The 56,047-nt window shown below is 68.4% G+C and carries 51 protein-coding genes (2 of these 51 running past the window's edge); 22 read left to right on the forward strand and 29 right to left on the reverse strand.

Annotated features, from left to right (window positions below):
- Window positions 1-1,065, forward strand: the 3' end of a protein-coding gene (locus BM109_RS16580) for a glycoside hydrolase family 3 N-terminal domain-containing protein (RefSeq protein ID WP_256222605.1). It extends 1,074 nt beyond the left edge of the window; the window shows 1,065 of its 2,139 coding nt (coding positions 1,075-2,139); the start codon falls outside the window, past its left edge; its stop codon occupies window positions 1,063-1,065.
- A 13-nt stretch (window positions 1,066-1,078) separates the two neighbouring features.
- Here the strand turns inward: BM109_RS16580 and BM109_RS16585 are convergent, their stop codons facing one another.
- From BM109_RS16585 to BM109_RS16610, 7 genes are all read right to left on the reverse strand, one after another.
- The gene (locus BM109_RS16585; protein ID WP_093344415.1) at window positions 1,079-1,528 is read right to left on the reverse strand and encodes a DUF3592 domain-containing protein; all 450 of its coding nucleotides are present in this window, start codon (window positions 1,526-1,528) and stop codon (window positions 1,079-1,081) included.
- Window positions 1,529-1,598: 70 nt separating this feature from the next.
- Complete coding sequence (locus BM109_RS16590; protein WP_093344416.1) at window positions 1,599-3,734, reverse strand: YadA family autotransporter adhesin; 2,136 nt, start codon at window positions 3,732-3,734, stop codon at window positions 1,599-1,601.
- A 31-nt stretch (window positions 3,735-3,765) separates the two neighbouring features.
- Entirely contained in the window at window positions 3,766-6,021 is a 2,256-nt protein-coding gene (locus BM109_RS16595) for a phosphocholine-specific phospholipase C (protein ID WP_093344418.1), read from the reverse strand.
- A gap of 52 nt (window positions 6,022-6,073) precedes the next feature.
- Window positions 6,074-6,271: a hypothetical protein gene (locus BM109_RS40760; RefSeq protein WP_143129180.1), complete on the reverse strand. Its 198-nt coding sequence runs from the start codon at window positions 6,269-6,271 to the stop codon at window positions 6,074-6,076.
- A 148-nt stretch (window positions 6,272-6,419) separates the two neighbouring features.
- A complete protein-coding gene (phnE, locus tag BM109_RS16600) occupies window positions 6,420-7,457 on the reverse strand; it encodes a phosphonate ABC transporter, permease protein PhnE (protein ID WP_093344420.1) in 1,038 nt (345 codons plus the stop codon).
- The gene (locus tag BM109_RS16605; RefSeq protein ID WP_093345025.1) at window positions 7,454-8,284 is read right to left on the reverse strand and encodes a phosphonate ABC transporter ATP-binding protein; all 831 of its coding nucleotides are present in this window, start codon (window positions 8,282-8,284) and stop codon (window positions 7,454-7,456) included. The genes phnE and BM109_RS16605 overlap by 4 nt, the downstream gene beginning before the upstream one ends.
- Before the next feature lie 50 nt (window positions 8,285-8,334).
- Window positions 8,335-9,270, reverse strand: a complete 936-nt coding sequence (locus tag BM109_RS16610; protein ID WP_093344422.1) for a phosphate/phosphite/phosphonate ABC transporter substrate-binding protein — start codon at window positions 9,268-9,270, stop codon at window positions 8,335-8,337.
- A gap of 191 nt (window positions 9,271-9,461) precedes the next feature.
- Between BM109_RS16610 and BM109_RS16615 the strand changes: the two genes are divergently transcribed.
- Window positions 9,462-10,316 carry an HAD-IIA family hydrolase gene (locus BM109_RS16615; RefSeq protein WP_093344424.1) on the forward strand — a complete coding sequence of 285 codons (855 nt, stop codon included), beginning with the start codon at window positions 9,462-9,464 and terminating at the stop codon, window positions 10,314-10,316.
- Here BM109_RS16615 and BM109_RS16620 read toward each other — a convergent pair.
- From BM109_RS16620 to BM109_RS16630, 3 genes are read right to left on the reverse strand one after another with little or no spacing between them, the layout of a single operon-like run.
- Complete coding sequence (locus tag BM109_RS16620; protein ID WP_256222606.1) at window positions 10,303-11,235, reverse strand: MurR/RpiR family transcriptional regulator; 933 nt, start codon at window positions 11,233-11,235, stop codon at window positions 10,303-10,305. The genes BM109_RS16615 and BM109_RS16620 overlap by 14 nt on opposite strands.
- A gap of 44 nt (window positions 11,236-11,279) precedes the next feature.
- Window positions 11,280-12,575 (reverse strand): aspartate carbamoyltransferase, encoded by a 1,296-nt coding sequence (locus BM109_RS16625; protein ID WP_093344425.1) that lies wholly within the window; start codon window positions 12,573-12,575, stop codon window positions 11,280-11,282.
- 51 nt (window positions 12,576-12,626) lie between these two features.
- Window positions 12,627-13,625: a LysR family transcriptional regulator gene (locus tag BM109_RS16630; RefSeq protein WP_093344427.1), complete on the reverse strand. Its 999-nt coding sequence runs from the start codon at window positions 13,623-13,625 to the stop codon at window positions 12,627-12,629.
- Window positions 13,626-13,726: 101 nt separating this feature from the next.
- On the opposite strand from BM109_RS16630, the gene BM109_RS16635 reads away from it, so the two are divergent.
- Genes BM109_RS16635 through BM109_RS16645 form a run of 3 tightly spaced genes read left to right on the forward strand, consistent with a single transcriptional unit; the run spans window position 13,727 to window position 16,643 of the window.
- Complete coding sequence (locus BM109_RS16635) at window positions 13,727-14,956, forward strand: pyridoxal phosphate-dependent aminotransferase (protein ID WP_093344429.1); 1,230 nt, start codon at window positions 13,727-13,729, stop codon at window positions 14,954-14,956.
- On the forward strand, window positions 14,953-15,939 hold the full coding sequence (locus tag BM109_RS16640) for a Bug family tripartite tricarboxylate transporter substrate binding protein (RefSeq protein ID WP_093344431.1): 987 nt from the start codon (window positions 14,953-14,955) through the stop codon (window positions 15,937-15,939). Before BM109_RS16635 ends, BM109_RS16640 begins: the two co-directional genes overlap by 4 nt.
- Before the next feature lie 14 nt (window positions 15,940-15,953).
- A complete protein-coding gene (locus BM109_RS16645) occupies window positions 15,954-16,643 on the forward strand; it encodes an RraA family protein (protein WP_177239361.1) in 690 nt (229 codons plus the stop codon).
- A gap of 103 nt (window positions 16,644-16,746) precedes the next feature.
- On the opposite strand, the gene BM109_RS16650 is transcribed toward BM109_RS16645, so the two are convergent.
- From BM109_RS16650 to urtA, 8 genes are all read right to left on the reverse strand, one after another.
- Window positions 16,747-17,097 (reverse strand): alpha/beta hydrolase, encoded by a 351-nt coding sequence (locus BM109_RS16650; protein ID WP_093344434.1) that lies wholly within the window; start codon window positions 17,095-17,097, stop codon window positions 16,747-16,749.
- 250 nt (window positions 17,098-17,347) lie between these two features.
- Window positions 17,348-17,692, reverse strand: coding sequence for a zinc ribbon domain-containing protein (locus tag BM109_RS16655; protein ID WP_093344436.1), 345 nt, complete (start codon window positions 17,690-17,692; stop codon window positions 17,348-17,350).
- A gap of 21 nt (window positions 17,693-17,713) precedes the next feature.
- Window positions 17,714-18,946, reverse strand: coding sequence for a formamidase (gene fmdA / locus BM109_RS16660; RefSeq protein WP_057593110.1), 1,233 nt, complete (start codon window positions 18,944-18,946; stop codon window positions 17,714-17,716).
- Between the two features lie 27 nt (window positions 18,947-18,973).
- Window positions 18,974-19,675, reverse strand: coding sequence for an urea ABC transporter ATP-binding subunit UrtE (gene urtE / locus BM109_RS16665; RefSeq protein ID WP_093344438.1), 702 nt, complete (start codon window positions 19,673-19,675; stop codon window positions 18,974-18,976).
- Between the two features lie 344 nt (window positions 19,676-20,019).
- Complete coding sequence (gene urtD / locus BM109_RS16670; protein WP_093344440.1) at window positions 20,020-20,763, reverse strand: urea ABC transporter ATP-binding protein UrtD; 744 nt, start codon at window positions 20,761-20,763, stop codon at window positions 20,020-20,022.
- A gap of 14 nt (window positions 20,764-20,777) precedes the next feature.
- Entirely contained in the window at window positions 20,778-21,962 is a 1,185-nt protein-coding gene (gene urtC, locus BM109_RS16675; RefSeq protein ID WP_093344442.1) for an urea ABC transporter permease subunit UrtC, read from the reverse strand.
- Between the two features lie 25 nt (window positions 21,963-21,987).
- Window positions 21,988-22,902 (reverse strand): urea ABC transporter permease subunit UrtB, encoded by a 915-nt coding sequence (gene urtB / locus BM109_RS16680; protein ID WP_093344444.1) that lies wholly within the window; start codon window positions 22,900-22,902, stop codon window positions 21,988-21,990.
- A 154-nt stretch (window positions 22,903-23,056) separates the two neighbouring features.
- On the reverse strand, window positions 23,057-24,322 hold the full coding sequence (gene urtA / locus BM109_RS16685) for an urea ABC transporter substrate-binding protein (RefSeq protein ID WP_057593105.1): 1,266 nt from the start codon (window positions 24,320-24,322) through the stop codon (window positions 23,057-23,059).
- A 270-nt stretch (window positions 24,323-24,592) separates the two neighbouring features.
- Between urtA and BM109_RS16690 the strand changes: the two genes are divergently transcribed.
- Window positions 24,593-28,009 carry a hybrid sensor histidine kinase/response regulator gene (locus BM109_RS16690; protein WP_256222607.1) on the forward strand — a complete coding sequence of 1,139 codons (3,417 nt, stop codon included), beginning with the start codon at window positions 24,593-24,595 and terminating at the stop codon, window positions 28,007-28,009.
- Window positions 27,981-28,892 carry a response regulator transcription factor gene (locus tag BM109_RS16695; RefSeq protein ID WP_093344446.1) on the forward strand — a complete coding sequence of 304 codons (912 nt, stop codon included), beginning with the start codon at window positions 27,981-27,983 and terminating at the stop codon, window positions 28,890-28,892. Before BM109_RS16690 ends, BM109_RS16695 begins: the two co-directional genes overlap by 29 nt.
- A gap of 9 nt (window positions 28,893-28,901) precedes the next feature.
- Here the strand turns inward: BM109_RS16695 and BM109_RS16700 are convergent, their stop codons facing one another.
- On the reverse strand, window positions 28,902-30,797 hold the full coding sequence (locus tag BM109_RS16700) for a GspE/PulE family protein (protein ID WP_093344447.1): 1,896 nt from the start codon (window positions 30,795-30,797) through the stop codon (window positions 28,902-28,904).
- A gap of 355 nt (window positions 30,798-31,152) precedes the next feature.
- On the opposite strand from BM109_RS16700, the gene BM109_RS16705 reads away from it, so the two are divergent.
- Window positions 31,153-32,058 carry a LysR family transcriptional regulator gene (locus tag BM109_RS16705; RefSeq protein ID WP_093344449.1) on the forward strand — a complete coding sequence of 302 codons (906 nt, stop codon included), beginning with the start codon at window positions 31,153-31,155 and terminating at the stop codon, window positions 32,056-32,058.
- 108 nt (window positions 32,059-32,166) lie between these two features.
- On the opposite strand, the gene BM109_RS16710 is transcribed toward BM109_RS16705, so the two are convergent.
- Window positions 32,167-33,114, reverse strand: a complete 948-nt coding sequence (locus BM109_RS16710) for a fumarylacetoacetate hydrolase family protein (protein WP_093344450.1) — start codon at window positions 33,112-33,114, stop codon at window positions 32,167-32,169.
- A gap of 31 nt (window positions 33,115-33,145) precedes the next feature.
- Window positions 33,146-34,153, reverse strand: coding sequence for a Bug family tripartite tricarboxylate transporter substrate binding protein (locus tag BM109_RS16715; protein WP_177239363.1), 1,008 nt, complete (start codon window positions 34,151-34,153; stop codon window positions 33,146-33,148).
- A 340-nt stretch (window positions 34,154-34,493) separates the two neighbouring features.
- Between BM109_RS16715 and BM109_RS16720 the strand changes: the two genes are divergently transcribed.
- The 3 genes from BM109_RS16720 to BM109_RS16730 all read left to right on the forward strand — a co-directional run bounded on the left by BM109_RS16720 (window position 34,494) and on the right by BM109_RS16730 (window position 37,723).
- Window positions 34,494-35,537 (forward strand): porin, encoded by a 1,044-nt coding sequence (locus tag BM109_RS16720; RefSeq protein WP_177239364.1) that lies wholly within the window; start codon window positions 34,494-34,496, stop codon window positions 35,535-35,537.
- Window positions 35,538-35,717: 180 nt separating this feature from the next.
- On the forward strand, window positions 35,718-36,746 hold the full coding sequence (locus BM109_RS16725) for an amidohydrolase family protein (protein WP_093344455.1): 1,029 nt from the start codon (window positions 35,718-35,720) through the stop codon (window positions 36,744-36,746).
- Window positions 36,743-37,723, forward strand: a complete 981-nt coding sequence (locus tag BM109_RS16730) for a Bug family tripartite tricarboxylate transporter substrate binding protein (protein ID WP_143129181.1) — start codon at window positions 36,743-36,745, stop codon at window positions 37,721-37,723. The genes BM109_RS16725 and BM109_RS16730 overlap by 4 nt, the downstream gene beginning before the upstream one ends.
- Before the next feature lie 46 nt (window positions 37,724-37,769).
- Here the strand turns inward: BM109_RS16730 and BM109_RS16735 are convergent, their stop codons facing one another.
- Together BM109_RS16735 and BM109_RS16740 are read right to left on the reverse strand one after the other, a co-directional pair.
- Window positions 37,770-38,195 carry a VOC family protein gene (locus BM109_RS16735; RefSeq protein WP_256222608.1) on the reverse strand — a complete coding sequence of 142 codons (426 nt, stop codon included), beginning with the start codon at window positions 38,193-38,195 and terminating at the stop codon, window positions 37,770-37,772.
- 74 nt (window positions 38,196-38,269) lie between these two features.
- On the reverse strand, window positions 38,270-39,313 hold the full coding sequence (locus tag BM109_RS16740) for a CDP-6-deoxy-delta-3,4-glucoseen reductase (RefSeq protein ID WP_093344461.1): 1,044 nt from the start codon (window positions 39,311-39,313) through the stop codon (window positions 38,270-38,272).
- Between the two features lie 272 nt (window positions 39,314-39,585).
- On the opposite strand from BM109_RS16740, the gene BM109_RS16745 reads away from it, so the two are divergent.
- The gene (locus BM109_RS16745) at window positions 39,586-40,254 is read left to right on the forward strand and encodes a nuclear transport factor 2 family protein (protein ID WP_143129182.1); all 669 of its coding nucleotides are present in this window, start codon (window positions 39,586-39,588) and stop codon (window positions 40,252-40,254) included.
- Between the two features lie 13 nt (window positions 40,255-40,267).
- On the opposite strand, the gene BM109_RS16750 is transcribed toward BM109_RS16745, so the two are convergent.
- Both BM109_RS16750 and BM109_RS16755 read right to left on the reverse strand, forming a co-directional pair.
- Window positions 40,268-41,764: a sensor domain-containing diguanylate cyclase gene (locus BM109_RS16750; protein ID WP_093344465.1), complete on the reverse strand. Its 1,497-nt coding sequence runs from the start codon at window positions 41,762-41,764 to the stop codon at window positions 40,268-40,270.
- A gap of 120 nt (window positions 41,765-41,884) precedes the next feature.
- The gene (locus BM109_RS16755) at window positions 41,885-42,853 is read right to left on the reverse strand and encodes a tripartite tricarboxylate transporter substrate binding protein (protein ID WP_093344466.1); all 969 of its coding nucleotides are present in this window, start codon (window positions 42,851-42,853) and stop codon (window positions 41,885-41,887) included.
- A 237-nt stretch (window positions 42,854-43,090) separates the two neighbouring features.
- Between BM109_RS16755 and BM109_RS16760 the strand changes: the two genes are divergently transcribed.
- Both BM109_RS16760 and BM109_RS16765 read left to right on the forward strand, forming a co-directional pair.
- Window positions 43,091-43,537, forward strand: a complete 447-nt coding sequence (locus BM109_RS16760; protein WP_093344468.1) for an SRPBCC family protein — start codon at window positions 43,091-43,093, stop codon at window positions 43,535-43,537.
- 24 nt (window positions 43,538-43,561) lie between these two features.
- Window positions 43,562-43,912, forward strand: coding sequence for a hypothetical protein (locus tag BM109_RS16765; protein WP_093344470.1), 351 nt, complete (start codon window positions 43,562-43,564; stop codon window positions 43,910-43,912).
- 22 nt (window positions 43,913-43,934) lie between these two features.
- Here the strand turns inward: BM109_RS16765 and BM109_RS16770 are convergent, their stop codons facing one another.
- Window positions 43,935-44,840: a LysR family transcriptional regulator gene (locus tag BM109_RS16770; protein ID WP_093344472.1), complete on the reverse strand. Its 906-nt coding sequence runs from the start codon at window positions 44,838-44,840 to the stop codon at window positions 43,935-43,937.
- Window positions 44,841-44,948: 108 nt separating this feature from the next.
- On the opposite strand from BM109_RS16770, the gene BM109_RS16775 reads away from it, so the two are divergent.
- The 4 genes from BM109_RS16775 (at window position 44,949) to BM109_RS16790 (ending at window position 47,697) form a co-directional block, all read left to right on the forward strand.
- On the forward strand, window positions 44,949-45,857 hold the full coding sequence (locus BM109_RS16775; protein WP_093344473.1) for a ferritin family protein: 909 nt from the start codon (window positions 44,949-44,951) through the stop codon (window positions 45,855-45,857).
- Window positions 45,857-46,258, forward strand: coding sequence for a RidA family protein (locus BM109_RS16780; protein ID WP_093344475.1), 402 nt, complete (start codon window positions 45,857-45,859; stop codon window positions 46,256-46,258). The genes BM109_RS16775 and BM109_RS16780 overlap by 1 nt, the downstream gene beginning before the upstream one ends.
- Before the next feature lie 7 nt (window positions 46,259-46,265).
- Window positions 46,266-47,168, forward strand: a complete 903-nt coding sequence (locus tag BM109_RS16785) for an alpha/beta hydrolase (protein ID WP_093344477.1) — start codon at window positions 46,266-46,268, stop codon at window positions 47,166-47,168.
- Window positions 47,169-47,280: 112 nt separating this feature from the next.
- Complete coding sequence (locus BM109_RS16790) at window positions 47,281-47,697, forward strand: PaaI family thioesterase (protein WP_057593094.1); 417 nt, start codon at window positions 47,281-47,283, stop codon at window positions 47,695-47,697.
- Window positions 47,698-47,719: 22 nt separating this feature from the next.
- Here BM109_RS16790 and BM109_RS16795 read toward each other — a convergent pair whose 3' ends face one another.
- On the reverse strand, window positions 47,720-48,136 hold the full coding sequence (locus BM109_RS16795) for a hypothetical protein (RefSeq protein ID WP_093344478.1): 417 nt from the start codon (window positions 48,134-48,136) through the stop codon (window positions 47,720-47,722).
- A 61-nt stretch (window positions 48,137-48,197) separates the two neighbouring features.
- Window positions 48,198-50,420 carry a M1 family metallopeptidase gene (locus BM109_RS16800; protein ID WP_093344480.1) on the reverse strand — a complete coding sequence of 741 codons (2,223 nt, stop codon included), beginning with the start codon at window positions 50,418-50,420 and terminating at the stop codon, window positions 48,198-48,200.
- 890 nt (window positions 50,421-51,310) lie between these two features.
- Here BM109_RS16800 and BM109_RS16805 point away from each other — a divergent pair.
- Window positions 51,311-52,144 carry a hypothetical protein gene (locus BM109_RS16805; RefSeq protein WP_093344482.1) on the forward strand — a complete coding sequence of 278 codons (834 nt, stop codon included), beginning with the start codon at window positions 51,311-51,313 and terminating at the stop codon, window positions 52,142-52,144.
- A gap of 85 nt (window positions 52,145-52,229) precedes the next feature.
- Window positions 52,230-52,763 (forward strand): 3'-5' exonuclease, encoded by a 534-nt coding sequence (locus tag BM109_RS16810; RefSeq protein WP_218159377.1) that lies wholly within the window; start codon window positions 52,230-52,232, stop codon window positions 52,761-52,763.
- Between the two features lie 75 nt (window positions 52,764-52,838).
- Here the strand turns inward: BM109_RS16810 and BM109_RS16815 are convergent, their stop codons facing one another.
- A complete protein-coding gene (locus BM109_RS16815; protein ID WP_177239365.1) occupies window positions 52,839-53,732 on the reverse strand; it encodes an alpha/beta fold hydrolase in 894 nt (297 codons plus the stop codon).
- A 196-nt stretch (window positions 53,733-53,928) separates the two neighbouring features.
- On the opposite strand from BM109_RS16815, the gene BM109_RS16820 reads away from it, so the two are divergent.
- Together BM109_RS16820 and BM109_RS16825 are read left to right on the forward strand one after the other, a co-directional pair.
- Window positions 53,929-54,615: a response regulator gene (locus BM109_RS16820; RefSeq protein ID WP_093344488.1), complete on the forward strand. Its 687-nt coding sequence runs from the start codon at window positions 53,929-53,931 to the stop codon at window positions 54,613-54,615.
- Window positions 54,612-56,047, forward strand: partial view of a sensor histidine kinase gene (locus BM109_RS16825; RefSeq protein WP_256222610.1) — the 5' portion only. It continues 52 nt past the right edge of the window; 1,436 of the gene's 1,488 nt are visible here — the first part of the coding sequence; the start codon lies at window positions 54,612-54,614; its stop codon lies off the right edge, out of view. The genes BM109_RS16820 and BM109_RS16825 overlap by 4 nt, the downstream gene beginning before the upstream one ends.

Raw genomic sequence — 56,047 nt, forward strand, 5'->3', positions numbered from 1 at the left:
GTGATGCTGAAGAACGAGGGCGCGCTGCTGCCGCTCGCGAAGACCGGCACCCGGGTCGCGCTGATCGGCCCCTTCGCCTCGGGCACGCAGGACCTGCTGGGCGCCTGGAGCCTGTTCCCGGGCCAGAGCGCGCCGGTGGGCATCGACCAGGGCCTGCGCGCCGCGCTCGGCGACGCGGCGTCGCTCACGGTCACGCGCGGCTCGAACGTCGAGTCGCTCGTGCCCGGCGGCATCGAGGCCGCGGTCGCCGCGGCGCGCCAGGCCGACGTGGTGGTGCTGGCCATCGGCGAGGGCGAGCGCATGTCGGGCGAATCGCGCTCGCGCGCCGACATCGGCCTGCCGCTGGTGCAGCAGGCGCTGGCCGAGGCGGTCGCGGCCACCGGCAAGCCGATCGTCGTGCTCTTGAGCAACGGCCGCGCGATGGCGCTGCCGCCCGTGGTGCGCGATGCGCGCGCGATCCTCGTGACCTGGTTCCTCGGCGTGCAGACCGGCCACGCGATCGCCGACGTGCTGTTCGGCGACTTCAACCCCTCGGGCCGGCTGCCGGTGAGCTTTCCGCAGGCGGCGGGACAGGTGCCCTACTACTACGCCCACAAGCGCACCGGCCGGCCGCTGCCGATCGACGCGCCCGGCACCGCCTTCAAGACGCGCTACATCGAGGCCCCCAACGAGGCGCTCTATCCCTTCGGCTTCGGCCTGGGCTTCGCGCCGGTGCGCTACGACGGCGTCGCGCTCGACAGCGAGCAGTTACCGATGACGGACGGCACGCTGCGCGTGCGCGCCACCGTCACCAACACCGGCCAGCGCGAGGCCGAGGAGGTGGTGCAGCTCTACATCGCGCAGCGCACCGCGAGCGTGACCCGGCCGGTGCGCGAGCTCAAGGATTTCCGCAAGCTGCGCATCGCGCCCGGGGCCTCGGTGCAGGTCGAGTTCGCGCTGCGCGCGGCCGACCTGGCCTTCATCGGCCGCGACCTGCGACCCACCGTGGAGCCCGGCGACTTCGACCTCTGGGTGTCGCCCTCGGCCGTGGGCGGGTTGCATGCGCGCTTCGCGCTGGTTCGCTGAAGCGCGCTGAAGCTCAGCCGCGCGCCGGCAGGAACGACAGGTCCACGTGGTAGCGCTTCGGGTTCGCGGGATCGACGTAGACCGCGATCCGGCGACCGCTCAGGTGCCGCGTGGGATCGAACCAGATGTTGGCGCTGCGGAACTGCCGCAGCTCGCGCCCGAAGCCGGCGCGCGCCTCGACGATGGCGCGGTAGGGATGCCGGCCGTTGACCTGGAACGTGGTGTTGAGCTCGACCTCGCGCAGCTCGGCATCGATGCGCTGGCCGTGCTGCAGCAGCCAGGCCGCGCGCTTCGCGTTGCGCTCGCCGACGAACAGGATGCCGCCGCCCACGCCCGTGAACATCAGGCCCAGCAGCGTGAGCAGCCACTTGGCCTCGTTGGGCACCACGATCGCGATGACCAACAGGCCCAGGCCGACGGCGATGAAGATCCACTTGAGCAGCGTCAGCGACGTGTTGTGCATGAGGGATGCGGCGGGTTGAACAGGGCCGCTGCGTTATAGCAGAGCCCCTCCGCCCGCCGGCACCGTGTCCTCAGTCGAACACGCCCGTGAGCGCCACGCGCGTCACCACGCCCGAGCTGCTCGCGCCCACGCCGAGCGTGACGCTGTAGCGGCCGTCCTGCGAGGTGTGGCGCAGCGAGCCGCCGATCGCGCTCTCGCTGCGGTAGTTGCCCAGGCCCACCGCGTAGCTGATCTTGCCGGGCACCATCGGCGCGGCCTCCATCGCGGCCACGCTGGCGATGCCGGCGTAGGCACGGCGGGCCGTGTCGTCGATCTGGCTCTGCAGGCGGGCGGCCGTGAGGTCGGTGTAGGCCTTGCCGACCGGCAGGCCCTGCGCGGCCACGGTGTCGGTGTAGGCATTGGCCTGGCTCACGCCCTCCTTCACCATGCCCTGCACCTGGCCGACGTTGGTGGCGTCGGTGGGCGCGCTGCCCGGGGCCACGCCGGTGATCTGGCGGTTGCCCAGCGCCACCTCGCCCATCGACGACTGCACGCCGGCCATGCCGATGGCGGTGTAGTTGTTGAGCGCGCCGCGCGTGGTCGCGCTGCCGGCGCCGAGCGCCACGCTGTTCGCATGGTTCACCACGGCGCCGTTGCCGATCGCCACGCCCGAGTCCTCGAAGGCCTGCGCATTGGTGCCGATGGCCAGCGAGTTGTCGGCACTGGCGCGCGCGCCGGCGCCGATCGAGGCGGTCTGGTTCGCGCTCACGTAGGCGCCCGAGCCCGAGCCGATCGCGATGTTGTCGTTGCCGCGCACGTGCTGGCCCGCGCTGTTGCCCTGCGCGAGGTTCGAGTTGCCGCTGACCGCCTGGCCCGCCATCGTGCCCGAGGCCACGTTGTTGCTGCCCTGCACGCCACCGCCCGCGGCCTGGCCGGTGGCGATGTTGTTGTTGCCCGAGACGCCCGCGCCGGCCTGCATGCCCGAGGCCTGGTTGCCCACGCCCGTGACGCCCGCGCCCGAGCCCTGGCCCATCGACAGGTTGTTGCTGCCGTTGACGTTGTTGCCCGCGCCCGTGCCGTAGGCCTGGTTGCCGTTGCCCTTGACGTTGCTGCCGGCACCGGTGCCGTAGGCCTCGTTGTCGTTGCCGGTCACGTTCTGGCCGGCGTTCTGGCCCGTGGCGTCGTTGCGGCTGCCGGTCACGTTCGAGCCGGCCGCGTAGCCGGTCGAGTTGTTGTAGTCGCCGGTCACGTTCTGGCCCGAGCTGCGGCCCATGGTCTGGTTCCAGCCGCCGTTGACGTTGGTGCCCGCGTAGTAGCCGATCGCCTGGTTGGCGTTCTTGCCCGACACGTTGCTGCCCGCGCCCTCGCCGATCGCCAGGTTCCAGTTGGTTCCGACATTGTTGCCCGCGCCCTCGCCGAGCGACACGTTGTTGCTGCCCGTCACGTTGCTGCCGGCATTGGTGCCGATGCCCGTGTTGTCGCTGCCCGTGACCTTGTTGCCGGCGCCATTGCCCATGGCGTTGTTGTTGCTGCCGGTCACGGTCATGCCGGCGTTGGTGCCGGTGGCGTTGTTGTCGCTGCCGGTCACGCCGCTGCCGGCGTGGAAGCCGGTGGCGTTGTTGTGGTCGCCGGTGACGTTGTCGCCCGCGCTGCGGCCGATCGACTGGTTCCAGCCGCCCTTGACGTTCTGGCCCGACTCGAAGCCGATGCCGACGTTGGCATTGCCGCCCGACACATTGGTGCCCGCGTTGTTGCCGATCGCGAGGTTCCAGTTGGTGCTGACGTTGTTGCCGGCGCCCAGGCCGATCGAGATGTCGCTGGTGCCGGTGACGTTGTTGCCGGCGCCCTGCCCGATGGCCTGGTTGGTCGGGCCGGTCACGTTGTTGCCGGCGTTCTGGCCGATGGCCTGGTTGCCGCTGCCGTTGACCGTGTTGCCCGCGCCCTCGCCGATCGCCTGGTTGTTGCTGCCGGTGACGCCGGCGCCGGCGTTCTGGCCCACGGCCAGGTTGTCGTCGCCCGTCACCTTGGTGCCGGCCTTGGTGCCGACGGCCGTGTTGTTGCTGCCGCCGACCGTGGTGCCGGCATCGGTGCCGACGCCGAGGTTGGCCTTGGCCGGGTCCCAGACCACCGGCACCGTCTGGCCCAGGGCCGGGCCGCAGATCGCGGCCAGGGCCAGCGACGCGCCGAGCAGGCTCGCGCCGCGCGGCATGCGCTTGTTCTTCTTCATGGTGTTTCTCCTCGTTGGGGTGGAAGCGCGCTCAGGCCTGCAGGTGCATCGCCATCGCGGGGTCGCTCACGGTGGGCTTGCCGGTCTCGACACGGCCCGCGAAGCGGCGCACGGCGTTGCCGGCGGTCACGGTGAAGTCGTACCAGTGGCCGCTGTCCTTGAGCTCCCAGTGCAGCGTGCCCATGTCGCCCTTCGGCGCCTTCAGCGTCCAGGGACCGTCGGTGCGGTAGGCGTTCGACTGCACGGTGACCTCGCCGTCGATGCTGCCGTTGTTGTGCACCTTCACGTAGACGTCGCCGGCGGCCGGGTCGTAGCAGACCTGGACCTCGGGCCTGAAGGCGGCCGCGTTGAAGGCCATCGCGTCGCCGCTGAAGCTGCGCACGAAGCCGTTGGTGCTGTAGACCCAGAGCTCGTACTTGCCGCCGTCGGTGGCACCGGTGTCCCAGTAGTCCTGCAGCTGCTTGCCGGCTTCCACCGTGTAGCGGCGCGGGATGCGGTCCAGGTGCAGCTTGTCGTAGACGTGGAACACCGCGCCCTGGTCGCCGGTGTTGCTGAAGATCAGCGAGACCAGGCCGCGCGCCTCGACGCGCGCGCTGGTGTGCAGTTCGTAGGGCAGCGCGCGCGAGAAGCGCGTGCCGGTCTCCTGGAACAGCGGCGTGGCGGGCACGGGCGCCTTGGTGATGACCCCGGTGTTGCCCAGCGCCTTCTGCGCCGTGTTGATGGCGGGATAGCCGCTGGTGTCGGGCAGCTTGGGCACCACCGGGTCGTTCGGGCTGACGAAGTCGAAGCAGCTCGTGAGGTCGCCGCAGACCGCGCGGTGCCACGGGCTGATGGCGTCGATCGTGATGTCGAAGCGCTTCTCGAGGAAACGGCCCATCGAGGTGTGGTCGAACACCTGCGAGTTGACCCAGCCGCCCTTGCTCCACGGCGACACCACGTACATCGGCACGCGCGAGCTCAGGCCCCAGGGGCGGATCTTGCCGCTGACGGTGTCGGCGGCATTGAGGTAGCTGCCCACCGAGGCGTCGAAGTACTCGCCGTCCAGCGGCACGGTGGACTTGCCCATCAGGTTGCCGTTGGCGTCGTACGAGGGCACCGCGGGCATCGCCAGGTGGTCGAAGAAGCCGTCGTTCTCGTCGAAGGTCACGAACAGGGCGGTCTTGCTCCAGACCGCGGGGTTCGAGGTCAGCGCGCTCAGCACGTCGGAGATGAAGTCGGCCGCGCCGGCCACGCCTTCGCTGCTGCCCGGGTGTTCGGCCAGTGCCTGCGTGGGCAGCACCCACGAGACCTGCGGCAGGGTGTCGTTCATCACGTCCTGCTTGAGCTGGGCCAGGAAGTTGGTGGCGCCGTCGGCCGCGGCGGGACCGCCGGTCAGCCCGTGCTGGTAGACCGGCGAGCCGGGCTGCGCGGTGCGGAAGCTCTGGAACGCCAGGCAGCCGTTCATGGCGCCGGTCCAGTTGTTGTTCATGTTCTGGTAGATGTGCCAGCTGATGCCGTTCTTCTGCAGCACGTCGGGCAGCGTGTCCCACTTGAACGCGTTGTTGACGTACTTGTAGTTGTAGGCGCCCGTGGTCGCGTTCTTCTGGCCCGTGCCGTCGGCTTCCTGCGGATTGCCCGCGATCCAGTTCGACGGGCTCGGCCAGCAGCGCGAGTTGACCGGCTCGGAGTCGGTGTCGGTGCTGTTGATGCCCTTCTTGCGCAGCTCGGGATTGAAGTTGGAACCCGACCAGAACACGATGCGGTTGGGATCGGTGCCGGTGAGGATCGAGCAGTGGTAGCCGTCGCAGATCGTGAAGGCATCGGCCAGCGCGAACTGGAACGGGATGTCCTCGCGCAGGTAGTAGCCCATCGTCACCTGGTTCTTGAACTGGATCCAGCGGTCCATCTTCCCCTGCGCCCAGGCGCCCTGCATGTCGGGGAAGCTGTGCGGCGCGCCCGAACCGATCAGCGCGTTGGCGATCGTGGAGTCGCGGCGGAAGGGCTGGATCTCGGGCGCGCCCGCGGTGGTGTTGGGCTGGAAGAACACCGACTTGCCGTTGGCCAGCGGGATCGGGAAGCGGTCGCCGAAGCCGCGCACGCCCTTCAGGGTGCCGAAGTAGTGGTCGAAGCTGCGGTTCTCCTGCATCAGGATCACGATGTGCTTGATGTCCTTGATCGAGCCGGTGTCGACCGCGGCCTCGACCGCCAGCGCCTTGCGGATCACGGGCGGGAGCATGGTGAGGGCCGAGGCCGCGCCGATGGCGCCGGCCGACTTGCGGAAGAAATCGCGACGGGAGGTGGTGTTCATGGGAGGTTCTTTCAACGCAGGGGCGAAGGGAGGTCTGGAGGAAGGCGCGGACTCAGGGCGCGCACTTGAGCGCGGGCTGGGGCGGCGGGTTGTTGCCGTTGCCGTTGTTGCCGTCGCCGGCCGGCGGGGTCTGTCCCGGCGGCAGGATCGGCAGGCCACCGCCCCCACCACCGCCACCGCAGGCGGCGAGGCTCAGGCACAGGAGAAGGCCTGCCGCAGCGAGGCCGTACCGGGAAGATGCTGTTTTCATGAGGGTTCCTTTCGAATCGAGGGACGTGGGAGACAAAGGCGCGGCCGAAGCCGCTGCGCGCAGCGGACGAGCCGCGCGAGAGTTCGGACAGAAATCGGGGAATGGGGGGCGGGCGCCGCGAACGCGGTGCCCGCGGGGGACTCAGGGCTCAGCCATAGCGGCTGCGCAGCCGGGCGGCGATGCGGTCGAGCACCAGCACCGTCAGGAAGATCGCGATCAGGATCGTGCCGACGTGCGCATAGTTGTACATGTCGTAGCGGCCCTTGAGCTCCTGGCCGATGCCGCCCGCGCCGACCAGGCCGACCACGGTGGCCATGCGCACGTTGCGGTCGAGCACGTAGAGCGTGTAGGCGATGAACTGCGGCATCACCTGCGGCAGCACCGCGAAGCGCATCACCTTGAGCTTGTTGGCGCCGATGGCGCGCAGCGCTTCCTGCGGCTTGTCGTCGGCGGTCTCGATGTCCTCGGCGTAGAACTTGCCGAGGAAGCCGGCCGAGTGCAGCGCGAGGGCCAGCACCCCGGCGATCGGGCCGAAGCCGTAGGCCAGCACCAGGAACAGCGCGCTCACCAACTCGGGCACCGCGCGGAACAGGCCGACCACGCTGCGCGCGAGGCCGTAGGCCAGGCGGTTGGGCGCGTAGTTCTTCGCGCTGCACCAAGCCAGCGGCGCGCTCAGCACGATCGCGATCAGCGTGGCCCAGACCGCGATCTCGAAGGTCTCGAGCATCTTCACCGCCACGTGCCACAGGTAGCCCAGCGGCTCGATCAGCACCTCGCGGCGCTCGACGCGGTCCTCCATCTGCAGGGTCTCGGGGTTCAGCTTGGGCTCGTGCGTCTCGAGGGTCTCGACGCGCGAGAACCAGGGCAGCCGGTTGCGGTCGAAGCCCTCGATGCGCGCGACCTCGGTCTGCTCGGAGATCTGCGGCGGGAACAGCGAGCGCGCGATCGAGCCCAGCCCCGAGAGCACCTGCGAGTTGTCGCGCAGGCCCACCGCGGCGAGCACGCCCTCACCGGTCAGCGAGAGCATGCGGCCCATCTCCACGCGCTGGCCCGCGAAGAAGCCCACCACGAGCACCAGCAGCAGCACGACCAGCGTGCGGGTGCCGAAGGGCCGCGGCAGGTCCCAGGCCGAGGCCGGGCGCGACGCGCGCGCGTCGGAAGAAGAAGAGGAAGAGATCGTGTTCATTGCGCGAGCTCCAGGGCGCCGGCATGCAGCGGCAGCGCCGCCTCGGGCTCGCCGGCCATCGATGGTCGGGCCGCGGGCACGGACTCGGGCGCGGTGTCGCCGCGGCCGTAGATCGCATCGAAGACCTGCGGCTGGAACATCCGCGGCGCGCCGTCGAACACGACCACGCCGCGACGCAAGGCCACGATGCGGTCGGCGAACTCGCAGGCCAGTTCGATCTGGTGCAGGCTGCACAGCACCGTGGTGCCGCGCTCGCGCGCCTGCCGGCGCAGCAGCGACAGCACGTCGTGGCTGGTCTGCGGATCGAGGCTGGCCACCGGCTCGTCGGCCAGCACCAGCGGCGGATCGAGCATGAAGGCGCGCGCGATGCCCACGCGCTGCTGCTGGCCGCCCGAGAGCTCGCTCACGCGGCGCAGCAGGTGCTCCTCGCCCAGGCCCACCGACTCGACCAGTTCGCAGGCCTTGCGCCGCTGCGCGTCGGTGAACAGGCCGAGCAGCGCGCGCCAGGTGCCCAGGGCCGGCAAGGCGCCGGCGAGCACGTTCTCGGCCACGCTCGAGCGCAGCACCAGGTTGAACTGCTGGTGGATCATGCCGATGCGCGGACGCACGCGTGCCAGCGAACCCGGCGCGATGCGCACGCCCTCGACCCGCACCGTGCCCTGCGTGGGCACGACCAGGCCGTTGGCGGTGCGCAGCAGGGTCGACTTGCCCGCACCCGAGGCGCCCAGCACCACGCAGAACTGGCCCGCGGGCACCTCGAGCGAGACGCCGCCGAGCGCGCGCGTGCCGTCGGGGTGGCGCATGGCGACCGATTCGAACTGCAGCATGGGCGTGCTTCCGGCGGCGGGCTCTGCGGCGTGCGTGCGATCGCCGGCGATCAACGCTCGGCCGCCTTGGCGAGGATGCGGCCCTTGAGGTCGTCGGTCAGCAGGCCCAGCTTCTCGGCGGCGACGTTGAACTCCTCCTCGGAGAACTTGGTGTCGTAGCCGTCGATCTTGCCGCCGCCGTAGCCGCGAATCATGTCGGGCGTGATGCCGGGCGCCTTGTTCACGGTCTGGAAGGCGTCCTTGAGTTTGGTCTTCAGCGCCTCGGGCAGCTTGGAGTTCAGCGCCAGCGGCGGATAGGGAATGGCCATGCTCTTGGCGATCACCTTGATGGTCTTCGGATCGGCCGCGCCCTGCTTGACCGCCTTCTCGTACGAGTCGAACGAGAGCGAGGCCACGTCGACCTGGTCCTGCACCAGCGCGGCCAGGCTGCTGGCGTGGCTGCCGGTCATGCGGATCGCCGACAGGTCCTTGGCCGGGTCCATGCCCGCGTCGAGCAGCATCGCGATCTGGAAGGTGAAGCTCGAGGCCGAGTTCACGTCGCCGAAGGCCACGCGCTTGCCCTTCAGGTCCTTGATCGAGGCGATCGGCGCATTGGCCTTGGCGAACATGCCGGCGTAGTAGACCGAGGCGCCCTTCTCCACGCCCACGGCCAGCAGTTGCGCGCAGCCGCGCTTGTGGGCCTGCACGTACGACACCGGGCCGAAGAAGGCGATGTCGGCGAGTTGGTTGCACATGCCCTCGACCACGGCGCCGTAGGACTGGCCGACCTTGAGGTCGAAGTTCAGGCCGGTGCTGCGCGTGATGGCGTTGAACACCGGCGCGTAGTCGGCCTTGGTGCCCGACTCGGTGCCGCCGTCGGCGGGAATCAGCAGCACGCGCAGCGGATGTTCGCGCGAGCCGTCGGCCACGGACTGGGCGTGGGACGGGAGGGCCAGCAGCGCGCTGAACGAGACGGCGGCGGCGGCGATGGCCAGGAGTTTCTTCATGATCGGTTCCTTCGGTTCGGGGGCGTTTCTCGGGCGAGTGCCTCGCTCGGTTGCGTTGAACTTTAGAAGTCGAAGATGACAAGCAAATGAAATAAGCTCATTTGAAAATTATCAAACGACTGAGCAATGTTCAATACAATCCCGCCGCACGGCCAGCACCCCGCTCCCCCGATGGCCCGAACCGGAGATCCATGAAGAACATCGCAACCCAGACCCGGGCGCCGGGAGGCCCCGCGGCAGCGGACCTGGCACCGCTCGCGCAGGCGCGTCACCTGCTGCTCGACCTCGACGGCACGCTGGTGCGCCAGAACGAAGCCATCGACGGCGCGGCCGAACTCCTCGAGCGTTTCGAGGGCCGCTTCGCGATCGTGTCGAACAACTCGACCCACACCGCCCAGGGCCTCGCGCTGCGGCTGCGCCGGCTCGGCCTGCGCGCGCCGCCCGAGCGCATCGTGCTGGCCGGCGAGCTCGCCGTGAGCCTGCTCGCGCGCCAGCATCCCACGGCGCGGCTGATGGTGGTGGGCACGCCGGCCTTGCAGCGCCATGCGCGCGCGCTCGGCTTCCGGCTGGTCGCGTCCGAGGCCGAGTTCGTGCTGCTCGCGCTCGACATGCGCTTCAGCCATGCGCGGCTGGGCGCGGTGGCCAACGAGCTGCTGCGCGGCGCGCGGCTGGTGGTCACGAACGCCGACGCCACCCATCCGGGCCCGCACGGCCGCGTGGTGCCCGAGACCGGCTCGCTGCTCGCGGCCGTGCTCACGGCCAGCGGCGTGCAGCCCTGGCGCATCGTCGGCAAGCCCGAGCCGCTGCTGTTCGAGGAAGGCCTGCGCTGCCTGGGCGCGGAGCCCGCGAGCACGGTGGTGATCGGCGACAACCCGGCCACCGATGCCGCGGGCGCCGCGCGGCTGGGCATGGCCTGCCTGCTGGTGGGTGCCGCGCCCGAGGCGGTGGCGCCCTCGGTCGCCGGCCTGCTGCTGCCGCGCGCCACGGCCGAGGTGACCGCCCTGCCCGCGCGGCCGCCCGAGCGCAGCCGCCTCAGTACCGCTTGAGCGACAGCACGTCGAAGGTCTGGCGCAGCGTGCGCACCGAGGTGTCGTAGTCCGACAGCGCCAGGCAGGCGATCAGCACGTCGATGATCGCGAGCTGCGCGAGGCGGCTGGTCATGGCCTCGGTGCGGAAGTTGGTCTCGCGCGCCATGGTGAACAGCAGCACGTCCGAGAAGGCCTGGATCGGCGACTTGCCGAAGTTGGTGATGCACACGGTCGAGGCGCCGGCCTCCTTGGCCAGCCGCGTCGCGGTCACGGTCTCGTGCGTGCTGCCCGAGTGCGAGATGGTCAGCACCGCCACCCGCGAGTCGGTGAGCGAGGCGCTGATCGCCTGCACGTGCGAGTCGACCACCACCTTCGCGTTGAGGCCGATGCGCAGCATGCGGTAGTGCGCGTCCTCGGCGATGGTGGCCGAGCTGCCGATGCCGTAGATCTCGATGCGCTCGGCGTCGCGCAGCAGCTTCACCGCGCGTTCCATCGAACCGGCATCGAGCGTGGCCTGCGTGTCGTGCAGGGTCTGCACGTTGCTCTGGAAGATCTTGCGGATCACCGCATCGGCCGCGTCCTGCGGATCGAGGTCCTCGTGGATGAACTGCACCGGCCGCACGATCTCCTGCGCCAGCGCGATCTTGATCTGCTGGAAGCCGGTGGCGCCGAGGTTCTTGCACAGGCCGACGATGCTGCCCTCGCTCGAGCCGGTGCGCTCGGCCACCTCGCTGACCGACATGTGGACCACCTCGCGCGGGTTCTTCACGATGAAGTCGGCGATGCGCTGGCCCACCGGGCCGAGCGAGGACCAGAGGGTCTCGATGCGCGCGAGCACCGCGAACACCGGGGCGCCGCCGGAGGCCTCGGTGGCCGGGGCCTTGCCGTTCGCGGCGGGGGGAACGCTGGTGGACTTGGCGGTGGTGTTGCGCTTCATGGGCGGCGAGCTTACCCGCGCTCGATGGCGGTTTCGCGCCAGCCTCAGTCGAGGCCGTGGAAGCTGCTGTCGTCGGGGCCGATGTGCGAGGGCGGCGTCCAGGCCGCGTCGCGCATCGAGCGGCTCACGAGCCGGTCCACGCCCAGCAGCGTGGCGAAGATGGCCATACGCACCGGGATGCCGTTGTCGGTCTGGCGGAAGATCGCCAGCCGCGGATCGTTGTCGAGGTCGGTGCTCAGGTCGTGCGAACCCGGGCGGCCGTCGCGCGGCAGCGGGTGCATCAGCACCACGTCCTTCTTGCACGCCGCATCGACCAGCGCGCGGTCGATCGCGAAGGCCTGGTCGAAGCCCTCCAGCACCTCGTCGTGCGCGAAGCGCTCCTTCTGGATGCGCGTCGCGTAGACCACGTCGGCGCCGGCCAGCGCCTGCGCCGGCGCGGTGGCGGTTTCGACCACGTGGCCGTTGCGGCTCACCAGCTCCACGATCTCCGCCGGCATCGCGAGCTGCGGCGGCGCGACCAGCGTGAACTTCAGGCCACGGTACAGCGCGAGCAGCTTGATCAGCGAATGCACCGTGCGGCCGTACTTGAGGTCGCCGACCATCGCGACATGCGCGCCGTCGACCAGCTTGCCCAGGCGCGAGAACTCGCGCTGGATGGTGTAGAGGTCGAGCAGCGCCTGGCTCGGATGCTCGCCCGGCCCGTCGCCGCCGTTGATGACCGGCACGTTGGTGGCGCGTGCGAACTCGGCGACCGAGCCCTGCTCGGGATGGCGCACCACGATCGCATCGGCATAGCCGCTGATCACGCGGCTGGTGTCGCGGATCGATTCGCCCTTGGCCATCGAGGAAAAGGTGAAGCCCGTCGTGTCGCAGACCGAGCCGCCGAGCCGGCAGAAAGCCGCGCCGAAGCTCACGCGCGTGCGCGTGCTGGCCTCGAAGAACAGGTTGGCCAGCACCGCGCCCTCGAGCACGCGGCTGACCTTGCGGCGGCGCGCGATCGGCTGCATCACGTCGGCGAGCCGGAACAGCTCGTCGATGGCCTCGCGGTCGAACTGGGCCACCGACAGCAGGTGCTGCGCGCCGTCGACATGGAGCGAGCGGCGCAGCGCGCCACCATGTGCGCTCTGCGTATATTCACCGGGACGCCCGCTCGAGGCCAGGATCTCGCTCACGAAGCGCCGCGCCACCTCGGGCATGGCCCGGAATTCGTTCGACTCGTCGGGCAGCAGCCAGGCGTCGAGCGCCCTCCGGCGGCTGCCGATGCGCTCGGCGAAGGCATCGCGCGTCATGTTGAGCTGACGCATCGCGTCGCGGAGTAGCACTTGCTGCGGGATGTTCATGGGCGGCGAGTTTATACGCAATGCGTATATTTCCAAAATCCCGCCCGGATCCTAGCGCCGGGCCGCCTTCACGGGCTTCTTCGCGCCCGGGCGCAGCGCGCGCTGGCGCGTGCCCGCGCCGCGCGCGGGCCCCGCCGGCGCCACGTCGTGCTGGCTCGCGCGCAGCTTGAAGTCGCAGGTCTGCACGGCCAGCTCGACGATGCGCGCCAGCGCCGGGCTCGCGTTGTCGCGCCGGTGCACGGCGCTGTAGACCAGCGGCGGCGGCATCGGGTCGCTGCGCACGATGCGCAGCAGGCCGCTGCGGATGTCGGGCCGCACGTAGTCCAGCGCCTGCTGGCTGATGCCGAAGCCGCTGATCGTCAGCTCGCGCAGCACCGTCGTGCTGTTGGTCAGCATGACCTTGCCGAAGCGGAAGCCGTGCTCGGCGCGCCAGGCCTCGTAGAAGCGGTTCTTCGAGGCGCCCGCGGGCTGCTCGATCACCGGGTAGTCGGCGAACTCGTGCGGCTTCAGCGCGCGCTGCGGAATGCGCAGCCGCGGGCTCGCGATCCAGGCCTGGTCGACCTGCCCCACCTTGACCGATTCGAAGGCCTGGCCCCAGAAGGTGCCCGGCATGATCGTCAGGTCGAGCTTGTTGGCCTCGAGCCGCTCGAACAGCGTGAGGCCGGCATCCACCACCGGCTCGATCGTCACCTGCGGATGCAGCTTCTGCAGCAGCTGGATCAGCCGCGTGAGCCAGGTCATCGCGATCAGCTCCGTCACGCCCACGCGGAAGCTGCCGCGCAGCGTCTTGTCGAGGCTGATGTCGTGCTCGATGCGCTGCCACAGTCGCAGCGCCTCCTCCGCCAGCGGCAGCAGCTCGCGGCCGGCCTGCGCCAGCTCCAGGCCGTGCGAAGTGCGGTGCAGCAAGGGGCCGCCGAGCGACTCCTCGAGCTCGGCCAGCCGCTTGGAGATGGCCGACTGCGTGGTGTGCAGCTTCACCGCCGCGGCGCTGAAGCTCTGGAGCCTGGCGCTGAACAGGAAGGCCTCGAGCTGCTTGAAGGTGAAGTTCATGCGGCGGAATGTACGCCCACCACCGGCCAGGAAAAAAAGGAATACCGAGCCACGCCGATTACTCGTTTGTCCCGCGGCGAAGGCACTTCGATACTGGCCGCATGCTTCACATCGCACCACGACTGAACCGGATCCAGCCTTCTCCGAGTTCCATGGCCGGCCAGAGGGCGCGCGAGCTGCGCGCGCAGGGCCGCGACATCCTCGGCCTCACCGCCGGCGAGCCCGACTTCGAGACGCCCGAACACATCAAGCAGGCCGCCATCCGCGCGATGGCCGATGGCCAGACGCGCTATACCGACGTCGGCGGCACGCCGGCGCTCAAGGAGGCCATCGCGGGCAAGTTCCTGCGCGAGAACCGGCTGCGCTACGCGCCGGGCGAGATCATCGTCGGCACCGGCGCCAAGCAGGTGATCTTCAATGCGCTGATGTGCACGGTGGCGGCCGGCGACGAGGTCATCGTGCCGGCGCCCTACTGGGTCTCGTACCCCGACATCGCGCGGCTGGCCGGCGGCGTGCCGGTGTTCGTCGACGGCCCGGCCGCGGCGGGCTTCAAGCTGCAGCCCGCCGACCTCGAGCGCGCCATCACCGGCCGCACGCGCTGGCTGATGCTCAACTCGCCGAACAACCCGAGCGGCGCCACCTACACGCGCGCCGAGCTGCTGGCACTGGCCGAGGTACTGCGGCGCCATCCGCAGGTCTGGGTGCTGACCGACGACATCTACGAGCACCTGGTCTACGGCGACGCGCCCTTCGCCACCCTCGCCGAGGTGGCGCCCGACCTGCAGGAGCGCACGCTGACGGTGAACGGCGTCTCCAAGGCCTATGCGATGACGGGCTGGCGCATCGGCTACGGCGCCGGGCCTTCGGCGCTGATCAAGGCGATGGTCAAGCTGCAGTCGCAGAGCACCTCGGGCCCGAACTCGATCGCGCAGGCGGCCGCCATCGCGGCGCTCACGGGGCCGCAGGACAGCATCGCCACCAACCGCCAGGCCTACCGCGCGCGGCGCGACACGGTGGTCGAGGCGCTCAATGCCATCGACGGCATCCGTTGCGAGGTGCCCGACGGCGCCTTCTACGTCTTCGCCTCGTGCAGCGCGCTGTTCGGGCTGCGCACGCCCCAGGGCACGACGATCGCCGACAGCGACGACTGGGTGATGCACCTGCTCGACGCGCAGGACCTCGCGGCACTGCAGGGCAGCGCCTATGGCGTGCCGACGCACTTCCGCCTCTCGTTCGCCGCCGGCACCGGGCAGCTGCTCGAAGGCTGCCGGCGCATCGCGCGCGCCCGCGCCGAACTCTCGGGCCAACCGCTTCACCAGGAACCGCAATGAAACTCCGCTCCCTTCTCACGCTGCTGCCGGTCGTGGCCGCGGGCACGGCCTGGCTCGGCGCCGCCACCGCGAGCGCGGCCGACGGCTTTCCATCGAAGCCCGTGAAGATCCTCGTGGGCTTCTCGCCCGGCGGCTCGAACGACGTGGTGGCGCGGCTGATCGCGCCCAAGCTGTCCGAGGGGCTGGGCCAGCAGGTGCTGATCGACAACCGCCCCGGCGCCGGCGGCAACATCGCGGCCTCGGCCATGCTCGCCGCGCCGGCCGATGGCCACACGCTGCTGATGTGCACCACGGGCACGCTGTCGATCCAGCCGCATGTGCTGAAAAGCATGCCCTTCGATCCCGAGAAGGACATCGTGCCGGTCACGCAGGTCGTCAATGCGCCCTACATGCTGCTGGTCAACGCGAGCCTGCCGGTGAAGAACGTGAAGGAGCTGGTCGCCTACGCCAAGCAGAAGCCCGGCGAGATCAACTTCGCGTCCTCGGGCACGGCCACCGGCGGCCATCTCGCGGGCGAGATGCTCAAGAGCCGCGCGGGCATCGACATCGTGCACGTGGCCTACAAGGGCACGGGCCAGGCCATGACCGACCTGATCGCGGGCCAGGTCTCGATGATCTTCGACCAGCCCGTGAGCTCGATGCAGTACGCCCGCGCCGGCAAGCTGCGTGCGCTCGCGGTGGCCAGTCCGCGCCGGCTCGCGGCCTTTCCGGAGATTCCGACCGTGGCCGAGGCCGGCGTCGCCGAGGTCGAGCCCGTGACCTGGGCCGGCATCTGCGCGGCGAAGAACACACCGCCGGCCGTGGTCGAGCGCCTGCAGCGCGAGATCGCGAAGGTGCTCGCGCAGCCCGAGATCGCCAAGCGCCTCACGGCCGACGGCCTCGAACCCGTGGGCAGCACGCCCGAGCAGTTCCGCGCCTTCCTCGCGGCCGACAAGCGCAAGTGGGGCCGCGTGGTCAAGGACGCCGACGTCAAGGCCGAATGAGAGAACACCAGACCATGAACCCGCATCCCGACATCGTTCGCGACTTCGAGCGCGTATCCCCCGAGCTGCTGCGCCGCGCCGCGGCCTTCCAGCCGGCCATCCTCGCCGACGTCGCGGGCCGCCGCGGCGCCCTGCACGGCCGCATCGAGGCCCTGCGCCACCGCATGAAGCTGGTGGGCAGCGCGCTCACGGTGGAGGTGCGGCCCGGCGACAACCTGATGATCCATGCCGCGATCGCACTCGCGCAGCCGGGCGACGTGCTGGTGATCGACGGCAAGGGCGACCGCAGCGCGGCGCTGATGGGCACGATCATGATGAATGCCTGCCGCCAGGTCGGCATCGCCGGCGTGGTGATCGACGGCGCGGTGCGCGACAGCGTGGAGATCGACGAGATGGACTTCCCGGTGTTCTCGGTCGGCACCAATCCCAACGGCCCGACCAAGCTGGCCTCGGGGCGCATCGGGCACCCGGTGTCGGTCGGCGGCGTGGCCGTGCGTGCCGGCGATCTGGTGATCGGCGATGCCGATGGCGTGGTGGTGGTCGAGCGGGAGAAAGTCGAAACCCTGCTTCGCGCGGCGCGGAAGAAGGTCGAGGACGAAGCCGCGCGCATCGAAGCGATCAAGCGAGGCCACACCGCGGCCAGCTGGCTCGACGCGGCACTGCGCAACGCGGGCGTGCTCAAGGAAGGCGAGACGCTGGCGTGAGCGGCGCGCCGTCGCGCCAGACACGAAGAAAGGGCCCGCAGGCCCTTTCCTCATTCGCTTCTTTCATGCGGCCGATGCTCTCGCACCGGCGTGCCACCGTGGCTCAGAGGCCAGCTTGACGCGTGAACGACACGCTGGGCTTCTTGTAGGCTTGCGGCACTTCGTCGCGGTAGAAGGCGCGGCGGTCGAGGCTTTGCAGCGGATCGTGGGCCTTGGCAACGGCTTCGGCACGGATGGTCGCGCGGTCGGCGGTCGAGCTGAAGGGTTGCGCACCGGCGGTGGCACCTTCGCTGTAGGCGTCGCCGGCCTTGGCGGCTGCCACGGCTTGCGATGCGACTTCGGAACGCGAGACCGTGGAGTGCACGGTGTGGACGCCGTCATAGGTTTCGGCTTGTGCGCCGGTGGCGGCAAGCAGGGCAACGGCAACGGCGGCGAGGATCTTCGAGGCGGTCATTTGGTATCTCCTTCAGGTTGAACGGTGGTTTGTCCGTGAGGAGAAGTTTGATCCTGTTCGACCCTTTTGAATCACCGCAAAAAGAATCACGGCGTTCGCCGTTTCGAAACAATCCAGAAAGTTTTGGGCAAGTTTCACGCATGCGAGCAAGCCGCCGAATCTACCCTCTTCAGAGGGAGATTGGTCGAAAGCACTACATTCCCGCATCCTTTGCATGCTCCTGGCGCATGCATGAAATCTTGCCAAATCCTCAATGAGAGATCATCCACGGCCGCCGCGACGGTGCCGATTTGGCACCGTTCGAGGCGGTCACCGTGGCACCGCGGCGCGCGCTCGTCGAGCAGCATCCGCAGCCCGATGGATGGCGCAATCGCGCGTAGTCGCGCGAGCTCGCGGGCTCGTGCCGCGCGCGTTCGTTGGTGGCCATCGCGAGGCGCGTGTCGGCCGCCATGAGCGCGAGGCGCGGCGCGGCCGCGAGCACGCGCGGCGAGGCGCCGCCGCAGTCGGGGCAGGCAGCGGGCTCGTCGCGCAGCGCCGAGGGGCGCAACGCTTCGAAGCCGCCGCAGCGTCCGCAGTCGTAGTCGTAGGTGGGCATGCGGCTTCCTTCTTCAATGCCTCAGCGCAGGTCGGGCGACAGCGGCATGTCGATGCTGCCGTCGATCATCTTCACCGGCCCCGTGGCGTTGGGATTGATGTCGAAGTCGAAGATGCCCGTGGGCAGCCACAGGGTGGCGCAGGAGTTGGGCACGTCGACCACGCCGCTGATGTGGCCCTGCACCGGTGCCGTGCCGAGGATCGAGTAGGCCTGCGCGCCCGAGTAGCCGAACTTCTTCAGGTACTCGATGGCGTTGAGGCAGGCCTGGCGGTAGGCGACGTTGACGTCGAGGTAGTGCTGCTTGCCGCTCTCGTCGACCGAGATGCCCTCGAAGATCAGGTAGTCGTTGTACTGCGGCGTGATGGGGCTGGGCTTGAAGATCGGGTTCTTGATGCCGTACTTGGCCATGCCGCCCTTGATCAGCGAGACCTTCATGTGCACCCAGCCGGCCATCTCGATGGCGCCGCAGAAGGTGATCTCGCCGTCGCCCTGGCTGAAGTGCAGGTCGCCCACGCTGAGGCCCGCGCCGTCGACGTAGACGGGGAAGAACACCTTCGAGCCGCGCGAGAGATCCTTGATGTCGCAGTTGCCACCATGCTCGCGCGGCGGCACGGTGCGAGCGCCCTCGGCCGCGGCCTTGGCGCGTGCCTCGCCGGTCATCTTGCCCATGTGGGCGGTGCCCGCGAACGGCGGGTTGGCCAGGCCCGGCACGCGATCGGGGTCGGTGGCGATCAGCGCCTTCTCGCGCTCGTTCCACATGTCGAGCATGGGCTTGTCGGGCAGGCAGCCGATCAGGCCCGGATGGATCAGGCCCGCGAAGTTCACGCCGGGGATGTGGCGCGAGCTGGTGAACATGCCCTTGAAGTCCCAGATCGATTTCTGCGCCTCGGGAAAATGATCGGTGAGAAAACCGCCACCGTTCTTCTTCGAGAAAAATCCGTTGAAGCCCCAGAGGCTGTCCTGCTTGGCACCGATGTCGAGAAGATCGACCACCAGCAGGTCGCCGGGCTCGGCACCCTTCACGCCCACGGGGCCCGAGAGGTAGTGCACGGTGCTCAGGTCGATGTCGCGCACGTCGTCGGCGCTGTCGTTGTTCTTGATGAAACCGCCGGTCCAGTCGAAGGTCTCGAGGATGAAGTCGTCGCCGGGATTGACCCAGCAGGCCATCGGAATGTCCGGGTGCCAGCGGTTGTGGATCATCTCGTTCTCGGTGGGCGACTTGGTCAGATCGACCTTGATCAGCGTGTCCGTCATTGCAGTGGCTCCTGGTTGGGGTTGTGGTTAAACAGAGAGATAGGCCTTGATGCGCTCGACATCGGTCTTGTCGCGCGCGGTCTCGTGCACGAGGCGCCCGCCTTCGATCACGAACAGGCGGTCGGCCACGTCCATGGCAAAACTCAGCACCTGCTCCGACACGACGATGGTCAGGCCGCGCAGCTTGCGGATCTCGTTGAGCGCCTTGGCGATGTCCTTGATGATCGAAGGCTGGATTCCTTCGGTGGGCTCGTCGAGCAGCAGCACCTTGGGATCGGTGACGAGGGCGCGCGCGATGGCCAGCTGTTGCTGCTGCCCGCCCGAGAGGTTGCCGCCCTTGCGCCGGCGCATGTCCCACAGCACGGGGAAGAGCGCGTAGATCTCCTCGGGAATGCGGCGGGTCTTGGAGTTCTCGAGACCGGTCTCGATGTTCTCCTCGACGGTCAGGGTCGGGAAGATCATGCGACCCTGGGGCACGTAGGCGATGCCCTTGGCGACGCGCCTGAAACTCTCGTCGCGCGAGACGTCCTGTCCCGCCACTTCGATGCGGCCGCTCTTGAGGGGGAGCACGCCCATGAGGCTCTTGAACAGCGTGGTCTTGCCCATGCCGTTTCTGCCCATGATGGCGACGGTCTCGTTGGCCATGCCTTCGAACGAGATGCCGTGCAGGGCTTCGCTCTGACCGTAGGCTACGTGGAGGTTTTCTACCTTGAGGTTGATGTTGCTCATTTGCCTGGCCTCTGCTTAGGTACGTTCTTTGTTGGGGGCGCTGTGATTCGATTCACGACGGGTCGGGGCGCGTGCACAGGACAGCGGGTACTTCCCTCCGCGAATGTCCCCCGCCTTCGGCTCCTCCTTAATTTCGCTGCGGGAAGCACCCACTGCCCTGTGCACGAGGAGCGCAGTCGTTGTGCGGCCGGTTCTACGGCCGTGTCCAGGCTCACGTCGACGGGGTACTCCCCGCAGCGAAATAAAGGAGGAGGCCGAAGGCCGGGGGACATTCGCGGAGGGGAGTACCCCGTCGGCGTGAGCCCGCTCCAACCGATGAACACTCGGCACAACGAGAAAACTCATCAATGCCCCAGATAAACGTCGATGACCTTCGGATCCGCCTGCACCTTCTCCATCGGCCCCTCGGCCAGGATCTTTCCCTGGTGCATCACGGTCACCTTGTGCGCGATCTGCTTCACGAAAGCCATGTCGTGCTCGATCACGATCACCGCGCGGTTCTGGCAGATGCGCTTGAGCAGCTCGGCCGTGAGCTCGCGTTCGCGCGCGCTCATGCCCGCGATGGGTTCGTCGAGCATCAGCAGTTCGGGTTCCTGCATCAGCAGCATCCCGATCTCGAGCCACTGCTTCTGGCCATGGCTCAGCAGGCCCGCCTCGGTGTCGAGCCGGTCGCCCAGGCCGATCTCCGTCGCCACGGCCTGCACGCGCGCCTTCACTTCGTCGTCGCACTGGAAGGCCAGCGCGCCGAACACCGAACGGCCCTTGGGAAACGACACCTCGAGGTTCTGGAACACGCTGAGGTTCTCGTAGATCGAGGGGGTCTGGAACTTGCGCCCGATGCCCAGCCGCACGCGCTTGTGCTCGGCCATCTTCGTCAGCTCCGTGTTCTTGAACTTGATGCTGCCGCTGCTCGCGCGCGTCTTGCCGCAGATCAGGTCGAGCAGCGTCGTCTTGCCGGCCCCGTTCGGGCCGATGATCACGCGCAGCTCGTTGCGGTCGATGTAGAGCGTGAGGTCGTCGATGGCCTTGAAGCCGTCGAATGACACGCTGAGGTCTTCCACGGCGAGCGCGAAGTCGGTGTTGCTCATGGTCGGTCTCCGGTTCAGGCGCGCTGGCTGCTCACGCCTTCGGGCAGCGTGGGTTCGGGTTCGGGCACGACGGGAGCCGCGGCCACCGCGGGCGGCTTCACCGCGGCCTCGCGCAGCGCCTGGCGACGCGACTTCCACCACGGGCGGATCTTTTCTTCCCACAGGCCCGCCAGGCCCATCGGGAAGGCCATCGTCACGCCGATGAACAGCCCCGCCATCAGGAACAGCCACAGGTCCGGGAAGCTCTCCGAGAACAGCGTCTTGCCCGCGTTCACCAGCAGCGCACCGTAGACCGCGCCCACCAGGCTCATGCGGCCGCCCACCGCGCAGAAGATCACCATCTCGATCGAGGGCACGATGCCCACGAAGCTCGGCGACATGAAGCCCACCTGCAGCGCGAACATCGCGCCGCCGATGCCCGAGAGTCCGGCCGCCAGGCAGAAGGTGAAGACCTTGAAGTTCGACACGTCGTAGCCCGAGAAGCGCACCCGGTCTTCCTTGTCGCGCATCGCCAGCAGCAAGGTGCCGAGCTTGCTGGTCTGGATCCAGCGGCACAGCACGATCGCCGCCACCAGCAGCGCCACGCAGACGTAGTAGAGGACGTACTTCGCGCTGTCGGTGCGCGTGTCCCAGCCCAGCATCGTCTTCAGGTCGGTCATGCCGTTCACGCCGCCGGTGTAGCCCTGCTGACCGATGATCAGCACCGTGAGGATCAGCGCCACCGCCTGCGTGATGATCGCGAAGTAGACCCCGCCCACGCGGCGCTTGAACATCGCGAAGCTGATCAGCCAGGCCAGCGCCATCGGCACCGCCACCACCAGGATCAAGGTCAGCGGCAGGCTCTTGAACGGCAGCCAGAACGCCGGCAGCGCCGTGATCTGGTTCCAGTCCATGAAGTCCGGAATGCCGGGCGTCGACTGGATCTTGGTCGACACCGGATCGGAGGCTTCGAGCTTGAGGAACATCGCCATCGCGTAGCCGCCGAGCCCGAAGAACACGCCCTGCCCGAGGCTCAGCACCCCGCCGTAGCCCCACACCATCACCAGCCCCACGGCGACGAAGGCATAGGTGAGGTATTTGCCCACCAGGTTGAGACGGAAGATGTCGAGCGACAGCGGCAGCACCACCGCGAGCAGCAGCACCAGCAGCAGCAGGCTGCCGAGCTGGTAGCGCTGGATCGAGGCCTTGAGGAAATTCATCGGGAGTTCTCCGGGAAAGCGAAAGTCAGCGACGCACCTTGACGGCGAACAGGCCCTGCGGCCGCATCATCAGAATCAGCACGATCAGCGACAGCGTCAGCACCTTGGCCATCGAGCCGGTCATGAAGAACTCCGAGACCGACTGCGTCTGAGCGATGCCGAAGGCCGAGACCACGGTGCCCAGCAGGCTGGCCGCGCCGCCGAAGGTGACGACCAGGAAGGCGTCGACGATGTAGAGCGAGCCCGAGGTCGGCCCGGTGGAACCGATGGTGGTGAAGGCCGCGCCCGCCACGCCGGCGATGCCGCAGCCGATCGCGAAGGTCAGGCGGTCGGTCTTCTTGGTGTCGATGCCGGTGGCGTTGGCCATCACGCGGTTGGCCACCGTGGCGCGCACCCGCAGGCCCCAGCGGCTCCGGTGCAGCGCGATCAGCACGCCGCCCGTGACCAATGCCGTGAGCACCAGCACGAACATGCCGTTGATCGGGATGTCGAGGCCCTCGTGCGGCGTCCACGAGCCCATCAGCCACTCGGGCAAGGTCGGGCTCACCTCCTTCGGACCGATGAAGGTGCGGAAGATCTGCTGCAGCCCGAGGCTCACGCCCCAGGTCGCGAGCAGCGTGTCGAGCGGCCGCTTGTAGAGATGGCGGATCAGCGCCCACTCCACCAGCCAGCCGACGATGAAGGCGAACACGAAGGCCAGCGCGATCGAGATCGGGAAGTAGTACGGCATGAAGGCCGGTGCGAGGTGCTCGGTCACCTGCGCCGCGAGGAAGACCGAGTAGGCCCCGATGGTCATGAACTCGCCGTGCGCCATGTTGATGACGCCCATCTGGCCGAAGATGATCGCGAGCCCCAGGCCCATGAGCAGCAGCACCGCGAAGAGGCTCAGCCCCGCGAAGCCCTGCATCAGGCCGATGTTCCACATGTCCGACAGCGTCATGGCGACAGTTCCAGGTATTGGGGTAGTTGCTCCTTCCCCCTCTGGGGGAAGGTCGGGATGGGGGCAGGCGGCGATGGCAATGGGCACGCCGCTTGCCCCCACCCCTGCCCTCCCCCAGAGGGGGAGGGAGAAAGGCAGACAGGCAGTTGGGGGGTTACTGGTAGCCCTTGGGGAACGGATCCGGCTTGATCAGCTCCGCCGACTCCGCCACCACCTTGAAGGTCCCGTCCGGCTGCCCCTGGCCGATGCGTGCCTTGCTCCACAGGTGGTGGTTCGCGTCGAGCTTCACGTAGCCTTCGGGCGCGGTCTTGAGTTCGATGCCCGGCGAGCCCGCCACCACCTTGTCGACGTCGAAGCTGCCGGCCTTCTCGACCGCCGCCTTCCACAGCCACGGGCCGAGGTAGCCGGCCTGCGTCACGTCGCCGATCACCGCGTCCTTGCCGTACTTGGCCTTGAAGGCGGCCACGAACTTCTTGTTGTTCTCGTTGTCGAGCGACTGGAAGTACTTCATCGACGAATAGAAGCCCGCGAAGTTCTCGCCGCCCACGCCGGTCATCTCGTCCTCGGTCACGGCCAGGGTCAGCAGGAACTGCTTGTCGCCCGTGATGCCCGCGGCCTTGAGCTGCTTGTAGAAGGCCACGTTCGAGCCGCCCACCACCGCCGCGAAGATGCAGTCGGGCTTGGCGACCTTGATCTTGTTGATCAGCGAGTTGAAGTTGGTGTGGCCCAGCGGGTAGTACTCCTCGCCCTTGACCGAACCCTTCTGGAAGTTCTCGATGTGCTTGCGCGCGATCTTCATCGAGGTGCGCGGCCAGATGTAGTCGGAGCCGACGAGGAAGAAGGTCTTCGCCTTCTTCTCCTTCGCGCCCCAGTCCAGGCCCCAGATGATCTGCTGCGTGGCTTCCTGGCCCGTGTAGATCACGTTCTTGCTCTGCTCCAGGCCTTCGTAGAAGGTCGGGTAGTACAGCAGGCCGTTCTCCTTCTCGAACACCGGCAGCACGGCCTTGCGCGAGGCGCTGGTCCAGCAGCCGAAGACGGCCGCGACCTTGTCGTTGACCAGCAGCTTCTTCGACTTCTCGGCGAAGGTCGGCCAGTCGGAGGCGCCGTCCTCCTTGATGACCTTGATCTTGCGGCCCAGGATGCCGCCCATCGCGTTGATCTGGTCGATCGCGAGCTGCTCGGCCTGGATCGAGCCGGTCTCCGAGATCGCCATCGTGCCGGTGGACGAATGCAGCTGGCCCACCGTCACCTCGGTGTCGGTCACGGCGAGCTTGGTGGTGTTGACCTTGGCCGTGGGGAACTGGCCCTGGCCGAAGCTCAGGCCGCTCAGGCCCATCACGGGCAGCGCGGCGGCGCCTTGCAGCAGGCGGCGGCGACGCAATGCCAGGGCATCGAGGGAAAGATCGGAATCACGCGACATCGAAGAACTCCAGCAGGTTGAGGAAAGTACAGGCCGCGCACCATCGAAGTGCATCGGACGGTGCGGCTGGCACCATGGCTGGAACTTTAGAAATCACTGGCCGCTGCGCGAATACGTCATTCAACGTAGCGGCCTGCGCATCGCCTGCCCGCAGACTCGCGGGACCGACGACGACGGACCGGGGGGCGCACGGCGGGCACGGAGCGCTTCTTGCAATGCAGCTGCACCATGCCGATCCCCTCGCCGTCGCCGTCTCCACGAGACACCCCGATGCCTTCCGTCAATTCCGTGAGCGGGCAGAAGATCTTCCGCATCCGACGCGACTACAACGCCTGGGTCGCGAACGAGACGCTGGAGGACTACGCGCTGCGCTACACGCCGCGCAGCTTCCGCAAGTGGTCGGAGTTCCGGGTCGCGAACGCGGCCTTCGGCGCCACGTCCTTCCTCGCGCTCGAGGCCATCGGCGGCGCGATCGCGTTGAGCTACGGCTTCTCGAACGCGCTGTGGGCGATCCTGGTGGTGGGGCTGATCACCTTCCTCACGGGCCTGCCGATCTCCTACTACGCCGCGCGCCACGGCGTCGACATGGACCTGCTCACGCGCGGCGCCGGCTTCGGCTACCTGGGCTCCACCCTCACCTCGCTGATCTACGCGAGCTTCACCTTCATCTTCTTCGCGCTCGAGGCCGCCATCCTCGCGCTCGCGCTGCAGATGTACCTCGACTGGCCGCTGTGGCTGCTCTACCTGGTGTCCTCGCTGGTCATCATTCCGCTGGTGGCGCGCGGCATCACGCTGATCTCCGGGCTGCAGCTGTGGACGCAGCCGATCTGGATCGTGCTGTTCGTCTGCCCCTTCGTCGCGGTGCTGGTGAAGAAGCCCGAGCTCTATGCCGACTTCACCGGGCTCGTGGGCCGGGTCTCGAACAGCAGCGGCTTCGATCCGCTGATGTTCGGCGCCGCCGCCACGGTCGCCTTCTCGCTGGTGGTGCAGATCGGCGAGCAGGTCGACTACCTGCGCTTCCTGCCCGAGAAGACGGCCGCCAACCGCGCGCGCTGGTGGACCGCGGTGCTGGTGGCCGGGCCGGGCTGGATCGTGCCGGGCATGCTCAAGATGATGGGCGGCGCCTTCCTGGCCTTCCTCGCGCTGCAGCACGAGATCCCGGCCAACCATGCGATCGAGCCGACGCAGATGTACCTCACGGGCTTCGCCTACGTGCTGCGCGACCCGGCCTGGATCCTCGGCATCACGGTGCTGTTCGTGGTGGTCTCGCAGATGAAGATCAACCTCACGAACGCCTATGCCGGCTCGCTGGCCTGGTCGAACTTCTTCGCGCGGCTCACGCACAGCCATCCGGGCCGCGTGGTGTGGCTGGTGTTCAACGTGGTGATCGCGATCCTGCTGATGGCGCTGGGCGTGTTCGCCGCGCTCGAGCATGTGCTGGGCTTCTACAGCAACATCGCGATCGCCTGGGTCGGCGCGCTGGTGGCCGACCTGGTCATCAACAAGCCGCTGGGCTGGAGCCCGAAGACCATCGAGTTCAAGCGCGCCCACCTCTACGACATCAACCCCGTGGGCCTGGTCGCCACGCTGGTGGCGGCGGCCCTCGCGATGCTGGCCTACTCGGGCGCCATCGGCCAGTGGGCGCGCTCCTTCTCGCCCTTCATCGCGCTGGCCACCGCGCTCGCGGTCTCGCCGCTGCTGGCCTGGCGCACGCGCGGGCGCTACTACCTCGCGCGGCGCGACATCGCGCACTGGACGCCGGGCCAGATCGTCAAGTGCTCGGTCTGCGACAACGGCTTCGAATCGGAGGACATGGCGCACTGCCCGGCCTACAGCGCGCCGATCTGCTCGCTGTGCTGCACGCTCGAATCGCGCTGCCACGACCGCTGCAAGACCGACTCGCGCGCGGCCGAGCAGATGAGCGGCTGGCTGCAGTCGCTGCTGCCGCCGGCGCTGTCGGCGCGGCTCAACTTCCGCGTCGCCCACTACCTGATGGTGGCGGCCTCGCTGGTGGCGTTGCTGGCCACGGTGATGGGCGTGGTCTATGCGCAGGAGGCGATCACCGGCGCCAGCGCGGTCGACCCGCGGCTGCGCGACGCCTTCCTCAAGGTCTTCACCCTGCTGTCGCTGGTGGCGGCGGTGGCGGCCTGGTGGGTGGTGCTGGGCAGCGAGAGCCGGCAGATGGCGCAGGAGGAGTCGAACCGCCACAACCACCTGCTCACGCTCGAGATCGAGGCCCACCAGCGCACCGATGCCGCGCTGCAGGCCGCCAAGGAGGCGGCCGAGGCGGCCAACCAGGCCAAGACCCGCTACGTGGCCGGCATGACGCACGAACTGCGCACGCCGCTCAACAGCATCCTGGGCTACTCGCAGATCCTGCTCAAGGGCGATGCGGCGCTGCCGCCGCGCGAGGCGGTGCAGACCATCCACCGCAGCGGCGAGCACATGCTGGGGCTGATCGACGGCCTGCTCGACCTCGCGCGCATCGAGGCCGGTCGGCTGCAGCTCGAGCCGGCGCCGCTGGCGCTGCCGGCCTTCCTCGACCAGGTGGTGCACATGGTGCGGCCGCAGGCCGAGAACAAGGGCCTGGCCTTCGTCTACACCCACGCCGGGCGGCTGCCGCCCTGGGTGCATGCCGACGCCAAGTGGCTGCGCCAGATCCTCATCAACCTGCTGACCAATGCCGTGCGCTTCACCGACAGCGGCACCGTCACGCTGCACGTGGACGCGCGCCGCGAGGTGCTGCGCTTCGACGTGATCGACACCGGCATCGGCGTGGCGCCGCAGGACCATCAGCGCATCTTCCTGCCGTTCGAGCGCGGTGCCGCGGGTCGCCGGCGCGGCGAGCCCGGCACCGGGCTCGGCCTCACGATCACCGGCCTGCTGACCTCGCTGATGGGCGGCGAACTGAAGCTGGCCGCCACCTCCTCGGCCGGCAGCACCTTCAGCGTGCGCGTCTACCTGCGCGCGGTGGCCGACCCCGGCCCGCAGGCCAAGGCCGGCGCGCTGCGCCAGCCGGTGTCGGGCTACCTCGGCGAGCGCCGCACGCTGCTGGTGGTGGACGACCAGCCGGTGCAGCGCCAGATGCTGGCCGGCATGCTCGCGCCGCTGGGCTTCGAGGTGCGCGAGGCCGCGAGCGGCACCGAATGCCTCGACAGCCTGCGCGAGGAGCTGCCCTCGGCGATCCTGCTCGACCTCAGCATGGACGACCTCGACGGCTGGCAGACCGCGAGCCTGGTGCGGGCCTCGGGCTTCGATGCGCTGCCGATCATCATCGTCTCGGCCAACATGTTCGAGAACCAGGCCGAACGGCTGCGCGCCGCGGGTTGCCAGGCCTTCGTGGGCAAGCCGGTGATCGAGTCGGAACTGATCGCCACGCTCGAGCGCCACCTCGGCCTCGAATGGCTCGATGCCGCCGACGCGCTGCGCCCCCGGGCCGACGAAGAGCTCGCACCCGTTCGCCCGCCGCGGCTGCTGCTCGGCGAGGACGACCGCGCCGAGCTGATGCGGCTGGTGCAGATGGGCCACGTGCGCGGCCTGCACCAGGCGCTCGACCGTCTGGCCGCCCAGTCGCCGGGCGCGGCCGCCACCTGCACCTGGCTGCGCGGCATGGTCGCGCGCTTCGAACTCGACTCCCTCCGCCAAGCCCTCGCCGAAGATGCAGACACCCTCGCCTCCCCTTCCTGAAGCCGAACGCCCCGTGGTGCTGGTGGTGGACGACGCCCCCAGCAGCCTCGGCATGCTGTGCGACACGCTCGAGGCCAGCGGCTACACCGTGCTGGTGGCGGCCGACGGCGAATCGGCGCTGCAGCGGCTCGAACTGGTGGTGCCCGACGCCATCCTGCTCGACGGCATGATGCCCGGCCTCTCGGGCTTCGAGACCTGCCGCCGCATCAAGGCCGACGCGGCGCTCGCGCACATCCCCGTGATCTTCATGACCGGCCTCTCGGAGACCGCCGACGTGGTCGAGGGCTTCGAATGCGGCGGCGTCGACTACGTGGTGAAGCCGATCCGCGCGCAGGAAGTACTGGCGCGCCTGCACACCCACGCACGCAACGCCCGCATCACGCGCATGGCGCGCGACGCGGTCGACGTGGCCGGCATGGGCGTGGTCTTCGTCGATGCGCGCGGGCGCGTCGCCTGGCGTTCGCCGCAGGCCGGCCTGTGGCTGCATGCGCTGGGCGAGGCACGCGCGCCGGGCCTGCTGCCGCGCGCGCTCGAGGCCGCGCTGGCGCCCGGCGCCACCCTCGGCGTGGTCACGGCGGCCGGCATCCGGCTGTCGGTGCGCAACCTCGGCGCGGCCGCATTGGGCGAGACCATGCTGCTGTTCGCGGTGCAGCGCGAGGGCGCGGGCGGCGCCTCGTCGGCACGGCTGGCCGAGGCCGCGCTCACGCCGCGCGAGACCGAGGTGCTGTCGTGGCTCGCCAAGGGCAAGACCAACCGCGACATCGGCGAGATCCTCGGCACCAGTCCGCGCACGGTGAACAAGCACCTCGAGCACATCTTCGAGAAGCTCGGCGTGGAGACCCGCGCGGCAGCGGCGGCGCTGGCCAGCGGCCAATTCGATTGAGGTTCGCGCTCAGGCGTTGCTCGTCGCGCGCACTTCCTCGATCGTGGTCTGGCCGGCCAGCACCTTCTCGATGCCGTCCTGGCGCAGCGTGCGCATGCCTTCCTTCAGCGCCGCCTGCAGCAGCTCCTCGGCGCGCGCCCCGCTCTGCACCAGCCGGCGCAGTTCCTTCGAGACCGTCATCAGCTCGTGGATGCCGACGCGCCCGCGAAAGCCCGTCTTCGCGCAGTGCTCGCAGCCCGCGCCGCTGTGCAGGTGCAGCCGTCCGTCGCGGCCGAAGCGCTGCAGCCAGCCATCGAGCGTGGCCTGCCGGCGCGCCGGGATTTCCTCGGCCGGGAAGGCGTGCAGGTAGTCGGCCAGCAGTTCCTCGACCGCCTCCTCGCTCGCGGGCGCGCTGCGCACGCAGTGGCCGCAGATGCGCCGCACCAGCCGCTGCGCCAGCACCGCGAGCAGCGAGTCGGCGAAGTTGAACGGGTCCATGCCCATGTCGAGCAGGCGCGTCACGGTCTCGGGCGCGCTGTTGGTGTGCAGGGTCGACAGCACCAGGTGGCCGGTCAGCGAGGCCTCGATCGCGGTCTTCGCGGTCTCCTCGTCGCGGATCTCGCCGACCATGATCACGTCGGGATCGGCGCGCACGAAGGCGCGCAGCGCCTTGGCGAAGGTCCAGCCGATGCGCGGATTGATCTGCACCTGGCGCAGCCCGTTCTGCGTGATCTCCACCGGGTCCTCGGCGGTCCAGATCTTGCGCTCGGGCGTGTTGATGTGCATGAGCGCTGAATGCAGCGTGGTGGTCTTGCCCGAGCCCGTGGGCCCCACGCACAGCACCATGCCGTAGGGCCGCTCCACCGCGTGGGTCAGGCGCCGCAGGTTGTCGGGCGACAGGCCCAGCGACTGCATCGGCAGCGGCTTGGCCGAGGCCAGGATCCGCATCACCACGTCTTCCAGGCCGTTGTTGGTGGGAATGGTCGCCACGCGCAGCTCGATCTTGTGCTGCGGCGAGTACTTGGCGAAGTTGATCTTGCCGTCCTGCGGGTTGCGCTTCTCGCTGATGTCGAGGTCGCACATGATCTTCACGCGCGCCACGATCGCGTTGCGGTAGCTCGGCGGCAGCTCGAGGTAGGTGTAGAGCAGCCCGTCGCGGCGGAAGCGGATGCGCGTCTTCTCCTGGCCCGGGTAACTCTCGATGTGGATGTCCGAGGCGCCGTCGCGGTGCGCCTCCTGGATCATGCTGTTGATCATGCGCACCAGCGAGTTGTCCGACTGCTCGATCGGCGACTCCGCGGGCGCCGGCGCCGGGCCCTCCTTCTCGAGCGTCTGCAGCAGCTCGCTGGTGCCGGCCATGTCGAACTCGAGCGGACGCATCGGGTCGAGATTGGCCGCGCCGCCGCCACCGCCGTCGGCCACGTCGCCGATCTTCTCGTAGGCCGCGCCCAGCACGCTGTCGAGGTCCAGGCACTGGCCCACGACCGGGATCACCTTCATCTGCGCGACGAACTGCACCTCGTCGATCACCGAATAGCGGCTCGTGGGATCGTCGATCGCGATCACCAGCCGCCCTTCGTGCAGCATCAGCGGCATGACCTGCAGCCGCCGCGCCACCGCGTGGCCCACCTTGCGCAGCGCCTCGGCCGCGGGCGGGAACACATGCAGGTTGACCAGCGGATAGCCCATCTTGCGCACCAGCGCGGTCTGCAGCTGGCCGCGGCTCACGGCGCCCATGCGCACCAGCGTCTCGCCCAGCGGCACCAGCGGCTCGCGGCGCTGCTGGCGCAGCCCGGCGGCGAGCTGGTCGCCGGTGATCATGCCCAGCGCGACCAGCGCCTCGCCGATCCGCGTGATCGGCATCCGGCTCTGCGCATCGAGCGCGCGCACGAGCTGCTCGGGCAAGGCGACTTCGGCGAATGACATGGCTTGTTCTTTTCCTGTTGTTGGGTTGGGCGGCGCGCCCGATGGCGATGCGATCGCGGCGCGCGGGATGCGCGATCGTAGAGCGCCGCGCGAGGGCGCGCCACCTGGCGAGATCGAGCAGTACGCAAGTTCTCATACGGCAGTCACCTCGACGAAATGCAAGGCTCACCAACACGTCGACCGTAACAAGCACAGCGGCCGACCTTGTGTGTCGAAGGCGATCGGAGGCATTGCAAAGCAAGACGCCGGTGCAGTTACGGCATGCCGATGCGGGATAGCTCCAATGGTCGATCGATATCAAAACTCCAGAAAATCGGCAAAACGATAGCCAATTCGCATCACCGGCAAAGCCCACGTGAAGATCAATTCCATTCGAGACTTCCTCGCAGTCGCAGAGCACGGCAGCTTGCGTTCCGCCGCACGCCACCTGGGCCTGGCGCAACCGGCCATGACGCGCAGCATCCAGGAGCTGGAGCGCGAGCTCGGCGCCACCTTGTTCGAGCGCCGCGCCAAGGGCGTGCAGCTGACCACGATGGGCGATGTCCTTCTGCGGCGTGCGCGGTCCGTGCGCAGCGAACTCGCTCGGGCCAAGGAGGAGATCGATCAGCTCAAGGGTGCTGTTCACGGGCACATCCGCATGTGCCTGTCCGGCGTCGCGCACATGGCGCTGCTCGCCGATTCGCTGCCCGCGTTCCGGCAACGCTTTCCCGCGGTGAAGCTGGAGGTTGTCGACGCCGTGCTGCCGCGGGTCCAGCTCGAACTCATCGGCGGCACGATGGATCTCTACATCGGGCCGGTCCCCGAAAAGCCCACCAGCGAGCTGGCGGTGGAGAAGCTCTTCGACAACAAGCGCGTCGTGCTGGGGCGCCGGGGGCATCCGCTGGCCGGGGCGCGCTCGCTGCGCGAGATCGCGGATGCCGAGTGGATCACGATGTCGGGCGTGCACCACCCCGAGGATGAGCTCACCCTCATCTTCAGGGAGCAGGGCCTCCCTGAGCCCCGTTCGGTCATCCAGGGACATTCGGCTCTCACGTTCTTCTTCGTCGTGGCCCATACCGATCTGCTGGCGATGCTGCCGGTGCAATGGGCGCAGACACCGCTGTTCCGCGGCTTTCTTCAGACCATCGACGTGGTGGATCCCCTGGCCGCTGCACCGATCTGCCTCGTGCATCGCGCCGGTCTGCCGCTGACTCCGGCCGCGCAGTACTTCTGCGACATGGTGCGGCGCGCGGCGCTGCATGTGCAGCCGCTCGCGCGCTGACGCGTTTCCCGCCAATGCCGTTTCGATGGCTAGGCCTGGCCATCGTCAGGGGCGAGCAAGCGGGATCGCGACGGTGCGCGTTTGCGAATGCCCGCAACACGCCCTGTGTCAGCCGCGCACGTGCGTCACCAGGGTTCCCAAGGTGCCGACCTCCAGCGTCATCGTGTCGCCCGGCGCGAGGAATTCGCCGCGTCCTGCACCCACACCGGCCGGTGTTCCTGTCAAGAGCAGGTCTCCGGGATACAGGGTCACGAGCTTCGAAAGATGGGCGATCTGCTCGGCGACCGAGTAGATCATCTCCGAGGTGTTGGACTGCTGCTTGATCTCGCCATTGACGCACAGCCGCAAGGCCAGGTTCTGCGGATCGGGGACCTCGGCTGCGGGGGTGATCCAGGGGCCGATGGGACAGGCGCCCTCGAACCCCTTCTGCCCCATCCAGTCGAAATGCATGGGCGTCCCGGCTTCGGCGTTCGGGCGCCGGAACAGGTCGCGCGCGGAAAGGTCATTGGCCGGAAGGTAGCCCGCCACGAAGCTCAACGCGTCGTCCACGCGCACGTGTCTCGCCTTGCGTCCGATGACCACGCCGAGTTCGGCCTCCCAGTCCAGTTTTGCGCATCCCGGCGGCGCGACGACGGTGGCACCCTGTCCCACCACGCAGCCACGCGAAGGTCGCACGAAGTGCCATGGAGGATTGCCAGCCGCCTTGGGATCGACGGCACTCGGTCTGCCGGCGGCTCGCGCCATTTCCTGCATGTGGTCACGGTAGTTTGCGCCGGCACAGTAGACGGTGCCGGGATACAGCAGCGGCGCATGCAACACCACGTCGCCCAACGCGGCCGTGGGCTCCGGGCCGCTCTTCAGGTAGCGGGCAATGGCGGCCAGGGAAACGGCCCAGTCCTCCAGCAGCGCCAACACGTCGACGCCGCCATGGGAAGTCCCGTCGCCAAGAAGGGGGGCCGCGTCAAAAACATCCTCGCCGACCAGAAGGCCCGCGCGCGGCGGCCGGCTATCTCCGAGCGAGTACGTCAGAAGCTTGAACGATGGATTGGTGTGCATGTGAAGAAAAATAAAGAAGTAACGGACGGATTCATTCGACTTTGATGCCGGTGCGCCGCACCTGCTCGGCGACCCGCGCGGCGTCGTCCTGCATCAGCGTCAACATCTGTGCGGGCGTGCTCGACAGGACACTCACGCCAGCGCGCTTGTAGCGTTCGATCAATTCGGGCGAGCGCAACGCGCGCGCGATCTGATCGTTGGCCTCCTGGATCACCGAGGCCGGCGTGCCGCGCGGCGCCATCAGGCCGACGAAGGTTTCCGCCTGATATCCCTTGGGGCCTCCCGCCTCCTGCACGGTCGGCACATCGGGCATCAGTTCGGAACGCTGGAGCGACGACACCGCCAGGACCCTCACCTTGCCGGCTTCGACGAACGGCTGCACCGAATTGAGGACCGTCATGTTGAAGTCGACCTCCCCCTTGGCCACCGATGTGAGCCCCCCGTCCTTGTATGGAACCGGGAGCATCCTTGCGCCGACCAGGTTGCCAAGCACCTCGATGCCCAGGTGCTGGGCCGCGCCGAAGTACGCAATGCTGTAGCTGACGCCGCGCTCCTCGGCCTTTGCCTTGGCGAGCAGCTCCTGCAGATTGCGAAAGCCGCTGTTCGCGCTCACCGCCAGGAAGAACGGCGCGCTGTACAGCGTCGCCACCGGCACCATGTCGCGCTGTACGCTGTACGGCGCGTTCGGCATCAGTGCGGGAACGATGCTGAGGTGGGCATTGCTGACCAGCAGCAAGGTGTTGCCATCGGCAGGTGCGCGTTTGAGCGCCGACACGGCGATCACGCCGTTGCCACCGGGGATCGCCTCGATCACGAAATGCCTGCCGCCCTGCTTGGCGACCTGCTCGCCCAGAAGCCGCATGGCGACGTCCGGACCGGTTCCGGCGGGGAACGCGGAGACGACCCGCACCGGCCGCTTCGAAGCATCCTGCGCGGATGCAGGCGCGGGCACCGCGAGAGCCACCAGCACCGTGGCCGCCATCAGGGTCAAGAAACCGTGCCGGGGAAATCCCCGGCGCCATCGCATCGCATGGGTCACTGTCTGTCTCCGTATCGTTGATGCCATCGAAGGCATCGATGTGGGCCGTGTCCTCCGTCCGCCGGGCCGCAAGCAGCCCACGTCCGGTCTCCAGATCTTAGGAATCGAGCCGAACCCGCAGAAGATGAAAAACATCCGACTGCGATAACGGATTCGCATCGCCGCTGTGCGCATCGGCGCGGATCGTCGAAGCCAACCGACGCATGCGATGCGGCCGTGCTATCGCTGAGAAGAAGTTGTCATCTTCTGGTTCGATTTCATGCTGCCTAGATTCCACGGGCGTTCGCATGGCGTCACCGCGCCACGCCGCAAACCCCATGACTCGAATTCGGGAGACTTCATGAAAAAACTCAGGAGGCGCGCGATCGCCGCATGCGCGCTCAGCACATCGGCCGCCTTCGCGCAATCCAGCGTCACGCTCTATGGACGCCTCGACGCTTCCATCAACTCGCTGCACTTCTCCGGCCCGAACCGGGCCAGCGTGCGCACCGTTTCCAGCGACTCGTCCCACTGGGGCATGCGAGGCACCGAGGATCTCGGCGCGGGCCTTCGCGCCCTCTTCAAGATGGAAAGCCAATTCCAGGTGGACTCCGGGGCACAGGGCAACAAGGAGTTCTACTTCAATCGCGACAGCTATGCGGGCCTGCAGAGCGACAGGTTCGGCACGCTCACCCTGGGGTCCCACCTCACACCGCATGTCAGGCTCACGTTCAAGGTCAGTCCCTTCGAGCGCGCGCAACTCGGCAACGTCGTGGCCCTGTTCCAGGGTGGGCCGCGCGGCTACCAGGTGGTTCAGAACAACTCGGCTGCGTACACCAGCCCGAGATGGCGCGGCTTCATGCTGCGGGCCATGCTGGGTCTTTCCGAAGGTGCTGCCCTGAGCAAGACGCGCAGCCTCGGCCTGGAATACGAGGCGGGCCCATGGTGGCTTGGAATGACCCACGACGCCCTGAAGGTTTCCGCCGCGTCGGTCGGATTGCCGGCGACACAACCGAGCCTGTGGTCGCGCACGACGGTGCTCGGCGCCTCCTACGACTTCAAGGTGGTCCGCATCATGGCCTACTACCAGACGAACCATGCGCAACGGCTCACGGACATCGACGGCTGGATGGTCGGTGCCGTGGCGCCCGTTGCCACCGGCGAGGTCCGCATGGGCTACAGCAGGAACAACATCACCGCCACCACGCGAGCGACGCAGCTCACGCTCGGTTATTCCCACTTCCTGTCGAAGCGGACCTTGCTCTATACGAATGTCTCCAAGATCTGGAACGACGGCTCGAGGATCGTGTTCCTGCCCGCTCGCCAGGACATCGGCGCAAGCGGCTTTCCCATCGCCGGCCAGGATGTCCGAGGCTTTCAGATCGGCATGCGACACCTGTTCTGAACCCGCCAGGTTTCAAGCGATGCGCTTCCAGCATCGTTGCCGCATTTCCAGCATCTTTTTCGGGCGGCGGCGCCTTCCTACGATGCGCGCCCAAGGACTTGATCACCCACCCCGAGCAGCCGCTCACCGCGGCTTCGAACGACCACCCAATGCGCACCCGAGGCGCGACAAGGAGACCCCATGAGCACCGCTCCATCCGGAACCCCCCAGCTCACTCAGATCTACACCCCGCCGCCCGTACGGCTCATCGCGCTCGAGGAGCATTTCCTGTTCGATGGGCTGCTGGAGACCTACGACGACACCGACCGCGCCCTGCAGTCGCCGTCACGCGTGCCCGGGCTGCACGACTTGGGCGACATGCGCATCGCGGAAATGGACCGCGCAGGCATCGACGTGCAGGTGCTATCGCACACCAAGCCTGGCGCGCAGGAGATCGAGAACGGCGCGCAGGCCGCGTCGCTGGCCCAAGCGGCCAACGACCATCTCGCCGAAGCGGTCGCGCGCCATCCCACGCGGCTTGCGGCTTTCGCCACGCTGGCCACCGGCGCGCCACAAGCGGCAGCGGCCGAACTCGAACGCACGGTGCAACGCATGCAATTCAAGGGCGCGATGATCAACGGCCACGCTCGCGGCGCCTACCTGGACGAGCAACGCTTCTGGCCCATCTTCGAAGCGGCCGAAGCGCTCGACGTTCCCATCTATCTGCACCCGTCCAACCCGCACCCGCAAGTGTTCGACGCTTACTACAAGGACTATCCGCAATTGGGCTTCGCCTCGTGGGGTTATGCGGTGGAAACCGCCACGCACGTGCTGAGGCTGATCCTGTCGGGCGTGTTCGACCGCTTTCCGGGCCTGCGCATGATCATCGGGCACATGGGCGAACTGCTGCCCTTTGCGCTCTGGCGTGCCGACGGACGGCTCACGCCGAAGTCGCCGCACCTGAAGAAATCGGTGCGCGCCACCTTCATCGACCATTTCAGCGTGACCACCTCAGGGGTGTTCTCCACACCGGAACTCATGTGCACGGCCAGCGTGATGGGATGGGACAACATCCTGTTCTCGGTCGACTATCCCTTCGAATCGAATATGGAAGCGGTGCGCTGGTTCTCGCATCTTCCGATCGCCGAAAGCGATCGCGAGAAGGTCGCGTACCGCAATGCCGAGCGGCTGTTGAAGTTGCCACCGGCGACGCCGAAGGGCGCGGTGTGAATCCCGAGAGCCATGTCGCTCTGGCATTGGCCTGCATGCTCGGCGCGACGTCACCCACGCTCGCCGCGGATGCACCGTCCTTTCCGTCGCGGCCCGTCACGCTGGTAGTGCCTTTCACGTCCGGTAGCGGCAGCGACACTATCGCGCGCATCGTCGGCCCACGGCTCGCTACGCGCTGGAGCCAGCCCGTGGTGGTAGACAACCGCCCGGGCGCCAGCGGCAATCTCGGCACGGCCTACGCAGCCAAGGCCGACGGCGATGGCCACACCCTGCTGATGACGATCAACACCCACACCATCACGCCAGCGGTCTACAGGAATCTTCCTTACGATGCCCTGCGCGACTTCGCACCGATCGGCAAGCTCGCCGATGCCAGGCTGGCCCTCGTGACCAACCCGGCCCTGCCGGTGACGGACATGAAGTCGTTGATTGCTCATGGCAAGGCCCATCCTGGCCGTCTGAACTACGCCACGCCCGGCAGCGGCACACCGCACCACCTGGCAATGGAACTGCTGAAGTCCTCGCAGGGCGTTTCGTTTTCGCACGTGCCCTACAAAGGAATCGCGGGCGCGCTCACAGACCTGATGGGCGGCCACGTTGACCTGATGTTCGCTTCGTTGCCCTCGGTACGCACACAGGTACAGGCCGGCAGGATGCGGTTGCTGGCAGTGACCGGTGAACAACGCAGCAGCCAGGCGCCAGGGGTGCCAACATTTCGCGAACAGGGCTTCGGCGACGTGGACGCCATTGACGCCTGGTATGCGGTTCTGGCACCCGCACGTACACCGCCCGCGCTGGTGGCGCGCCTGAATGCCGACTTCGTGGCGGTAATGAATACCGACGAGGTTCGCTCCGAACTCTCGCGGCAGGGATTGCAGGTGAGAACCGGAACACCGCAGCAACTCCAGAGCCTGATGCAAGGCGACCTGGCTCGGTGGAAGAAGGTGGTCAAGGCGGCCAACATCACCCCAGACTGAATCGATACCCCGGGGGATCCTCGCGCCATCGGCGTCCTTTCGGCATCTACTCCGGAAAGCGATCTCCGAAATCGAAGATGTCGTCGTGCTGAAAGCCTTCGTAGTGTTGGATCTCCCACCAGTTGTGGTCGATGTCCTGCAGATAGAACGCATACACGCCATGCTGGCTCTGGCGTTCGGTCACTGCCCGGATTCCGTAGGCATCCTTCATCGCCAATGTGGCTGTATAGGCCGCGTCGACGCTCTCCCGGCTACCGACGTCCAGACCCCAGTGGTTAAGCAGCCCCATGGAGTTGAGACGCTCGCCCACCTGCACGCAGATCACGTGAAAGCGCAGGCCGCAGCGCACCGCCATGGCTGACCGGGCATGACGCACGCACTCCAGCCCCAGAAAGTCTTCATAGAAGCGGCGTGATACGGCCAAGTCGGCGACTTCCAGCGTCCCGTGGGACATCACATAGGGCTGGATCACGGCGCGCTCGTTCGGAGGGGGGACGCTGGCGGGTTGTGGAATCTGCATAGGGTTGGTGTGATGAGAGTGGAAGGTCACTGTTGGATTTCGAAAGAGGCCTTCTCGATCGAAGAGAGAAAGGCATCCGCATGGAAGTCGCTGGCCGAGAGACCGCAGTGGTTGGAAAAATCGCGCCGGGCCGCGGCCACCATGGCCGGCGCACCGCATGCGTACACCTCGGCACCGGACAGGTCGAGCCAGTCCTCCATCACGGCCCTGTGGACCTGGCCGGTGCGGCCCGGCCAGTCGCCATCCGAAGATGCCGAAAGCACGGGTGTGTAGTGGATATGGCCGCAGTCCCGCGCCCACCTGCGCGCCATCTCGTCGCCATAGAGGTCGGCACGCTGGCGCCCCCCCCAGTAGATATGCAGGGGTCTTTGGTCCCCCCGGTGAATGGCATCCTCGACGATGGCCTTGATCGGAGCGAAGCCCGTTCCACTGGCCAACAGGATCGCGGGTCGGTTGGCGTCGCGCAGGAAGAAGGTGCCCCAGGGCGCTTCCAGACGCACCATGTCGCGCAGCTTGATGCCGCCACGAAAGAGACGGTCCGTGAAACTGCCGCCCGGCACATGGCGAATATGGAATTCCAGATGCGGCATCTCGTGCGCGTCCGGCCTGTTTGCGATGGAATAGCTGCGAGTGCAGCCATCTGGAAGCTGCAGTTGCACGTACTGGCCGGCCCGGAATGGCAAGACCTCATTCATCGGCATGCGCAGCGTCACGATCATCACATCGGGCCCCACGCGCCTCATGCCCACCACTCGCGCGGGATAGCTTCGCGGCTCCGCAGAGAGAAGGCCTTCGACTTCGCACGCCTCGATGACGAGGTCAGACGCGGCCCTCGCGAGGCATGGGAGCGTGAATCCGCTCTGGCGTTCTGGCGTGGGCAGGTGGGCCTCGGTGATCGATCCATGGTCGATCGTCCCGCTCGCCACACGCGATTTACAGGACGAGCAGATGCCGACGCGGCAGCTGTACGGCAGATTGACGCCGGCCCGGATGGCTGCGCCGAGGATCGATTCGCCAGCCTGGGCTTGGAACGTACGCCCGCTCGGACGTATTTCGACAGTAAAACTCAAACGACTCTCCTCAGGATGAGACCAGCGATCAAGGACGTTGACGCGACATCCACGCCCTCCCGCTTCAGCGATCCTAGGAATACTGACCGCCCGGGAACAGATGAAAAAAACAGCGCCCCGATGCCACGGCAGCATCGCCGAGCGGTGCGCCAGGCAGGCGATGCGAATCGCGCAGCATTCGCGCATTTCTGTCATCTCCCGCTTGCTGCGATGCACTTCTACAGTTCCGGACGCAGCCACTCATCTTTCGCGATCACCCTGGAGTCCTATCCTTGAAGCAACCCCAGAACCCCGAGACCCCCATGGGCCAAGGCCGCTCACCGAGTTACATCGACCCGCAGCTGTCAAACCTGCTCGACCGTGCCGCCATGGTCCAGGTCGTGCAGGACTGGGGGCTGGCACGGGACACCGGCCGCTGGGATCGGCTGCGCGCCTGCTTCGCGCCCGGCGCGACGATGCGGACGACGTGGTTCGCGGGCAGCGCCACCGAATTCGTCGAGCGCTCCATCGCCGCGGCGGCGAGCGGCTCGCGCGCACAGCATTTCATCGGCGCCGCGAGCATCGAGATCGACGGCGACCGGGCGCTGGTGGAGACCCGCATGATCCTCATGGTGCGCGCGCGGCTGGATGGCATCGAGGTCGACGCGACCTGCCACGGGCGCTTCCACGATCAATTCGTCCGGCACCAGGGGCAGTGGCGCATCCTGCACCGCGTGCCCATCTACGAGAAGGACCGGCTCGACGTGCTGGATCCCGCACGCACGATCATGCTGGACCCGCGGCGGCTCGCGGCGCATCCGGAAGGCTATCGCCACCTGGCCTATCTGCAGGCCGCGAATGGCGCAAGCATCACACCGGACCTGCCCACACCGGGCAGCGCATCGCTGGAGCGTCTCCATGCGCAAGGCGCCGCCTGGCTGCGTGCGCAGGCTGACGCATGACGACGTTTTCGCGCTAGGCCTTCGGCTCCGCGTTCGTGCACACCCGGTTGCGCCCGCCCGACTTGGCCACGTACAGCGCCTTGTCGGCGCCGCGCACCAGCTCCTTGGGCTGCACGCTGCCGGCCTCGGGCCGCAGCGCGTCGACGCCCGCGCTCAGGGTGACGAAGCCGTCGGCAGTACCGGCATGCTCGATCTCGAGCGCGCGCACCGCGGCGCGGATGCGCTCGGCCAGCAGCGCGGCCGCCTCGACGTCGGTGCCCGGCAGCAGCACCGCGAGCTCCTCGCCACCGTAGCGGGCCGCGAGGTCGCCGGGCCGGCGCGCCGCCACGTTGGCGATGGTGCGGCAGATCTTCTGCAGGCATTCGTCGCCGGCCGTGTGGCCGTAGATGTCGTTGTATTCCTTGAAGCGGTCGACATCGAGCAGGATCAGCGCCAGCGTGCTGGCATTGCGCACCGCGCGGCCGAACTCGGTGTCGAGCGTGACGTCGAACTGGCGCCGGTTCGCGAGGCCGGTCAGGCCGTCCTCCATCGCCAGCGTGTTGAGCGTCTTGTTGAGCGCCTCGAGCGCGTCGCGCGCGCGCAGCAGCTCGGCCTCGGTGCGCGTGCGCCGCTCGATCTGGCGCACCAGCCCCAGGCCGACGAAGGCGACCACGGCGCTGAGCGCCAGCACGCCGCCCGAATGCCAGAAGGTGTCCTTCCACCAGCCGGCGAGGATCTCGTCCTTGGACAGCGCCGCGCCCACGAACAGCGGGTAGTTGTCGAGGCGCCGGAAGCTGTTGAGCCGCAGCACGCCGTCCTGCGCCGACTTGATGTAGGCGGTGCCGACCGGGCCGTTCTCCCTGTACGAAGTGAACAGCTGCGAGCCGCGCATGTCGCGCCCCACCATCTCCGGGCCGAAGGGGCGGCGGACCATCATGGTGCCGCTCTCGAGGATCAGCGCCGCGGCGCCGCCCTTGCCGATGTCGAGGCTGTCGTAGAACTTGAGGAAGAAGTCGACGTCGATGCTCGCGAGCGCCACGCCCGCGAAGCTGCCGTCGGCATGGTCGATGCGGCGCGACACCGGGATCAGCAGCTTGCCGCTGGTGCGGCTCTTCACGGGAATGCCGATATGCGGCCCGCGGTCGGCGTGCGTGCGGTGGAACACGAAGTACTCGCGGTCCGCGTTGTTGAGGTTCTGCGGCGGCACCGCGCGCGAGTTCGCGACCCAGTTGCCGTCCTGGTCGTAAACGTGCAGCGCATCGATCTGCGGCAGCTCGGCCGCCTGCGCGGCCAGCACCCGGCGCAGCCGCTCGACCTGGGCCGGGCCCGCGCCGTCGTTCTCGAGGCGCTCGACCACGCCGATCAGCACCGTGTCGGCCTGCTTGATCGTGTCGTCGGCCTGCTGCGCCAGCGCGCGCGAGAGGTTCGCCGTCGCCACGCCCATCTGCTCGAGCAGCGCCGTGCGCGACTCCCAGCTGTGCCAGACGTCGAGCGCCACGAGCGCGAGGCACACGGCGGCCACGAAGGCCATCGTGCGGACGGCAATGGAAAGGCGTTGGAACACGGGAACCTTGGCGGCAGTGAATGCGGCCGGATTCTCGCCGGTATCGGCCGTTTCGGTGCGCCCGCGGGCGCGCTCGTCAGGCAGCGGTCAGGGCGCGAGACCCGCGGTCTTCACCACCGCCGCGTACTTGCCGGCTTCCTCGGCGACATAGGCGGTGAACTGCGCGGCATTGCGCGGATCGGGCTCGGCGCCGATGTCGCGCAGCCGCTGCGCCAGCGCCGGGTCTTCGAGCACCTTGGCCATGGCGGCCGAGAGCTGCTGGCGCACCGGCGGCGGCAGCTTCGCGGGCGCGAACACGCCGAACCAGGCGCTGACCTCGAAACCCGGCAGCCCGCTCTCGGCCACCGTGGGCACCTCGGGCAGCAGCGGGCTGCGCCGGCTGCCGGTCACGGCCAGCGGCTTGAGCTTGTGGGTCGCGATGTTGGGCAGCGAGGTGGTCTGCAGGTCGAACATCAGCGGCACGTGGCCCGCGAGCACGTCGGCCAGCGCCGGCGCGCTGCCGCGGTAGGGCACGTGCAGCAGCTTGAGCTTCGCGGCCGAGGCGAGCATCTCGCCGGCCAGGTGGTTCGAGGTGCCGGGCCCGGCCGATGCATAGCTGATCGATCCCGGCGCCTGCCGGGCCGCCGCGAGCAGCTCGGCCACGCTGCCGTAGGGCGCGCCCGGATGGGCCACCAGCACGAACGGGATCGACGCCAGCGCGCTGACCGGCACGAAGTCCTTCACCGGGTCGTAGCCGACCTTGGACATCGCCGGATTGATGGCCTGCGAGCTCACCGTGCCGAGCAGCAGCGTGTAGCCGTCGGGCTTGGCTTCCGCGACGAAGCGCGCGCCGATCGCCGTGCCGGCGCCGCCCTTGTTCTCGATCACCACCGGCTGCCCGAGCTGCGCCGCCAGCTTCTGCCCCACCGTGCGCGCCAGGATGTCGGCCGAGCCGCCGGCCGGATAGGGCACGACCAGCGTCACCGGACGATCGGGAAAGCCCTGGGCCAGGGCCGGCGCGGCGATGCCGGCGGCAAGGAGCAGCAGGCCCGCGAGCAGCGTGCGAGGGAGATTCATCGGGGGGACTCCATGTTGGGAACCGCATGGTGCGAACGGGGGCGGCGGTCTGTCCAATACGTTCACTGGCCGGCGTTCATATATGAAATGAATCACCGGCCTGCCGAAGGCCGGCGCCGGCTACAGTGAATCCCGCCGATTCGAAAGAATTTTCGGATTCGTGTCGATCTGTCCCGAGCTCGTCCGTCGTGTCAGTGGAGGGTCGTCCTCCGCACCACTTCACCAGGAGAACACACCATGGCTACCAACACAGTCCGTCTGCACCGCGTGCTGCGCGCCCCGCCCGAGCGCCTCTACCGCGCCTTCACCGAACCCGGCGCCTTCGAACGCTGGCTGCCGCCCTTCGGCTTCACCGGCAAGGTCCACCAGATGGAGCCGGTGGTCGGCGGCAGCTGGCGCATGTCCTTCAGCAACTTCAGCTCGGGGCACAGCCACTCGTTCGGCGGCAAGTACCTCGAGCTGGTACCGGGCCAGCGCATCGCCTACGACGCGACTTTCGACGACCCCAACCTGCCGGGCACGATGAAGACCACCGTCACGCTGACCGCCGTGTCCTGCGGCACCGACGTGGCGATCGTGCAGGAAGGCATTCCCGAGATGATTCCGGTCGAGATGTGCTACCTGGGCTGGCAGGAGTCGCTGGTGGCGCTGGCGCAATTGGTGGAGCCGGATATTCCGGGTTGAGACGTCCTCGCTGGCGCCACCGGAATGAACCACGCCCACCCCTACTGGCCGAAGCTCGAAGCCGCCTTGTCCGACACCTCGGGAATCATCGTCCCCCAGGGCGAGGACGAGGGGGCGTACTTCGAGCGGCTGCGTTCCAGCATTCGCGAACATGCCACCGGGGCGGAGATGGTGTCGGCCACGGTCGTGGCGCCCGGATTCGCCCATCGCGAACTCGGGTCGCGGATCTCGGGCTGGCTTCTCGCGCGATCCGAAGGCTACTGGCTGGTCTATGAACCCGACGAGGACCAGTACTACTGCTTCTGGGGCGCGGACGCGGACAGCCTCGGCGCGCATGGCGTCTGCGGCAACCCACTCTATTGCTGGTGGGACTGAGGCGACTCGGTCTTCGCGCGCCCTATCGCCCCGCCCCCTCCACCGCCTTCTTCGCCACCGCCAGGAACGACTGCACCACCGGGTTGTCGTTGCCGCTCGCATGCGCGAACACCAGGCTGTAGGTCGGCGGTGGCCGCGAGCCCGCGATCTCGAGGAAGGCGACGTCGGCCATCGCGAGCACGCGCATCGCGGCCGGCACCAGCGCGATGCCCAGGCCGCCCGCGACCAGCGTGAGGATCGACTGCATCTGCGCGGCCTCCTGCACCACCTTCGGCAGGAAGCCCGCCGACTGGCAGGCGCCGAGCAGCGCGGCGACGAAGCCCGCGCCTTCGGCGGCCGGGAACGAGATGAAGGATTCGGCCGCCAGCGCCGCGATCTTCACCGAGCGCTGCACCGCCAGCGGATGGCTGCGCGGCACGGCGATCACGAACTTCTGCGCCTGCAGGTCCACCAGCACCAGCCCGCGCGATTCGTAGACCGGGCCCACCACCAGCGCGAGCTCGACCTCGCCCTTGCGCAGGTCCTCGAGCTGGCGCGCGGTGGTCTCGGCCGTGAGGCGCAGCTGCACGGTCGGGTAGTCGTGCTGGAAGCGCTTGAAGATCGCGGGCAGCACGTCGAGCGCGGCGCTCGGCACGAACGAGAGCCGCAGCGAGCCCTCGAGCCCCTGCGCCGCGCGGCGCGCGCGTTCGCCCGCCGCCTGGGCCTGCTGCAGCAGGCGCTGCGCGTCCTTGTGGAAGACCTGGCCCGCGGGCGTGAGCCGCACGTGGTGCCGGCTGCGGTCGAACAGCACCGCGCCGAGCTGCTCCTCGAGGTTGCGCATCGCCACGCTCAACGGCGGCTGCGACATGTGGAGCCGGATCGCGGCGCGGCCGAAGTTCAGTTCCTCGGCCAGCACCACGAACTGGCGCAGTTGTCTGAATTCGAACATGGGCGTGGAGATAGCTGCGACGAATGACGAGCCACTTTAAACAGTATTGGATGTATGAGCGCGGCCTTCCTAGCATGGCCTTTCCCCCACCCACGACGGACACCGCCCATGCAAGCCTCGCTGCTCGAAGAGATCCCTTCCGTGCCGAACCCCTATCCCGTGGTCTCGAAGGTCGAATACCCCGAGGTCTGGCGCCTGTGCACCCAGGCGCGCGAACTGGCCTGGGACCCGGTGGCCGACATCGACTACAGCGACCTGCGCGAGGCCGAGCTGCCGCCCGAGGTGCGCCAGGCCGGCGCCGAGTGGTGGAGCCTGCGCGCCTGGATGGAGCACGGCGCCACGCCCTATGGCGCCGAGCGGCTGCGCGAGGCGATCTTTGGCCACCAGCCCTTCGAGATCAAGCAGCACATCACGAACTTCATCGCCGAGGAGTTCCGCCACCACGAGGCCAGCTTCCGCATCGCCGAGCACCTCGCGGCCTACGAGCCCACGCCGCGGGCCGACTACTTCCGCGACATCATTCCGCGCTTCCACGACGAGAAGGACGAGAAGGCGATGAGCTTCTTCGCAGGCCTCTCGGTCAACACGCTGTTCGAGCAGCTCTCGGGCGAACTGCTGCAGGCGCGCTACGAGAACGCGCGCTTCGGCTCGATCCGCGAGGCCTGCCGGCTGATCCTGCGCGACGAGGCGCGCCACATCCAGTTCGGCCGCATCATCATGCGGCGCTTCTTCAGCGAGCTGCCGGCCGACGAGAAGCGCACCATCGGCGAGAAGGTCGCGAAGAAGCTGCGCGGCAGCCTGCTCAACGGCGTCTACGCGGTGGTCAACCTGCCCGAGGACGAACGCCGGCGCTCGGGCCGCAACCGCGCGCTGGCGGCCGACCACGGCCTGGGCGCCACCCATCCCGACGAGGAGATGGGCATCATCAAGCGCGGGGTCGACAAGATCCGCGAGGACATCGGCACCTATGGCGTCGAGATCCCGTTCATTCCCGAACTCGACGGCGCGGTGCATTGATGACGCACACCGCCGCCACCCGCATCGCACCCGAGGACGTCGCGCCACCGGTCGGCGCCTACAGCCACGGCATCGTCACCCAGGGCCCCGGCCGCTGGCTGCACATCGCGGGCCAGATCGGCACCGCGGCCGACGGCACGCTGCCCGAGGGCTTCGAGGCGCAGGCCAGGCAGGCCTGGACCAACCTGGTGGCCGTGCTGCGCGCGGCCGGCATGGACGTGTCGCACCTGGTCAAGGTCACGACCTTCCTGACCGACGCGGCCGACGTGCCGCGGCTCGGCCCGGTGCGCGCCGGCTTCCTCGGCGAGGCGCGCCCGGCCTCGACATTGCTCGTGGTGCAGGCGCTCGCGCAGCCGGCCTGGCGCATCGAGGTCGAGGCCTCGGCCTTCCGTGCCGACTGAAGACGGCATGCGCCCCGACGGACGCTCCGAAGCCATCGACCGGATGCTGCGCGAGACCGGCCCGGCCTGGCAGGCCGACATCCGCGCGGCCGGCGACCGCGTGAAGGCCGCCTACCTGCCGCTGCTGCTGGCCGCGCCCGCGGACGGCTGCGAGATCGTCCACGACCTGCCCTACGGCACGCATCCGCGGCAGGTGCTCGACGTCTACCGGCCGCGCGGCGCACGGGCCGCGCCGGTGATCGTGTTCGTGCATGGCGGCGCCTTCGTGCGCGGCGCCAAGGACATCAATGCCGCGATGTACGGCAACGTGCTGCGCTGGTTCGCGCGCCGGGGCTGCGTGGGCATCAACGTCGAATACCGGCTCGCGCCCGAGGCCATGCATCCGCAGGGCGCGTTCGACGTGGCAGCGGCCTGCGACTGGGTCGCGCGCCATGCGGCCGAGCACGGCGGCGATCCCCATGCGATCTGCCTGATCGGGCATTCGGCCGGCGGCACGCATGCGGTCAGTTATGCCTGCGATCCCTCGCTCGGTTTCATGGGCCGGCATCTGCGCGCGCTGGTGCTGGTGTCGGCGCGGCTGCGCGCCGACGCGCGGCCCGAGAACCCGAACGCGGCCGGCGTGCGCGCCTATTTCGGCGACGACGCCGCGGCCTACGAGGGCCGGTCGCCGATGGCGCATGCCCACCGGCTGGCGCTGCCCACCTTCGTCGTGCATGCCGAGTACGAGAACCCGCTGCTCGACGTCTACGCGACGGAGTTCGCCTGGCGCATGGCCACGGCCCAGGGCAGCGCGCCGCGCCACCTGAGCGTGCCCGGGCACAACCACGTCTCGGTCATGGCCCACTTCGACAGTGGCGAGCAGTGGCTGGGCGAAGAGATCCTGGCCTTCCTCGAAGCGGCGCGCGGCTGACTATCTCTTTCGTGGAATCGATCGCGGCGCGCCGGTGCGGTACGCTGCCGGCCTTCGCCGCGCGGGCGCGCGGCGCCCCTCCACCGCATCGACCACGGAAAGACCTCCAGCCATGACCGCGTTCACCCTCGAAGAAGCCAGGGACGTCCTCGCCACCGCCTTGCCGGGCTGCGTGCGCAGCCTCGGCGTCAGCGTCGAATCGCTGGGCGAAGGCAAGGCCACGCTGCGCATGCCGGCCGGCGAGCAGGCCACGCGCGAGGGCAACATCTTCGGCGGCCAGGCGCTCTCGGTGCTGGCCGACAGCGCGATGTGCTTCGCGATCTGGACCGACGGCCGCGGGCGCCGCCCGATCGCCACGGTCGACCTGCACATGACCTTCATGCGCGCGGGCGGCGGCGAGGACGTGCTCGCGCATGCCGAGCTGGTGCGCTCGGGCCGCTCGCTGGCCTTCGCGCGCGTGACCATGGACCTGGCCTCCACCGGCCAGACGCTCGCGACCGCGGTCGCGACATTCGCATTGCCGGCCTGAACCGGCTGGCGCACGGCGACGCTCAGAGCTTGTAGGCCTCGACCGGTCCGTGCGAATAGAACAGGAAGTAGCCGGTCGAGGTCCGGAAGCCGTTCTTCTCCCAGCCCGGCGGTACCTTGAACAGCGCGAGCTGCTCGCTCTTCATGCCGACGAAGGCCGTCTGCGCGGTGTCGGTGGTGATGCGTCGCCAGTCGTCGCGCGTGGCCGGCGCGAGCTGCAGCTTCGGCTCGCTCCACTCGGGCGTGCGCACCTTGTCGCGCAGCACGTAGCGGCCATCCTTGCGCTCGATCTTGATCAGCTCCTTGAGCGCCCCGCCCTGCTTCACGGCATAGACGCCGACCAGCTCGGCCTCGGGGCCGCCGCGTGCGCCGCAGGCGGCCAGCAGCAGCGCGCAGGCGATGCACGCGAGCGCGCGCAGTGCGTTGTTCCATGTGCTCATCGATGGTCTCCGGTGAAAGATGGGTGGCCCACCGGGCGCGTCGCCCGGTGGGTTCAGGCCGTCAGCGCTTCAGGTTCTCGCGCAGCTTCAGGCTGCCCTGGAAGCGCAGCGCATGCGGGTACTCCTCCTTGGCGCCGGCATCCACCGCCGCCATCTTCTGCTGGCTCTCCTGCGTCTTGGCCAGCAGCGCGGTCGGCAGGTTCAGCACGCCCTTGATCTGGTCGTACTGCGCCTGCGTGATGCGGCCCACGCCGAGCAGCCGGAAGGCATCGCGCTCGATGTTCAGCAGCAGCGGCTTGTTGTCGGCGAAGTTCTGCGCCTGCGCGAGCAGCGCGCTCCACGAGGCGGCGCTGTAGTTGCTCACGTAGTAGTCCTGCCCGGTCGGCCCGGCCAGCACCGCGGTGCAGCCCGGCAGCTCGAGGTTGGTGCGGTTGTTGTCCATCACGAAGGTCTTGCGCTGCGCCATCGCGTCGCCATAGGCCAGCGTGACCGGCACGGTCCAGGTCGAGGCCGGGTATTGGTTCTGGTTCGGGAACGACTCCTGCGTGATCGACACGTAGGTGCGGTCGCCCGCGCACTGCGCATCGACCGTGAGCAGCGGCACGCCGGTCTGGCGGATCAGGCTGTCGCCGATGGCGCTGACCTTCTTGTCGGTCGCCTTCTCGAGCGAACTCCACAGCCGCGAGGGCGTGACGTTGCCATAGGCATAGTCCTTCAGGTAGATCTGCAGGCCCTTCTGCATCGCCTCCTCGCCGATGTAGTTCTGGATCGTCTCGAGCACGTGGCTGCCCTTGTTGTAGACGAAGATCGACGGGCTGATGAAGCCGAACGAACCCGCGTCGTTGAGGTTGCGCTGCACCGGCACCGCCGTGTTCTTGAGGTCGGCCACGATCACGCTGTGCTTGTCGAGCACGTAGTCCGAGAAGCTGTAGTACTCGGGGTGGAACTTGATCGTGGTGCGCCGTTCGAACCAGCGCGCGAACGACTCGTTGAGCCACACGTTGTCCCACCAGTCGAGCGTGACCAGGTCGCCGAACCACTGGTGCGCGACCTCGTGCGTGACCACCGTCACCGAATAGAGCGTGGGCGTGTCGCCGGGCTTTGTCAGCACCGAGTCGGCGAACTCGAAGATCGAGCCCCAGTTCTCCATGCCGCCGAAGCCGGTGTTGGGCTTGTTGTCGTAGCTGTCGTTGGCGGCCACGGTGTCGAACTTGTCGAAGGGCAGCGGGATGCCGGTGTACTTGTAGTAGTAGTCCATCGCGACCTTGGTCCACTCCATCGCGAAGGTGGCCCAGGTCGAGCGGCCCGGCGGCGTGAACCAGCGCAGCGGCATGTTCTTGCCGTCGAGCGGGCTCTTGAAGCTGTCCTCGAGGATGTCGAACTTGCCGCCGCCGAAGAAGGTCAGGTACATGGGCATCGAGGGCGTCTTCTCGAACGACACCAGCTGGTAGCCGTCGGGCAGCCGGGCCTGCGATTTCTGCGCGCCGTTCGACACCGTCTTCCAGTCGCCCGGCACCTCGGCCGAGATCTCGAAGGTGTGGCGGAACGCGGGCTCGTCCCAGCCCGGGAACCACTGGCGCGCGAAGTTGGTTTCGCCCTGGGTCACGATGGCATCGCTGCTCACGCCCTCGGGCGTGGAGAGACCGACCTTGAACACGCCCGTGGCGGCCGAGCACAGCGGGTTCTTGATCATCTCGGCCGGCGGGCAGTACTCGGCGTCGGAGAACTGGATCTTGCCGTCCCACTCCATGTGCAGCAGGTACTTGCCCTTGGCGATCTGGCCGTCGTTGAGCCGCAGCTGCACGAAGTCGCCGCGCGTCTGCGGCGTGGGGATCAGCGCGATCGCCTCGCCCGGGCTCGAGAGCTTGCGCAGCGTGGTGCGGCCATTGGCGAACTTGAGGTCGTGCGCGGCCACCACGATCGCATCGACCGGCTTCAGCACCTCGATCTCGACGTCGCCGCGGCCCGTGAAGGTCTTGAGTGCCGCATCGGGCCGGAACCACAGCTTGTAGTTCTTCGGCCAGACCGTGTCGGGCAGCTCCATCGGCTGGGCCGAGCGATCGATGTTGTTGCTCGCGGCCGCGTCGGGCGCGGCCTGGGGATTGCCATCGTCGGGCGCGTCGGCATTGCCGTTCTGCGCCACCACGTTGCCGGTGTCGGGCGCGGCGCCGGTGCCGCCGAACGATGGCGTGCCGCCACCGCCGCCTCCGCAAGCCACGAGCGCGGCAAGGGTCACTGCACCGATGGCAAAGTACGGGACTGCGGGCTTGAGAAATTTCTTCATGATCGCCTCTTGTAGGGACATGCGCCGTCCTGCACCTGCCGGCGTGTGGCCGGCTCCTGCATGGAACGCGCGCGGGTTAAGGGGGTGAAAGACTCGCGCAGCGGCAAGACCCCGCCCTCCCGTCGAACCGATCGTTCGACAGGCAGGCAGTGCCAGCCATGAGCAGCGGTTTCAGTGGACGCGGCAAGCGCGTGCCGCGTGCGACCGCACCGGCGATCGATGCGGCGGGCCGAGGATCCGCGGCATCGGCGGATTCGGTGTGCGCAAGAGGATGTGCATACCCGACGATGCGCGGGGCAGCCAGAGGATGAATCGCACCAGGATCCGGGACGTTCGATTCAGCGCAGGGCGCGCGTGCGATGCACGCGACGGGCGAGGGCCGAGGCCGCGATCGGCATGGACCCATCGGCCGCCTTGCGTCTTCCCGCACCGGCCACGAGGCGATCGGCAGCGAGGACGCAACGGCGGGAGTGTGTGCGCTTGGTGTTCGATATCTTCACGCGTTCTCCCTCCATCGAGTGCGCACAGTTCTAACTGCCGCTCCCCCCGTGCGTCAACGAAGCGCGGAACTTTTCCCTCTCAAATTGTTCGCGCGTCATACGACGAATGGAGTCAAGACCGCGCGATGCTTCGTGGGGTACGAAGATGGACCCCACAACGCGGCGATGCGATGCGAGTGCATCGATGCGCGCAGCCAACACTTGCGATGCAGAATCGTTGCTGCAGCACAGTTGCATCAATGGCAAGACATGCGTTCTTTGGTTCGCGCATGAGCGCGGCGTGGCTTGCGATGCAGTCTTTCGACAGCGCGGATCGGTGCGGCAGAATTCGCGCGATCCGCGGACCTGGATGAGTCGAGGACCGCATACCGAACGGGAAGCACGATTCAGATGTTGCATTGGCTCAGGAAGGTGCTCGGCCAGCCCGCCGACGCCTCTTCGGAAACCGTCGCCGCCGCATGGCAGCGCGCCTATGCGCGTCAGCCGGGTGGAATGGCCGTGCTTCTGGCGCCCGGGTTCGACCGCGTCGAACATCTCGCGAAGAGCGCGCTGCCAGCGCTGGACGTGGAGCTCGATCTCGAGCTGGCGTTGATGCTCAAGTACGTCGCCAAGGAACCGCAGACCTGCGAGGCACTGCTGGACCGTGCGCTGCAGATCGCGCAGCGCGTGCGCATCGATGGCCTGTGCGATGCGAGGCCGCAGCCGGCCAGTTGCCACCTGCAGCTCGAACGCGCGGAGACCTATGCGCGCTGGCTGAAGACCGGCCACCTCGAGAAGGACCGGCTGCTGCTGGCCTGCGAGCTGGCGCTGCGAAGCGTGCGGGAGAACTCGAGCGACGCGTATTTCGCCGAAGGCTACGCGCTGGACGCGGCGCGCATCGCGCTGGTGGGCGAGGAGCCGGAACTGGCGCTCTCGGCGCTGCGCAGCCGCAAGCGCTGGCACCACGCCGCGACGATCGGGATGCACGACGTGCTGGCCAACGTCGCGCGACTGCAAGGCAACAAGGAACTCGAAGACCCGCGGGTTGCGCGCGATGAATTCGGCGCGCTCTTCGAGCTCTATCGCCATCCCCACCCCGACAAGGCATCGACCGAGCTCAGTGGCTCCAAGCCGGTGATCCGCTTCGAACTCGCGGTGCTGATGGCGAGGTTGCGGCTTGGCCGTGATGCGCCGGTCGATCCGGGCCGGGCCTGTGAACTGGTGGTTGCTCTCGACCTGCCATGAAGGACGACGCACATTCGATGCGGCAGAATTCATCCGACCCGCAGGCCCGATACGCCTGAGAAAACAAGAAGTCCCGAGGAGCCGTGTGACCTACATCATTGTCGACTTCGAGGCCACCTGCTCGGACCGGAACGAGGTGCCCCGCGAGGAAATGGAGATCATCGAGATCGGTGCAGTGGCCCTTTGGCAGAACGGGCCGGATCTGCGCGGCGAGTTCCAGTCGTTCGTCAAGCCCACCCGACACCCGGTCCTCACCGACTTCTGCAGACGCCTGACGAGCATCACGCAAAAGAAGGTGGAGGCCGCGGATCCATTCCCCGCGGTTCTCGAACGATTCGCGGCCTGGATCCAGGCTTTCGACTCGCCCGTGTTCTGCAGCTGGGGCGACTACGACCGATACCAGCTGCAACAGGATTGCTCGTACCACGACGTGCCCTACCCCTTCGGCGAAGAACACATCAACATCAAGACACGCTTTGCCAGCAGCCTCAACCTGCGAAAGGCCTGCGGACTCGAGCAGGCGCTGCGGCGCGTCGGTCTGCCTTTCGAAGGTACGCCGCACCGAGGCATCGACGATGCCCGGAACATGGCCAATCTGTCGGGGTATCTCTTCTTCTGAGACGGATGGGGTTGCGCCGTTGATTAGCGGCGACGGCCAGGCAGGGTCGCGACGGCGCCGGCGCTCTTCCTCGACCTACAGCACGTACCCCCGCCCCCGAAAGTGGTCGAGCAATATCTGCCCCACGCGCTGCGCCTGATCGAACTCGATCGCATGCCCCGCATCGGGCACCACCATCAGCTCCACGCGCGGCGCATTGACGCGCAACCTTCGGCTCGCGATGTCGATGGCATGCAGCGCATCGTCCTCGCCGAGCAGCACGCGGGTGCCGGCCGGCAGCAGCCGCATCTCGGCGTCGCTGAGGCCGGCGGCGCGCGGCAGTCCGGCGCCCTGGCTGCGCCAGCGCACGAGCAGGTCCTCGAGCGCCCATTCGGGCAGCGGGCAGGCGCGCGGCGACGAACTCAGTGCATGCAGGCGGCGCAGGTTGCCGTCGGTGGGACACAGCCGTGCCAGCAGCGCGCAGGCGGCGGGGACGACGCGCCGCGGGCCGATGCGCGGCGGTGCGAGCAGCGCGAGCTTCGAGACGCGGCGCAGCGAGCGCCGCATGTAGGCGGCGGCGAGCCAGGCGCCGAAGGAGACGCCGCACAGCCCCACCTTGGGCCGGCCGACGCCGATCAGCACGTCCTCGAGCCAGTCGCAGTAGTCGTCCTCGCTGGCCGGCCGGCGGCCCTCGCTGCGGCCGGCATCGCCCACGATGTCGACCGCGTACACGCGCAGCGCGCCCGCGAGAACGCCGGCCATGTGGACCCAGGTGGTGGCATTGCCGCCCTCGCCATGCAGCAGCAGCACCGGCACGCCATAGGCCGGACCGCATACCAGCAGATGGGCGCGGCCGCGCCGCGTGTCGACATGGCGCGACTCCACCGGCACCGGCCAGTGCGCGAGCACGCGGTCGTACGACTGCGAGAGCGCCGCATGGGCCTGGGGCGAACGGAAATGCGGCAGGAAGGAAGTGGCGTCGAGGGACATCGTCGGGAGGCGAAGGAAGACGGGGGAATGCCATGCCGGCACGGGCCGGCCGGTGAGCAACGCGCGAGCCTGCGGCATCGTGGGCGGCGCAGATGAAGATCGGCTGAAGATTCGGCGACTCGCAGCGCCTTGCACCTTTCGGGCCCGATCGAGAAGTATTAGGAATTCCTTCAGCTTCGCCGGTTAGATTGCATTCATGAAGATCCTTCTGGTGGAAGACGATTTCGACCTCGCGACCGGCATCCGGGTGGCGCTGCAGACGCAGGGCATGGAGGTGGTGTGGGTGCGCCGCATCGAGGATGCGCAGCGCATCCTCGATGGCGAGGGCTGCGACCTGCTGCTGCTCGACCTGGGCCTGCCCGACGGCGACGGCCTGGGCCTGCTGCAGCACGTGCGGCGCGCCGAATCGCGGCTGCCGGTGCTGATCCTCAGCGCGCGCGATGCGCTCGACGACCGCCTGCTCGGGCTCGACAACGGCGCCGACGACTACCTGGTGAAACCTTTCGTTCTCGCCGAGATGCTGTCGCGCGTGCGCGCGCTCGCGCGCCGCAGCTACGGCAGCGACGGCGTGACCTTCGAGGTGCGCGGCCTGTGGCTGCACGAGCCGACGCAGCGCGTGCAGGTGAACGGCCAGCCGGTCGACCTGTCGCGCAGCGAGTTCAAATTATTGAGTCTGCTGATCAAGCGCACCGACCGCGTGATCACGCGGCGCATGCTCGAGCAGCAGGTGCTGCCGGCCTGGCAGACCCATGGCAGCAACGTGCTCGAGGTCCACATCTCGAACCTGCGCCGCAAGATCGGCGACGGCTACATCCGCACCGTGCGCGGCATCGGCTACGTGATCGACCAGGCCGCGCTGAAGCTGCCGGGAACGCCGTCTTGACGGCCACGGCGGCGGCCTCCGACGCCCCGCGCGGCTGGCGTCGGCTGCTGCGGCCCACGCTGGTGCGCCGGCTGATGCTGGCGCAGGTGGCGATGCTCACGCTGCTGTGGAGCATCGCGGTGGGCCTGGTGCTCGGCACCTCGCTGACCGAGGACATGGGCATGGTCGACACCTCGCACCGCAGCGTGCTGTCGGTGGCGCACAACCTGGCCGACCGGCCCGCCGCGCTGGCCGAGAGCCTCCAGCGCATGGACATCGCGCTGCGCGAGACCATGGGCAGCGACAACGATCCCTCGCTCTCGCCGAGCCTGCTGGTGTGGCAGCACGGCCGGCTGGTCTATCACTCGGACGGCGTGCCGGCCGACATCGCCAACAGCCGCCTCGGCGTGCCCGAGGACGTGACCGCGCAGGGCAAGCAGTGGCGCACGCGTTCGCTGGAGAGCGAGGACGGCGCCACCCGGGTCGCGCTGGTGCTGCCGGCCGGCCCGCAGATGTGGCTGACCTTCCATTCGCGCGGCTACTACATCCTGCCGCTGGTGATCAGCGTGCCCTTCCTGCTGCTGCCGGCCTGGCTGTCGATCCGGCTCGCGCTGCGGCCCTGGCGCAAGGTGGCGCGCGAGATCGCGTCGCGCGACGTGCGCGAGCTCGCGCCGCTGGCCACGCAGACGCGCCACGACGAGCTGCGCCCGCTGGTCGACAACTTCAATGCGCTGATGCAGCGGCTGCGCGCGAGCATGGAGCGCGAGCAGAGCTTCATCGCCGATGCCGCGCACGAGCTGCGCACGCCGATCGCGGCGCTGCGCGTGAACGTGGAGGCGCTGCAGGGCCTGCAGGCGCAGCCCGGGACGGTGCCGCCCGCGCGCCAGCACGAGCTGATGGCGCGCATGGTCAGCGCCAGCGCGCGCGCCGAACGGCTGGTGAACCAGCTGCTGCACCTGATGCGCAGCGCGGCCCAGGTGTCGGCGCCGCGCCCCGCGCTGCTGCGCCTCGATGATCTGGTGCAGGAACGGCTGGCCACGCTGTCGGTGCTGGCGCGCACGCGCGGCGTGGAGGTCGAGCTGCTGAGCGATGACCCGGCACCGGTGGCCGGCGACCGCGACAGCCTGGTGTCCATGATCGACAACCTGATCGACAACGCCACCAAGTACGCCCCGCCGGGATCGACCGTGACCGTGGGCATCCGGCGCGACGGCGCGCAGGCCGAGCTGAGCGTGGCCGACCATGGCCCGGGCATTCCGCCCGAGCTGCGCGAGCGGGTGTTCGACCGCTTCTTCCGCGACCCCGACCAGACCCAGACCGGCAGCGGCCTGGGCCTCGCGATCGTGCGCTCGGCCACCGAGGCGCACGGCGGCAGCATCGTGCTCGGCGAAACGCGGCCCGGCCCGGGCCTGCTGGTGACGGTGCGGCTGCCTCTCGCGCGCGAAGGCATCGA

Origin of the sequence: Variovorax sp. PDC80 (genome assembly GCF_900115375.1) — a bacterium.
Taxonomy (GTDB): Bacteria; Pseudomonadota; Gammaproteobacteria; order Burkholderiales; family Burkholderiaceae_C; genus Variovorax.

Bases quoted from the DNA above. Each gene is read 5' to 3' on its own strand.
- BM109_RS16585 (WP_093344415.1), bottom strand. From the start codon at position 1,528: ATGCACAACACGTCGCTGACGCTGCTCAAGTGGATCTTCATCGCCGTC.
- BM109_RS16590 (WP_093344416.1), bottom strand. From the start codon at position 3,734: ATGAAGAAGAACAAGCGCATGCCGCGCGGCGCGAGCCTGCTCGGCGCG.
- BM109_RS16595 (WP_093344418.1), bottom strand. From the start codon at position 6,021: ATGAACACCACCTCCCGTCGCGATTTCTTCCGCAAGTCGGCCGGCGCC.
- BM109_RS40760 (WP_143129180.1), bottom strand. From the start codon at position 6,271: ATGAAAACAGCATCTTCCCGGTACGGCCTCGCTGCGGCAGGCCTTCTC.
- phnE (WP_093344420.1), bottom strand. From the start codon at position 7,457: ATGAACACGATCTCTTCCTCTTCTTCTTCCGACGCGCGCGCGTCGCGC.
- BM109_RS16605 (WP_093345025.1), bottom strand. From the start codon at position 8,284: ATGCTGCAGTTCGAATCGGTCGCCATGCGCCACCCCGACGGCACGCGC.
- BM109_RS16610 (WP_093344422.1), bottom strand. From the start codon at position 9,270: ATGAAGAAACTCCTGGCCATCGCCGCCGCCGCCGTCTCGTTCAGCGCG.
- BM109_RS16615 (WP_093344424.1), top strand. From the start codon at position 9,462: ATGAAGAACATCGCAACCCAGACCCGGGCGCCGGGAGGCCCCGCGGCA.
- BM109_RS16620 (WP_256222606.1), bottom strand. From the start codon at position 11,235: ATGAAGCGCAACACCACCGCCAAGTCCACCAGCGTTCCCCCCGCCGCG.
- BM109_RS16625 (WP_093344425.1), bottom strand. From the start codon at position 12,575: ATGAACATCCCGCAGCAAGTGCTACTCCGCGACGCGATGCGTCAGCTC.
- BM109_RS16630 (WP_093344427.1), bottom strand. From the start codon at position 13,625: ATGAACTTCACCTTCAAGCAGCTCGAGGCCTTCCTGTTCAGCGCCAGG.
- BM109_RS16635 (WP_093344429.1), top strand. From the start codon at position 13,727: ATGCTTCACATCGCACCACGACTGAACCGGATCCAGCCTTCTCCGAGT.
- BM109_RS16640 (WP_093344431.1), top strand. From the start codon at position 14,953: ATGAAACTCCGCTCCCTTCTCACGCTGCTGCCGGTCGTGGCCGCGGGC.
- BM109_RS16645 (WP_177239361.1), top strand. From the start codon at position 15,954: ATGAACCCGCATCCCGACATCGTTCGCGACTTCGAGCGCGTATCCCCC.
- BM109_RS16650 (WP_093344434.1), bottom strand. From the start codon at position 17,097: ATGACCGCCTCGAAGATCCTCGCCGCCGTTGCCGTTGCCCTGCTTGCC.
- BM109_RS16655 (WP_093344436.1), bottom strand. From the start codon at position 17,692: ATGCCCACCTACGACTACGACTGCGGACGCTGCGGCGGCTTCGAAGCG.
- fmdA (WP_057593110.1), bottom strand. From the start codon at position 18,946: ATGACGGACACGCTGATCAAGGTCGATCTGACCAAGTCGCCCACCGAG.
- urtE (WP_093344438.1), bottom strand. From the start codon at position 19,675: ATGAGCAACATCAACCTCAAGGTAGAAAACCTCCACGTAGCCTACGGT.
- urtD (WP_093344440.1), bottom strand. From the start codon at position 20,763: ATGAGCAACACCGACTTCGCGCTCGCCGTGGAAGACCTCAGCGTGTCA.
- urtC (WP_093344442.1), bottom strand. From the start codon at position 21,962: ATGAATTTCCTCAAGGCCTCGATCCAGCGCTACCAGCTCGGCAGCCTG.
- urtB (WP_093344444.1), bottom strand. From the start codon at position 22,902: ATGACGCTGTCGGACATGTGGAACATCGGCCTGATGCAGGGCTTCGCG.
- urtA (WP_057593105.1), bottom strand. From the start codon at position 24,322: ATGTCGCGTGATTCCGATCTTTCCCTCGATGCCCTGGCATTGCGTCGC.
- BM109_RS16690 (WP_256222607.1), top strand. From the start codon at position 24,593: ATGCCTTCCGTCAATTCCGTGAGCGGGCAGAAGATCTTCCGCATCCGA.
- BM109_RS16695 (WP_093344446.1), top strand. From the start codon at position 27,981: ATGCAGACACCCTCGCCTCCCCTTCCTGAAGCCGAACGCCCCGTGGTG.
- BM109_RS16700 (WP_093344447.1), bottom strand. From the start codon at position 30,797: ATGTCATTCGCCGAAGTCGCCTTGCCCGAGCAGCTCGTGCGCGCGCTC.
- BM109_RS16710 (WP_093344450.1), bottom strand. From the start codon at position 33,114: ATGCACACCAATCCATCGTTCAAGCTTCTGACGTACTCGCTCGGAGAT.
- BM109_RS16720 (WP_177239364.1), top strand. From the start codon at position 34,494: ATGAAAAAACTCAGGAGGCGCGCGATCGCCGCATGCGCGCTCAGCACA.
- BM109_RS16725 (WP_093344455.1), top strand. From the start codon at position 35,718: ATGAGCACCGCTCCATCCGGAACCCCCCAGCTCACTCAGATCTACACC.
- BM109_RS16750 (WP_093344465.1), bottom strand. From the start codon at position 41,764: ATGGCCTTCGTGGCCGCCGTGTGCCTCGCGCTCGTGGCGCTCGACGTC.
- BM109_RS16755 (WP_093344466.1), bottom strand. From the start codon at position 42,853: ATGAATCTCCCTCGCACGCTGCTCGCGGGCCTGCTGCTCCTTGCCGCC.
- BM109_RS16760 (WP_093344468.1), top strand. From the start codon at position 43,091: ATGGCTACCAACACAGTCCGTCTGCACCGCGTGCTGCGCGCCCCGCCC.
- BM109_RS16765 (WP_093344470.1), top strand. From the start codon at position 43,562: ATGAACCACGCCCACCCCTACTGGCCGAAGCTCGAAGCCGCCTTGTCC.
- BM109_RS16770 (WP_093344472.1), bottom strand. From the start codon at position 44,840: ATGTTCGAATTCAGACAACTGCGCCAGTTCGTGGTGCTGGCCGAGGAA.
- BM109_RS16775 (WP_093344473.1), top strand. From the start codon at position 44,949: ATGCAAGCCTCGCTGCTCGAAGAGATCCCTTCCGTGCCGAACCCCTAT.
- BM109_RS16780 (WP_093344475.1), top strand. From the start codon at position 45,857: ATGACGCACACCGCCGCCACCCGCATCGCACCCGAGGACGTCGCGCCA.
- BM109_RS16785 (WP_093344477.1), top strand. From the start codon at position 46,266: ATGCGCCCCGACGGACGCTCCGAAGCCATCGACCGGATGCTGCGCGAG.
- BM109_RS16790 (WP_057593094.1), top strand. From the start codon at position 47,281: ATGACCGCGTTCACCCTCGAAGAAGCCAGGGACGTCCTCGCCACCGCC.
- BM109_RS16795 (WP_093344478.1), bottom strand. From the start codon at position 48,136: ATGAGCACATGGAACAACGCACTGCGCGCGCTCGCGTGCATCGCCTGC.
- BM109_RS16800 (WP_093344480.1), bottom strand. From the start codon at position 50,420: ATGAAGAAATTTCTCAAGCCCGCAGTCCCGTACTTTGCCATCGGTGCA.
- BM109_RS16805 (WP_093344482.1), top strand. From the start codon at position 51,311: ATGTTGCATTGGCTCAGGAAGGTGCTCGGCCAGCCCGCCGACGCCTCT.
- BM109_RS16815 (WP_177239365.1), bottom strand. From the start codon at position 53,732: ATGTCCCTCGACGCCACTTCCTTCCTGCCGCATTTCCGTTCGCCCCAG.
- BM109_RS16820 (WP_093344488.1), top strand. From the start codon at position 53,929: ATGAAGATCCTTCTGGTGGAAGACGATTTCGACCTCGCGACCGGCATC.